Source organism: Nonomuraea sp. NPDC050556 (assembly GCF_044457355.1).
Classification (GTDB): Bacteria; Actinomycetota; Actinomycetes; order Streptosporangiales; family Streptosporangiaceae; genus Nonomuraea.
The window spans coordinates 206,909-262,785 of the sequence record NZ_JBITGU010000008.1; the positions used below are offsets into that span (position 1 = coordinate 206,909).

General features: G+C 69.6%; 49 protein-coding genes and 1 riboswitch (1 of these 50 cut by a window edge). Of the genes, 27 read left to right on the forward strand and 22 right to left on the reverse strand.

Going from position 1 to position 55,877, the window contains the following annotated elements; genetic code table 11:
* Positions 1–303: 303 nt before the first annotated feature.
* Positions 304–1,221: a TIGR03621 family F420-dependent LLM class oxidoreductase gene (locus tag ACIBG8_RS53185; RefSeq protein WP_397351082.1), complete on the reverse strand. Its 918-nt coding sequence runs from the start codon at positions 1,219–1,221 to the stop codon at positions 304–306.
* 509 nt (positions 1,222–1,730) lie between these two features.
* On the reverse strand, positions 1,731–2,384 hold the full coding sequence (locus ACIBG8_RS53190; RefSeq protein WP_397351083.1) for a hypothetical protein: 654 nt from the start codon (positions 2,382–2,384) through the stop codon (positions 1,731–1,733).
* A gap of 93 nt (positions 2,385–2,477) precedes the next feature.
* On the opposite strand from ACIBG8_RS53190, the gene ACIBG8_RS53195 reads away from it, so the two are divergent.
* The 9 genes from ACIBG8_RS53195 to ACIBG8_RS53235 all read left to right on the forward strand — a co-directional run bounded on the left by ACIBG8_RS53195 (position 2,478) and on the right by ACIBG8_RS53235 (position 13,006).
* Positions 2,478–3,467: a phytanoyl-CoA dioxygenase family protein gene (locus ACIBG8_RS53195; RefSeq protein ID WP_397351084.1), complete on the forward strand. Its 990-nt coding sequence runs from the start codon at positions 2,478–2,480 to the stop codon at positions 3,465–3,467.
* Between the two features lie 379 nt (positions 3,468–3,846).
* Complete coding sequence (locus ACIBG8_RS53200) at positions 3,847–4,854, forward strand: phosphotriesterase (RefSeq protein WP_397351085.1); 1,008 nt, start codon at positions 3,847–3,849, stop codon at positions 4,852–4,854.
* Entirely contained in the window at positions 4,800–5,984 is a 1,185-nt protein-coding gene (locus ACIBG8_RS53205) for a cytochrome P450 (RefSeq protein WP_397351086.1), read from the forward strand. Before ACIBG8_RS53200 ends, ACIBG8_RS53205 begins: the two co-directional genes overlap by 55 nt.
* A gap of 67 nt (positions 5,985–6,051) precedes the next feature.
* Positions 6,052–6,855 (forward strand): SDR family NAD(P)-dependent oxidoreductase, encoded by an 804-nt coding sequence (locus ACIBG8_RS53210; protein ID WP_397351087.1) that lies wholly within the window; start codon positions 6,052–6,054, stop codon positions 6,853–6,855.
* Between the two features lie 353 nt (positions 6,856–7,208).
* Positions 7,209–8,066 carry a Gfo/Idh/MocA family protein gene (locus tag ACIBG8_RS53215; protein ID WP_397351088.1) on the forward strand — a complete coding sequence of 286 codons (858 nt, stop codon included), beginning with the start codon at positions 7,209–7,211 and terminating at the stop codon, positions 8,064–8,066.
* Positions 8,067–8,132: 66 nt separating this feature from the next.
* A riboswitch (cobalamin riboswitch) is annotated at positions 8,133–8,240 on the forward strand.
* A 71-nt stretch (positions 8,241–8,311) separates the two neighbouring features.
* The gene (locus ACIBG8_RS53220; protein WP_397351089.1) at positions 8,312–9,253 is read left to right on the forward strand and encodes an ABC transporter substrate-binding protein; all 942 of its coding nucleotides are present in this window, start codon (positions 8,312–8,314) and stop codon (positions 9,251–9,253) included.
* An 807-nt stretch (positions 9,254–10,060) separates the two neighbouring features.
* Complete coding sequence (locus tag ACIBG8_RS53225) at positions 10,061–11,020, forward strand: FecCD family ABC transporter permease (protein WP_397351225.1); 960 nt, start codon at positions 10,061–10,063, stop codon at positions 11,018–11,020.
* Between the two features lie 60 nt (positions 11,021–11,080).
* The gene (locus ACIBG8_RS53230; protein ID WP_397351090.1) at positions 11,081–11,854 is read left to right on the forward strand and encodes an ABC transporter ATP-binding protein; all 774 of its coding nucleotides are present in this window, start codon (positions 11,081–11,083) and stop codon (positions 11,852–11,854) included.
* A 369-nt stretch (positions 11,855–12,223) separates the two neighbouring features.
* Positions 12,224–13,006 carry an adenosylcobinamide amidohydrolase gene (locus tag ACIBG8_RS53235; protein ID WP_397351091.1) on the forward strand — a complete coding sequence of 261 codons (783 nt, stop codon included), beginning with the start codon at positions 12,224–12,226 and terminating at the stop codon, positions 13,004–13,006.
* A gap of 409 nt (positions 13,007–13,415) precedes the next feature.
* Here ACIBG8_RS53235 and ACIBG8_RS53240 read toward each other — a convergent pair whose 3' ends face one another.
* Together ACIBG8_RS53240 and ACIBG8_RS53245 are read right to left on the reverse strand one after the other, a co-directional pair.
* Entirely contained in the window at positions 13,416–15,032 is a 1,617-nt protein-coding gene (locus ACIBG8_RS53240) for a hydantoinase B/oxoprolinase family protein (RefSeq protein WP_397351092.1), read from the reverse strand.
* Positions 15,025–17,364: a hydantoinase/oxoprolinase family protein gene (locus tag ACIBG8_RS53245; RefSeq protein ID WP_397351093.1), complete on the reverse strand. Its 2,340-nt coding sequence runs from the start codon at positions 17,362–17,364 to the stop codon at positions 15,025–15,027. Before ACIBG8_RS53245 ends, ACIBG8_RS53240 begins: the two co-directional genes overlap by 8 nt.
* Positions 17,365–17,468: 104 nt before the next feature.
* Here ACIBG8_RS53245 and ACIBG8_RS53250 point away from each other — a divergent pair, with 104 nt between their 5' ends.
* From ACIBG8_RS53250 to ACIBG8_RS53260, 3 genes are all read left to right on the forward strand, one after another.
* Positions 17,469–18,971 carry a tol-pal system YbgF family protein gene (locus ACIBG8_RS53250; protein ID WP_397351094.1) on the forward strand — a complete coding sequence of 501 codons (1,503 nt, stop codon included), beginning with the start codon at positions 17,469–17,471 and terminating at the stop codon, positions 18,969–18,971.
* On the forward strand, positions 18,971–20,476 hold the full coding sequence (locus ACIBG8_RS53255; RefSeq protein WP_397351095.1) for a serine/threonine protein kinase: 1,506 nt from the start codon (positions 18,971–18,973) through the stop codon (positions 20,474–20,476). Before ACIBG8_RS53250 ends, ACIBG8_RS53255 begins: the two co-directional genes overlap by 1 nt.
* A gap of 79 nt (positions 20,477–20,555) precedes the next feature.
* Complete coding sequence (locus tag ACIBG8_RS53260; RefSeq protein WP_397351096.1) at positions 20,556–21,209, forward strand: response regulator; 654 nt, start codon at positions 20,556–20,558, stop codon at positions 21,207–21,209.
* Here the strand turns inward: ACIBG8_RS53260 and ACIBG8_RS53265 are convergent.
* Together ACIBG8_RS53265 and ACIBG8_RS53270 are read right to left on the reverse strand one after the other, a co-directional pair.
* Positions 21,206–21,742 carry an NUDIX hydrolase family protein gene (locus ACIBG8_RS53265; protein ID WP_397351097.1) on the reverse strand — a complete coding sequence of 179 codons (537 nt, stop codon included), beginning with the start codon at positions 21,740–21,742 and terminating at the stop codon, positions 21,206–21,208. The two genes, ACIBG8_RS53260 and ACIBG8_RS53265, sit on opposite strands and share 4 nt — an antisense overlap.
* Positions 21,743–21,770: 28 nt before the next feature.
* The gene (locus ACIBG8_RS53270) at positions 21,771–22,292 is read right to left on the reverse strand and encodes a TetR/AcrR family transcriptional regulator (RefSeq protein WP_397351098.1); all 522 of its coding nucleotides are present in this window, start codon (positions 22,290–22,292) and stop codon (positions 21,771–21,773) included.
* 78 nt (positions 22,293–22,370) lie between these two features.
* Between ACIBG8_RS53270 and ACIBG8_RS53275 the strand changes: the two genes are divergently transcribed.
* Positions 22,371–23,048: an SDR family oxidoreductase gene (locus tag ACIBG8_RS53275; RefSeq protein WP_397351099.1), complete on the forward strand. Its 678-nt coding sequence runs from the start codon at positions 22,371–22,373 to the stop codon at positions 23,046–23,048.
* A 77-nt stretch (positions 23,049–23,125) separates the two neighbouring features.
* Complete coding sequence (locus tag ACIBG8_RS53280; RefSeq protein ID WP_397351100.1) at positions 23,126–24,907, forward strand: GTP-binding protein; 1,782 nt, start codon at positions 23,126–23,128, stop codon at positions 24,905–24,907.
* Here ACIBG8_RS53280 and ACIBG8_RS53285 read toward each other — a convergent pair.
* Positions 24,859–25,473, reverse strand: coding sequence for a TetR/AcrR family transcriptional regulator C-terminal domain-containing protein (locus tag ACIBG8_RS53285; protein WP_397351101.1), 615 nt, complete (start codon positions 25,471–25,473; stop codon positions 24,859–24,861). The two genes, ACIBG8_RS53280 and ACIBG8_RS53285, sit on opposite strands and share 49 nt — an antisense overlap.
* A 52-nt stretch (positions 25,474–25,525) precedes the next feature.
* Between ACIBG8_RS53285 and ACIBG8_RS53290 the strand changes: the two genes are divergently transcribed.
* Positions 25,526–26,764, forward strand: coding sequence for an FAD-dependent monooxygenase (locus ACIBG8_RS53290; RefSeq protein WP_397351102.1), 1,239 nt, complete (start codon positions 25,526–25,528; stop codon positions 26,762–26,764).
* Here ACIBG8_RS53290 and ACIBG8_RS53295 read toward each other — a convergent pair.
* Both ACIBG8_RS53295 and ACIBG8_RS53300 read right to left on the reverse strand, forming a co-directional pair.
* Complete coding sequence (locus ACIBG8_RS53295; protein WP_397351103.1) at positions 26,761–27,021, reverse strand: hypothetical protein; 261 nt, start codon at positions 27,019–27,021, stop codon at positions 26,761–26,763. The two genes, ACIBG8_RS53290 and ACIBG8_RS53295, sit on opposite strands and share 4 nt — an antisense overlap.
* Complete coding sequence (locus tag ACIBG8_RS53300; protein ID WP_397351104.1) at positions 27,018–27,809, reverse strand: phytanoyl-CoA dioxygenase family protein; 792 nt, start codon at positions 27,807–27,809, stop codon at positions 27,018–27,020. The genes ACIBG8_RS53295 and ACIBG8_RS53300 overlap by 4 nt, the downstream gene beginning before the upstream one ends.
* A gap of 71 nt (positions 27,810–27,880) precedes the next feature.
* Between ACIBG8_RS53300 and ACIBG8_RS53305 the strand changes: the two genes are divergently transcribed.
* Complete coding sequence (locus ACIBG8_RS53305; protein WP_397351105.1) at positions 27,881–28,639, forward strand: helix-turn-helix domain-containing protein; 759 nt, start codon at positions 27,881–27,883, stop codon at positions 28,637–28,639.
* Here ACIBG8_RS53305 and ACIBG8_RS53310 read toward each other — a convergent pair.
* Entirely contained in the window at positions 28,627–29,280 is a 654-nt protein-coding gene (locus ACIBG8_RS53310) for a hypothetical protein (RefSeq protein ID WP_397351106.1), read from the reverse strand. The genes ACIBG8_RS53305 and ACIBG8_RS53310 overlap by 13 nt on opposite strands.
* Before the next feature lie 143 nt (positions 29,281–29,423).
* Here ACIBG8_RS53310 and ACIBG8_RS53315 point away from each other — a divergent pair, with 143 nt between their 5' ends.
* Genes ACIBG8_RS53315 through ACIBG8_RS53325 form a run of 3 tightly spaced genes read left to right on the forward strand, consistent with a single transcriptional unit; the run spans position 29,424 to position 33,129 of the window.
* Positions 29,424–31,460: a DUF6421 family protein gene (locus ACIBG8_RS53315; protein ID WP_397351107.1), complete on the forward strand. Its 2,037-nt coding sequence runs from the start codon at positions 29,424–29,426 to the stop codon at positions 31,458–31,460.
* Complete coding sequence (locus tag ACIBG8_RS53320) at positions 31,457–32,086, forward strand: SDR family NAD(P)-dependent oxidoreductase (RefSeq protein WP_397351108.1); 630 nt, start codon at positions 31,457–31,459, stop codon at positions 32,084–32,086. The genes ACIBG8_RS53315 and ACIBG8_RS53320 overlap by 4 nt, the downstream gene beginning before the upstream one ends.
* A complete protein-coding gene (locus tag ACIBG8_RS53325) occupies positions 32,083–33,129 on the forward strand; it encodes a threonine aldolase family protein (RefSeq protein ID WP_397351109.1) in 1,047 nt (348 codons plus the stop codon). The genes ACIBG8_RS53320 and ACIBG8_RS53325 overlap by 4 nt, the downstream gene beginning before the upstream one ends.
* Here ACIBG8_RS53325 and ACIBG8_RS53330 read toward each other — a convergent pair.
* The 5 genes from ACIBG8_RS53330 to ACIBG8_RS53350 all read right to left on the reverse strand — a co-directional run bounded on the left by ACIBG8_RS53330 (position 33,126) and on the right by ACIBG8_RS53350 (position 38,665).
* Positions 33,126–34,307: an FAD-dependent monooxygenase gene (locus ACIBG8_RS53330; protein ID WP_397351110.1), complete on the reverse strand. Its 1,182-nt coding sequence runs from the start codon at positions 34,305–34,307 to the stop codon at positions 33,126–33,128. The two genes, ACIBG8_RS53325 and ACIBG8_RS53330, sit on opposite strands and share 4 nt — an antisense overlap.
* Positions 34,307–35,893: an MFS transporter gene (locus ACIBG8_RS53335; RefSeq protein WP_397351111.1), complete on the reverse strand. Its 1,587-nt coding sequence runs from the start codon at positions 35,891–35,893 to the stop codon at positions 34,307–34,309. The genes ACIBG8_RS53330 and ACIBG8_RS53335 overlap by 1 nt, the downstream gene beginning before the upstream one ends.
* A 70-nt stretch (positions 35,894–35,963) precedes the next feature.
* A complete protein-coding gene (locus ACIBG8_RS53340; RefSeq protein WP_397351112.1) occupies positions 35,964–36,401 on the reverse strand; it encodes a MarR family winged helix-turn-helix transcriptional regulator in 438 nt (145 codons plus the stop codon).
* A gap of 33 nt (positions 36,402–36,434) precedes the next feature.
* Positions 36,435–37,820 (reverse strand): phytoene desaturase family protein, encoded by a 1,386-nt coding sequence (locus ACIBG8_RS53345; RefSeq protein WP_397351113.1) that lies wholly within the window; start codon positions 37,818–37,820, stop codon positions 36,435–36,437.
* 215 nt (positions 37,821–38,035) lie between these two features.
* Positions 38,036–38,665, reverse strand: coding sequence for a DUF305 domain-containing protein (locus ACIBG8_RS53350; protein ID WP_397351115.1), 630 nt, complete (start codon positions 38,663–38,665; stop codon positions 38,036–38,038).
* 101 nt (positions 38,666–38,766) lie between these two features.
* On the opposite strand from ACIBG8_RS53350, the gene ACIBG8_RS53355 reads away from it, so the two are divergent.
* Positions 38,767–39,483, forward strand: coding sequence for a DUF3105 domain-containing protein (locus tag ACIBG8_RS53355; protein ID WP_397351116.1), 717 nt, complete (start codon positions 38,767–38,769; stop codon positions 39,481–39,483).
* Here ACIBG8_RS53355 and ald read toward each other — a convergent pair.
* Entirely contained in the window at positions 39,473–40,588 is a 1,116-nt protein-coding gene (ald, locus tag ACIBG8_RS53360) for an alanine dehydrogenase (RefSeq protein ID WP_397351118.1), read from the reverse strand. The two genes, ACIBG8_RS53355 and ald, sit on opposite strands and share 11 nt — an antisense overlap.
* Positions 40,589–40,711: 123 nt before the next feature.
* On the opposite strand from ald, the gene ACIBG8_RS53365 reads away from it, so the two are divergent.
* Complete coding sequence (locus ACIBG8_RS53365; RefSeq protein ID WP_397351119.1) at positions 40,712–41,557, forward strand: excalibur calcium-binding domain-containing protein; 846 nt, start codon at positions 40,712–40,714, stop codon at positions 41,555–41,557.
* On the opposite strand, the gene ACIBG8_RS53370 is transcribed toward ACIBG8_RS53365, so the two are convergent.
* From ACIBG8_RS53370 to ACIBG8_RS53385, 4 genes are all read right to left on the reverse strand, one after another.
* Complete coding sequence (locus ACIBG8_RS53370) at positions 41,554–42,936, reverse strand: NCS2 family permease (RefSeq protein ID WP_397351120.1); 1,383 nt, start codon at positions 42,934–42,936, stop codon at positions 41,554–41,556. The genes ACIBG8_RS53365 and ACIBG8_RS53370 overlap by 4 nt on opposite strands.
* Positions 42,937–42,976: 40 nt before the next feature.
* The gene (locus tag ACIBG8_RS53375) at positions 42,977–43,210 is read right to left on the reverse strand and encodes an EF-hand domain-containing protein (protein WP_397351122.1); all 234 of its coding nucleotides are present in this window, start codon (positions 43,208–43,210) and stop codon (positions 42,977–42,979) included.
* 82 nt (positions 43,211–43,292) lie between these two features.
* Positions 43,293–45,452 (reverse strand): xanthine dehydrogenase family protein molybdopterin-binding subunit, encoded by a 2,160-nt coding sequence (locus ACIBG8_RS53380; protein ID WP_397351123.1) that lies wholly within the window; start codon positions 45,450–45,452, stop codon positions 43,293–43,295.
* Between the two features lie 17 nt (positions 45,453–45,469).
* The gene (locus ACIBG8_RS53385) at positions 45,470–48,295 is read right to left on the reverse strand and encodes a BTAD domain-containing putative transcriptional regulator (RefSeq protein ID WP_397351124.1); all 2,826 of its coding nucleotides are present in this window, start codon (positions 48,293–48,295) and stop codon (positions 45,470–45,472) included.
* Positions 48,296–48,672: 377 nt separating this feature from the next.
* Here ACIBG8_RS53385 and ACIBG8_RS53390 point away from each other — a divergent pair, with 377 nt between their 5' ends.
* The 4 genes from ACIBG8_RS53390 to ACIBG8_RS53405 all read left to right on the forward strand — a co-directional run bounded on the left by ACIBG8_RS53390 (position 48,673) and on the right by ACIBG8_RS53405 (position 53,143).
* A complete protein-coding gene (locus tag ACIBG8_RS53390; RefSeq protein ID WP_397351125.1) occupies positions 48,673–49,956 on the forward strand; it encodes a helix-turn-helix domain-containing protein in 1,284 nt (427 codons plus the stop codon).
* 44 nt (positions 49,957–50,000) lie between these two features.
* On the forward strand, positions 50,001–50,561 hold the full coding sequence (locus ACIBG8_RS53395) for a copper resistance protein CopC (RefSeq protein ID WP_397351126.1): 561 nt from the start codon (positions 50,001–50,003) through the stop codon (positions 50,559–50,561).
* Complete coding sequence (locus tag ACIBG8_RS53400; protein ID WP_397351127.1) at positions 50,558–52,546, forward strand: cytochrome c oxidase assembly protein; 1,989 nt, start codon at positions 50,558–50,560, stop codon at positions 52,544–52,546. Before ACIBG8_RS53395 ends, ACIBG8_RS53400 begins: the two co-directional genes overlap by 4 nt.
* 207 nt (positions 52,547–52,753) lie before the next feature.
* The gene (locus ACIBG8_RS53405) at positions 52,754–53,143 is read left to right on the forward strand and encodes a sensor histidine kinase (protein ID WP_397351128.1); all 390 of its coding nucleotides are present in this window, start codon (positions 52,754–52,756) and stop codon (positions 53,141–53,143) included.
* A 56-nt stretch (positions 53,144–53,199) separates the two neighbouring features.
* On the opposite strand, the gene ACIBG8_RS53410 is transcribed toward ACIBG8_RS53405, so the two are convergent.
* The gene (locus tag ACIBG8_RS53410) at positions 53,200–53,583 is read right to left on the reverse strand and encodes a hypothetical protein (protein ID WP_397351129.1); all 384 of its coding nucleotides are present in this window, start codon (positions 53,581–53,583) and stop codon (positions 53,200–53,202) included.
* A gap of 99 nt (positions 53,584–53,682) precedes the next feature.
* Here ACIBG8_RS53410 and ACIBG8_RS53415 point away from each other — a divergent pair, with 99 nt between their 5' ends.
* Together ACIBG8_RS53415 and ACIBG8_RS53420 are read left to right on the forward strand one after the other, a co-directional pair.
* Complete coding sequence (locus tag ACIBG8_RS53415) at positions 53,683–54,240, forward strand: RNA polymerase sigma factor (protein WP_397351130.1); 558 nt, start codon at positions 53,683–53,685, stop codon at positions 54,238–54,240.
* A complete protein-coding gene (locus ACIBG8_RS53420; RefSeq protein WP_397351131.1) occupies positions 54,237–55,106 on the forward strand; it encodes a hypothetical protein in 870 nt (289 codons plus the stop codon). The genes ACIBG8_RS53415 and ACIBG8_RS53420 overlap by 4 nt, the downstream gene beginning before the upstream one ends.
* A gap of 121 nt (positions 55,107–55,227) precedes the next feature.
* Here ACIBG8_RS53420 and map read toward each other — a convergent pair whose 3' ends face one another.
* Positions 55,228–55,877, reverse strand: the 3' portion of a protein-coding gene (map, locus tag ACIBG8_RS53425; protein WP_397351132.1) for a type I methionyl aminopeptidase. Its footprint extends 199 nt past the window's final position; only the last 650 of its 849 coding nucleotides appear in the window; its start codon lies beyond the right edge, outside the window; the stop codon is at positions 55,228–55,230.

Sequence of the window (55,877 nt, forward strand, 5' to 3'; positions counted from 1 at the left end):
CCTCAGCCGTCGTCCCCAGTCGCAAGCTCCGGCCACCGACCCCAGTCGCCGCCACCGCCAGGCCCTTGGGCGCCGCCCCCGGCCCCTCACTTTCACCGTCTCGACGGTCGCCCCGCCACTACCACCATCCCGGCACCGCCCCTTCCCTCATGGCATCGCCGGTCACCACGCCCGCCCCCGCGCTTGGCCGCCGCGCGGCCATCCCTGTAGGCCCTTAGGTTCTAACGCTCCGTCGCAACACCCGCTCGCACGACAGCGCCGCCCGCCCAGCGCGCACCTCGTGTCGCCCTCACCAGGTCGCGGTCAGTGGCCCGCGAGTTCCTCGGCGATGGGAGCAAAGGGGAGGTGGTCGCGTTCGTGGTGCACGACGAAGTATGAGATGTCGTGCTCATCCCGCCAATACCGCAGCTTGTCGACAATGTCGCGATGCGTCCCCAGCAACACCTGCGGCGTCTCGTCCTGCCGCGAAGAGTCGGCAGCACTCCAAGCCTCCTCGCCCCGCCGTACCCCCAACTGCTGGATGCTCGTCCCCAGCTCAACCCCCGCATACCGGTCTCCAGCCGCCTCCCGCACCGTAGCCAGCTTGGCCAGGAACGCCGCCAGCCCGCCATCAGCCCCATCAGGCCCCCTGCCATCGGCCCGGACCCGCATCCCCAGGTTGATCACGTCCGCCTCCCGTGCCGCCAGGCTGAGCATGCGCGGCCCACCCCCACCCAGCAACAACCGCGGATGAGGCCGCTGCACAGGCTTGGGCAGCTGGTCGAGCCCGTCGATGCGATAGTGCCGCCCCTGATAGGTGAACGGCCCGTCAGACCAGAGCCCTTTGAGTACGGCTATCGCCTCAGCCAGCCGTTCCACCCGCACCCCTGGCCGGTCGAACGCCAGCCCCGCCCCCGCATAGTCCGCAGCCATCCACCCTGTGCCCAACCCCAGCTCAAGCCGCCCCTCGGAAAGCAGGTCAAGCGTTGCGGCCTCCTTGGCGAGCACCGCCGGATGCCGGAAGTCGTTGGCGAACACCAGCGTCCCCACCCGCAACCGCGTGGTCGCACAGGCCGCCGCGGTGAGCGCCGCGATGGGCGCGAACCGCGCACCCACCAGATGGTCGGGGACGAGCAGCACGTCGAACCCCGACCCCTCGAGGCGCCTCGCCTGCTCGGCCCACGCTTTGGCCGACTCCGCCTGCCGTACGACAGCAGCAAACCGAAACGGCCGACGCGTCATGAATCCTCCAAGGCAACCAAGCGCTTGCCCAACACCCTAGCCCCAGCCCTCCGGAAACCCCACCCGCGAGCCTCCAGATACTCCTTAGCCTCAGCACCCGCAGCCTCCGGAAGCCCCTTAGCCTCAGGACCCGCAGCGTCCGGAAGCCCCTTAGCCTCGGCACCCGCAAGCGTCCGGAAACGCGTCGAGCGCCGGGCGGGTGGCAGCCACCCGCCCGGCGCTCGCACCCGGCCCCCAACTCGCCGCCTATGTCGGGCCCGCCTTCCGGTTGGCGAGCCGTTCTGTCGCATGTGGGGCAGCTTGGCATGCACCCGCCCGGCTCTTGAGCTCGACGCCTGATACCCGTCCTTCGGTGACCGAGCTGTTCGGAGGCTGGGTCTTTCCGACGCCGGGCCGTTCGGAAGCCGAGTGGTGGGGGTGCCGAGCTGTTCGGCCTCCGAGTGGTTCGGTCTCCGAGTGGTTCGGGTGGCGTGCCGTTCGGTCCCTAGGTGTTGGGGTGGGGTGGTGGGTCAGTGGGAGGGCTGGCGGAGGAGGCCGAGGGAGACGCCGCCCATGCCGATCGCCATCAGCACCCATGCGCCCGCCGCGATCGAGTTGGGCAGCCCCGCGAACCACGCGACCGGCACCGTGAACGGCGCCACGATCAGCACGATCGACGCCCACGAGGGAGCGGTCTTGCCCAGCAGCGCCGCCACCCCGAGCAGGACGAGTCCGAGCAATCCCGCGAAGAACAGGCTCCCGACGGCCGACGTGGGCAGCTCGTAGTCCCACATCTTGGCGATCGTCGGCACGTCCACGCCGCTCTTGGCCGCCGCGTAGATGAGGTCGTCGCTGTTGCCGGGGCTGGGGATCGCCAGGGTGAAGGCGAGGATCATTCCGATGAATCCGAGCGTGGCGCGTCCCCTCCTGGCGACGCTGCTCACCCCGAAGAGTCCGGGGATCAGGAGGATCGCGAAGATCGCGCCCCACCACGCCCAGAGGGGGTAGCTGCCGATGTTGTCCACGAAGTTCTGGACGTAGGCCGCACCTTCGGCGGTGACCGCGTAGGGCGCGAGGAACAGCGAAACGGCGATGGACAGCGGTGCGAGGAAGGCCGAGGCGATCATCGCGTAGCGGGCGAAGGTGTCCGCACCGGAGCGAGGGGTTGTTTCGATGCTGGTCATACCGTCAGCGTCGATCCACCATCGTCAGGACGCATGAGTAACCCCTACTCAAAGCGCCTTACCAAGCGCTTGCTTCAATGCCACACTGGGTTCATGGAGCACATCCCCGTGCGCGCCGCCACCGACGCCGAGGTCGCGTTCTTCCAGGAACACGGCTGGGTACGGCTGGCCCGCCTGGTAGACCCCGGAACGGTGGCGATCCTGCGCGAACGCGCCATCCGGCACCTGGAGGCCAGGTCCAGGGCCCGCGCCAGCCTGGTCGACCAGGCGTTCGGCCAGTCGCGCGACATCGCGGACAGCGACGAGCTGTTCGGTTTGCTGACCATGAGCCAGACGATGGGGGCGAACGCGATCCGCCTGCTGCGCGGCGTCACCGCCGTCCGCGTCCAGGTGACCAACCTCCTGATCAAAGAGCCCGCCGTACAGCACGATTCCCCGGCCGTCACACCCCATGACCCCGCACGATTCACCCCCTCAATGGCGGCTCCACAGGACACCGGTGAGGGGGAATCCGGGCGATTGAGCCCGCCTATGGCTGCTGCACGGGACACCGGCGAGGGCGACTCCGCCCATGACTCCGGGCAATTGAACCCCTCTGCGACCGCTTCGCCGGACACCGGGGAGGCCGCACCTGATATCGGGCACGGGTCGACCGAGTTTCACCAGGACTTTCCCTGGATGCCGATGGACCGGTCGGCGATGTTGACCGTCTGGCTCGCGCTGGTCGACGTGCCCGCCGACATGGGGTCGCTGCGTTTCTACAGCGGATCCCACCGCCACGGCCTGCTCGGGCGCAGCTTCACTCGTCAGGGCGACGACCAGCTGACCCAGCACCCGTGGCTGAAGGATCTGGAGCTGTCGCCGCCGCTGGACCTCAAGGCGGGCGACGCCACCGTGCATCACGCGCTGACCGTCCACGGGGCTCCGGCCAACCATCGTGACACCCCGCGGCTGTCGTTCACGGTGACGTATTTCGACGCCGACAGCCTTTACACCGGCACGCCGTACAGGCAGACGGACGGGCTGGGCCTCAAGGTCAACGAGCCCTTCGACCACGAGAGGTTCCCTTGTCTAGGCCCATGACCAGCACCGCCCCGCCCTTCGGAGGTTCCTTGCCTAGGGTCATGGCGAGCACCGCCCCGCCACCCGGAGGTCCCCTTGCATAGGGCCGAGACCGGCACCGCCCCACTGCCCGGAACGGTGACCTTCGACGTGCGAGCCGCGGGGCGCGTAGGAGTCGAGGCCTTGCCCGTACGGTGTGCGCGGACGACTTTCGACGTGCCGGGCGGGCGGGAGCGGCATCGCCGTGCCGTCTTCTCGCTCCACGCGGGTGACCTTCGGAGCGCAAGCGGCAGCCCGCCGAGGGCCAGCCGTGCGACACGTGCTGACGATTCCACGTGCGGGGTGGTGGCGCGGGAAAGGGCGAGGCCTCTCGGCGTTGCCCCAGGGTGTGGAGGTCGCGTTGCCTGAGACCGTGAGAGGGTTCGTCGCCGATGTCGGTGCGACCCTGATGCACGAGCACATCTTCGGCCTGAGTCCCGAAATCCTCTGGAACTGGCCCGACATCCCCGAAGCCTGGGACCTCCCCACCAGGGCCAGGGAAGCCGCAGCCAAGCTGGACGCACTCAAAGCCGAAGGCGTCGACACCATCGTGGATCTCACGGTGGTAGGACTCGGCAGATTCATTCCGGCGATTCAAGAGGTAGCAGCGCTCACCTCGGTGAACATCGTCGTCGCCACCGGCCTCTACACCTACGACGCACTCCCGCCGTACTTCGGCAACCGAGGCCCGGGCTCGCTGTTCGGCGGCCCCGACCGGCTGGCGGAGTTCTTCGTGCGCGACATCGTCGACGGCATCGGCAGAACCGGCGTCAAGGCGGGCATGCTCAAATGCGCCTCCGACCACCTCGGCATGACCAAGGGCTGCGAACGTGTCTTCCGCGCCGTCGCCGAGGCGCACCTGGAGACGGGCGCCCCGATCACCACGCATTCGCACAGTTCGTCCAGGGGCGGGCTCGACCAGCAGCGCCTGCTCGCCTCGCTCGGCGTCGACCTGTCGCGCGTCGTCATCGGCCACGCCGGAGACTCCACCGACGTCGCCTACCTGGAGGAGCTCATCGCCAACGGCTCCTTCCTCGGTATGGACCGGTTCGGCATCGAGACGATCAGCCCGTTCGAGGACCGTGTCCAGATCGTGGCCACGCTCTGCGAGCGCGGCCACGCCGCCAGCCTCGTCCTGGGTCACGATTCCTACTGCTTCAACGACCGTTTCGACCCTGATGTCGTACGGCAGCGCCACCCGAACTACCACCTGCTGCACATCTCCCGTGACGTACTGCCGGAGCTTCGCAAGCGCGGCGTCACCGAGGAGCAGATCCACCAGATGCTCGTCGACAACCCGCGGAGGATTCTCGGATGGACTTCGACGTCAGCTCCGACTGGCACGTCGCCTCGCCGTACGACTTCCTGAGGACGCTCCGCCACGAGCAACCGGTGTTCTTCAGCGAGCACCTGGACGCATATGTCCTGACTCGCTACGACGACATTCGCGCCGCCTACGGCGATCACCGGCGTTTCTCCTCCAAGGGGTCGCTGACGATCTCGCGCAGCCTCACCGAGGAGACGCGGGCCAGGCTGGGCGAGCACGGGTCGTTCCTGTCCAGCTTCGTGGCGAACGTGGATCCGCCCGACCACACGCGGCTGAGGCGTTCCGTGTCCCGCGCGTTCACGCCGCGCGCGGTGTCGGCGCTGGAGCAGCGGTTCAGGGAACTCAACGAGCAGCTCCTGGACCGAGTCCTTCCCTCTGGAGGGGCTGACTTCATCGCGGACATCGGCCACGAGCCGTCCGTGAAGCTCACCGCGGCGTTCATCGGCGTTCCCGAAGCCGATGAATCCTTCGTGCAGTCGCGGGTCAAGGACTGGTTCCAGCTTTTCCTGTCGCCGCAGCCCGCGGCCAGGCAGTTGGAACTGGCGGATTCATTCCTCACCTACCTCGACTACGTCGACCGCCTCGTCGCGTCGCGGGCCAAGGATCCGCAGGATGACTTCACGTCATTGATGACGTCGCTGATCGGGTCGGAGCTGTCGCACCGGGAGGTGGTGGAGCTGATCTCCACGATCCTGCTCGGCGGCAACGACACCGTGCCCAACCAGCTCGGCAACAGCGTGCTCCGGCTGCTTCGCGAGGACACCTGGCCGGTGCCCGAGGCGTTGATACCCGGGGCGGTGGAGGAATGTATGCGCATCGATGGCGCCTCGCTGGGGTCCTTCCGGTACGCCCTGACCGACATCACGCTGCATGGGACGACAATTCCGGCGGGGGCGCTGGTGTTGCTGTCGACCGACTCGGCGGCTCACGACGAGACCGTGTTCCCCGAGCCGGAACGCTTCGTCATCGACCGGCAGAACGCCGACGCGCACCTGGTGTTCGGGTATGGCATCCATTTCTGCGTGGGTGCGGCTTTGGGGCGGCTGCAGTTGCGTACGGCATTGGAGGTGCTGGGCCGACGCCTGCCGTACCTCTCGCTGGACCCTGGCCCCGTGACCTACCGCAAGTCCATCGTCGGCCGCGGCCTGACGACCCTCCCGGTCCACTGGTGAACCAATCGCGCCGCGCGGATGGTGCCTGGGGTCGTGGCAAGTGGCTGTTCGGTGGGGAGGTCCAGGGATGAGTCGGTTTGATGGGCGGGTGGCGTTGGTCACCGGGGCCGGGTCGGGGATCGGCGCGGCGTGCGCGCTGCGGATCGCGGCCGAGGGCGGGCTCGTCGGCGTGCTCGACCTCAGCGGGTCGGCGGCCAAGGCGGTCGCGTCCGCGATCCGGTCCAAGGGGGGTACGGCCGTCGCTTTGACCTGCGACGTCTCCGACGCCAAGCAGGTGGAGGAGGCGGTCGCCGAGCTCGTGGCCTCGTTCGGGCGGGTCGACGTGCTGCACTCCAACGCGGCGATCCTCGACAGAGAGACCTACGGTCGCGACCTGGATCTGTCCGATATGGAGGTGGACGTGTGGGATCGCACCATGGCGGTCAACCTGCGCGGCGCGATGCTCATGGTCAAGCACACGATCCCGGTCATGCCGGATGGCGGCGCCGTCGTCATCACGTCATCCGTGTCAGGGCTGGTTGGTGACACCGATCATGCTGCGTACGGCACGTCCAAGGCGGCCATTGGTGGGTTCGTACGGTATGTCGCGACGATGTACGGCTCGCGCGGTATCCGGTGCAATGCGGTCGCGCCTGCGCTGGTGGTGACGGAGGTGGCGAGGCAGGCGCTGGGGCCTGAGCGGCTGGCGGAGAAGGCGGCGGAACGGCTGCTGCCGTGGGCATGTGAGGTGGCGGATGTGGCGAATCTGGTGACGTTCCTCGCTTCGGAGGAGGCTCGGTGCATCACTGGGCAGACCATCGTCATCGACTCCGGAACGCTGGCCCACCGCCCGGAACACGCCGTGAAGTCCTGGCGCACCACCCAGCCCTGACCGCCGCAGTGGACCTGTACTTCCAGCCCCGGCGCGCGTGCCAAGATCCCCGCGCCGGTTGGATCGCGAGGGATGCTGCGGCGCGTCGTCCGACGGCGGCGAATGACGCGTGAGGCGGGCGGGCCGTGATGCCCAGCGGGGTTGGGGCGACGCGGAGTTGTGCGGCGCTGCTGGGTTGGGGTGACGCGGGGTGCGCGGCGCTGCTGGGTTGGGGTGATGCGAGTGTGCGGCGCTGCCGGGTTGGGAGGCGCTGCTGGGCTGGGGTGATGTGGGGCGGTGATTCCGGGGTGAGGGGGGTGGTTAGGATCGCGGGGCTGGGATGAAGTGGTGGATATCGCGAAAAGGGGTGCGCCGTGGAGCCCGTTTCTGTGGGATTGGTGGGGGCCGGGCCGTGGGCGGCGATGGCGCATGCGCCGATGCTCCAAAACAGCCCGCACACCCGACTTGCCGGAGTCTGGGCCCGCCGCCCCGAGGCCGCTGCCGAGCTCGGCGCCCCCGTCTACGAGCGCATCGAGGACCTGTTCGACGCCTGCGAGGCCGTCGCTTTCTGCGTGCCGCCCGCCGTACAGGCTGATCTGGCAGTGAAGGCCGCGAGAGCGGGCAAAGCGCTCCTGCTGGAGAAGCCACTGGCGGACTCCCTCGACGGCGCCCGCCGCCTCGCCGACGCGATCGGCGAGGCCGGGGTGGCGTCGCAGATGTTCCTGACGATGCGTTACGCCGAGCCCGCCCGCACCTTTCTCGCCCAATGCCAGGATATCGAGCCCTTTGCCGGACGTGCGGCGTCCCTCGGGGGAGGCTGGACCGAGGGGCCGTTCGCGACGCCGTGGCGGCTGGAGCGCGGGGCGCTGCTCGACGTCGGGCCGCACGTGATCGACCTGCTCGACGCGGCGCTCGGGCGCATTGTGGGGGTTCGGGCGAACGGTGACCCGCTGGGCTGGACGGGCCTGCTGCTCGACCACGAGGGCGGCGCGGTCAGCCAGGCGGCGATCTGCATGCAGACCACCGGGGCAGTGCGGTCGCAGAGCTTCGAGGTGTACGGCAGGCGGGGCAGTGCGGAGCTCGGCTCGTTCGACGAGGACCCGCTCGACGTCATCGCCGCCGAATTCGCCGACACCGTGCGCCGCGGCGGCGGCCACCTGCTGGACGCGGCCCACGGGCTACACCTCCAGGAGATCCTCGCGTCGGCGGAGGCGCAACTCATCCGCGGCTGAACGACACGGGGTTGTGGGGTCATCCCAGGTCTGGAGGGACCCTTGACTTCGGGGCTCACCGGAGAATTGATAGCGTTTGTCTGACGCGCAGTGTTGCAGCGAAGTCCGGTGAGATTCCGGCGCTGTCCCGCAACTGTCAAAGCCAGGTCGCCTGCCTCTGCGCTGACGTCATCAACCCTCGTGGAAAAGGGTGATCCGTCGTGAAATTCACGGGTCTCTCGGTTCCGACAGTGAAAGGACTCCTCGTGAGGCCCGTACGCACGGCCTTCGCGGGCGCACTGCTGGCAACGTTCGCCCTGGCCGGTTGCGGTCAGAGCGACGGCACCACCGCCAAGGCAACGGCCCCCGCCACCGCAAGCGAACCCGCAGGTTTTCCCGTCACCGTCAAGGCGGAGAACGGCGATGTCACCATCGCCAAGAAGCCGGAGCGCATCGTGTCGCTCTCGCCCACGGCCACCGAGACCCTGTTCGCGATCGGCGCAGGCCCGCAGGTCGTGGCGGTCGACGACCAGTCGAACTACCCGGCTGAGGCGCCGAAGAGCAGCTTGTCCGGGTTCAAGCCGAGCGTCGAGGCCATCGTGGCGCAGAAGCCCGATCTCGTCGTCGTCGCCTACGACAACGACAAGATCGTCGCCGAGCTCGGCAAGCTGAACGTCCCCGTCCTTTGGGAGAACGCCGCCGTCAAGATCGATGACGCGTACGACCAGATCGCCGACCTGGGCGCGGCCACGGGCACGAAGGCCAAGGCCGAGGAGGTGGTCACCGGGATCAAGACCGAGATCGACAAGCTTGCCCAGGCCGCCCCTAAGGACAAGAAGCTCACCTACTACCACGAGCTCGACAACACGCCCTATGCGGCGACGTCGTCGACGTTCATCGGTCAGATCTACGGGCTGTTCGGGCTGACCAACATCGCCGACAAGGCGCCGGACGCGGCGGGCGGCTACCCCAAGCTGTCGGCTGAGTTCATCGCGCAGGCCGATCCGGACGTGATCTTCCTGGCTGACGTGAAGTGCTGCCAGCAGAGCAAGGACACGCTGGCGAAGCGGCCGGGGTGGAAGGCGCTGTCGGCGATCAAGAATGACCAGGTGGTGCAACTGGACGACGACATCGCGTCCCGGTGGGGGCCGCGCATCGTCGACCTCGCCAAGACCATCGGGTCCGCGGTCTCCAAGGCATCGAACTGACCATCACGGGCTTCTGCCTGACAACGGCGGCGAAGGTTTCAAACTGACAACCATCTTGTACGGCTCGCGCCGGCGGACAGCCACCCGCCGACGTCGGCGCGCGCCCGTGCGTCACGGCACTCAGCCGCACACACTCCCCGCCGCAACATCGCCCCGAACCCCCTTCCCAGCACCCACCCCCCAAACGGGCCCCCGCCCACTCCCACCGGCAGGGCTACGTTTGTCGCGCCGCTCACTCCCGCCGGAGGGGCTGCTCCGCCCGCTCCCACCGACAGGGCTACGTCCGTCGCCCTGCCCGCTTCCACCAGAAGGGCTACTCTCGCGGACCCACCCACTCCCATCGGCAGGCCCACTCCTGTCGGCCCGCCCAGCTCCACTGGCAGGTCCACGCCCACAAAGGGGCGCTGGTCCGCCAGTGGGCCCACGCCCGCTGCTAGTGGGCGAGCACTCAGTGCTCGGCGAGTGTCTAGTGGGCGGCCGCCCACCCTCAAGTGCACGTCCACCAACGGGCAGGCGGTTGGGAATGGGCGGCTGCCCACAATTGGGGGTGTGTCCACGAGTGGGCTGTGTCCTCGCATGGGCGACCGCCCACGATCGGGTGTGTCCACGAGTGGAGCAGCGTTCACGAGTGGGCGATCGCCCACAAGCGGGCGTGTTCACGAGTGCCCAGCGTTCACGAGTGGGCGAGCGCCCATGGAGAGGTGAGCGGTCATGAGTAGCGCGCCCCCGAAGGTCGCGAGTCCCGAGCGGCGCACGCACAAGAAGGCGCTCCAGGTTGCCGCCGCGCTTGCCGTACTGATCATCTGCATGATCGCGGGAACCCTCGGCGGCGCCGCCGACATCTCGCCCTGGCAGATCGTCAAGCAGGTGGCGGACTGGCTCCCGTTCGTGCACGTCGACTCCGGCCTCGCCCCCGTGGAGCAGGGGCTGCTGCTGGAGATCCGCATCCCCAGGGTCCTGATCGGCGCCACCGTCGGCGGCCTGCTCGCCATCGCGGGCGCCGGGTACCAGGGCGTTTTCCGTAACTCCCTGGCCGACCCCTACCTGCTCGGTGCCGCCTCGGGGGCGGGGCTCGCGGTGACGATGGTGATCGTCTTCCTCCCGGGTCTGGCGGCCAGCGTGCCGGTCGCCGCGTTCATCGGCGCGGTCGGTGGCGTCATGCTGGCGTACACGCTGGGCAACACCGCAGGCCGCGCCGGAGGGACCGCGACGCTGGTGCTGGCCGGGGTCGCCGTGACGTCGTTCCTCACCGCCATCCAGACCTTCGTCCAGCAGCTCAAGGTCGAGGAACTGCGCCAGATCTACGCCTGGATCCTGGGTGACATCGGCGGTGGTTGGGACAAGTTCTGGCTCATGATTCCATACGCCGCCGTATCGTCGCTGGTGCTCCTGGCGCACGGGCGCATGCTCGACGTGCTGTCCGTCGGCGACGACGAGGCGGCGAGCCTGGGGGTCAAGGCGGCGAGGGTACGGCTGCTCGTCCTGTTCGGCGCCTCCCTGGCAACGGCGGCGGCGGTGGCGGTGAGCGGGTTGATCGCGTTCGTCGGCATCGTGGTGCCGCATGTCGTGCGGAGGCTGGCGGGAGGGTCGTACCGCATCGTGCTCCCGCTCTCGCTGATCTGCGGCGGCGCCTTCCTCGTACTCGCCGACCTGCTGTCCCGCACCCTCATCGCTCCCGCTGAACTCCCCATCGGGGTGGTCACCGCCTTCATCGGCGCCCCGTTCTTCGTCGGCGTCCTCCGTGTCACCAGACGGGCGGAGATGTGACATGGCGCGCAATGGGACGGCCATAGAGGGAGAAGCAGGCGAAGTGGCGGTGAGCGCGGGGTGATTGAGACTCGCGGGTTGTCGGTGACGTTGGGGGAGCGCGAGGTGCTCTCCGGTATCGGGATGCGGGTCGAGCGGGGCGAGTGGCTGGCGGTCATCGGGCCCAACGGGGCGGGGAAGTCGACGCTGCTGCGTGCCGTCATGGGGGTTGTGGCGCATCGGGGCGAGGTGGACATCGACGGGCAGGACGCGTCCAGGCTCAAGGCGCGTGAGCGGGCCCGGCTCACCGCGTACGCGCCTCAGAGCCCGGCGTTGCCGCCTGACATGACCGTTTTCGAGTACGCGTTGCTCGGTCGCACGCCGTACATCTCCTATCTTGGGCGGGAAAGTCGTCACGATCGTGAGGTGACGGCGTCGGTGCTGGAGCGGCTGGATCTGGGTGGGCTGGCGCATCGGCAGGTGGGGCATTTGTCGGGTGGTGAGCGGCAGCGGGCCGTACTGGCTCGGGCGCTCGTCCAGCAGGCGCCCGTCCTGCTGCTCGACGAGCCGACGACTGCGCTGGACCTTGGTCATCAGCAGCAGGTGCTGGAGCTGGTTGACCGGCTCAGGTTGGCCGACGGGCTCACTGTGATCACTACGCTGCACGATTTGAGTGTGGCTGGGCAGTATGCGGACCGGTTGCTGTTGATCGCGGACGGGCGGGCGGTGGCGTTGGGGAAGCCGGTGCAGGTGCTGACCGAGGCGCTGGTCGGCAAGCATTTCGGCGCGCACGTCAAGATCGAGCCCGGACCTGACGGGCGGCCGGTCGTGCACCTGGTCAGGGGCGATCGGTGAGGGTGCCCGGTCTGGGCGATTAGTGACGGGTGGCGGGTGCCTGCTGGGGTTCGGTCCTGGGCAGGTGGTGGGGCGGACGCGTCAGGGCGAGGTACGGCGAGCGTCTGCCCGGGGCCGGATTGCCCAGCGAGTGCGTGCTTGGCGTCCGGGTTGTCTGGTCGGGTGTGTGTGGTGAGGGTTGTTGGCTTGGGTGGGGGGCGGCGAGCGTCTGCGCAGGGTTGGGTCGCTCGGTGAGTGTGCCTGGAGTTCGGGCTGTCTGGTCGGGTATGCGTGGTGAGGGTTGTCCGGTCGGGTATGCACGGTGAGGGTCGTCGGGTTGGGTGGGGTGCGGCGGGCGGTTGCGCGGCCGGGATGTCGGGTGAGGGGTTAATGGTGGAGTTGTCGCATCGGGTTGAGGATGGCGAGCGGCTGGGGGCCTTGTTGTGGGAGTTCGGGCCCGGCTGGCGGATGATCTCTTCGGCGATGCTCGGTGGTGGGATCGGGCCGCGTGAGTGGGTGCTGAACGCGCAGGTCGTGGCCGGGTACTCGCGTATGGATCCGGTGGAGCATCTGACGGAGCTCGCCCCTCCTGGGGACGGGGTGGGGATGATGACCGCTGCCTTCGTCGAGAAGTACGCCAGGGCGAGCGATGGTGGGGTTGAGGCGGTGGCGACGGTCGGGCTGCGGGTCCCTACGTGGGCGGCGGCGCCGGAGGGGGTTGAGGATCAGGAGCTCCGGCCGATCCGTGTTGGGACGATCAACATCATCGTGGCTGTGCCGGTGGCGATGTCGGATGCGGCGCTGGTCAACACCGTGATGACGGTGACGGAGGCCAAGGCGCAGGCGCTTGTGGAGGTGGGTTTCCCTGGCACGGGCACAGCGTCCGACGCGGTCTGCATCGCCGTACGGGACCGTATGGCGGGAGAGGGGAACGTGCGGGGCCGTATGGCGGGAGACGCGAACGTGCGGGGCCGTATGGCGGACGGAGGGAACGTACGGGACCGTATGGCGGAGGGCGTCCCTGACGTACGGGACCGTATGGCGGCTGGCGGGGGTGATGCGGCGGCTGAGGAGCTGTTCGGGGGGCCGCGCTCGGAGTGGGGTGCGCGCATCGCTCGCGCGGTCCACGCGGCGGTGCTGGCGGGGGCCAAGGAGTGGTACGCCTACAAGTAGCGCTTGGCCCAGGGATGGTGGGGCCGATGTGGATGGCTTGCGGGCAAGGGGCAGGCCTGGATGCGGGTGGTTTGCGGCGAGGGGGCGGGGCCTGGCTGCGGGTGGGGCTCGGGTCGGGGCGCCGTGAGTTCCAGCAGGTAGGGAGTATTTGGGGTCGGGGATTGCGGTCTCTAGCCGGGTGGTGTCCGCGCGGCAGTGCCGGTGCGGGCGCGGTGAGTAGCGCTCACGGGTGGGGACTGGATCGTCTGCAGGCAGGCCGTGGTTCGTCTGTGGGTTGATGGTGCTGGTCGGCTGGGGACAGTGCGTCTGCGGTGGCGTGGTGGGGTTACGCGTAGGTGGGTGAGGTGGTGGGGTCACGTGTAGGGGGGAGGGGTGGTGGGGTTACGTGTAGGGGGTTGGGGTGGTGGGGTTACGTGTAGGGGGTTGGGGTGGTGATTTTTCCGGCTCGTAGGTCGGCCTCTACCTCGGGGCGGGGGCGGTCGGAGGGAATGCCGAGGCCGGCGCCGCCGGTGGTTTCTACGATGAAGGCTTCGCCTGCCTGGAATAGGGCGTTGTTGACCTTGGAGGGCAGGCGTTCGACGGTGCCGTCCCTGTGTCGGCGGAAGAAGCCGCCTGGGCGGCCTGGCAATCCGCCGTCCCGGCCGGGAGGTGGTTGCCTCAGGCGGTCGCCGCGGGTGGTCACGTGGCAGTCGGCTTGGAAACGGTAGACCGTGCGTGTGCCCAGCCCACCCCTGAAGCGGCCTGGGCCGCCCGAGTCGGGGATCACCTCTATGGACTCCACTACCAAGGGGCAGCGGGTCTCGATCGGCTCTACCTGGGGGATGGAGTTGCGGCCTATTCCGAAGTGGACACCTGTTGCATCCGGGCCGTCCAGGCCCTGGCGGGCGCCTACGCCGCCGAAGTCGTAGGAAAGGTGGATCCAGTACGGAGCACCTACGGCTGCTATGGAGAAGGGCTGGAGGATGCCGCTCGGGGCGATCGCCCTTGAGGGGATCGCGTCGGACATCGCTTGGAAGATTGCTTCCATGGCCGCGTAGATAGGGACGAAGCGGCCGCCGCAGGGATATGGGGAGCGGGCGTTCAGGAGGGATCCCTCGGGGAGGTGCACGGTGATGGGGCTCAGGCAGCCCTCGTTCATGGCGATCGTGGGGTCGATGAAGCAGCGCACCGCGAAGACGGCTGCGGCCATCGACTGGGAGGCTGAGGCGTTGATGGCGGCCGGTACCTGGGGATCGGTGCCGGTGAAGTCCACCAGGGTTTCCTGGCCGAGGGTCACGGCTACGCGGATGGTGTGGGACTTCTCCAGGTTTATGCCGTCGTCGTCTATCTCGTAGGTCGCGGTGTAGGTGCCTGGCGGGAGTTCGGCCAGGGCGGCTCTGGTTCTTGCTTCGGTGTAGGCCAGGTAGTCGTCTATTCCGGCGGCCAGGCCTGCCGCGCCGTACTCCTCGATCAGGTCGGTCAGGCGCTGGGCGGCCACGGCTGTGCCCGCGACCAGGGCTCGGACGTCGCCCATGACCTTGTCGGGGGTTCGGCTGTTGGCGCGCAGGATGGCCTCGACGGTGGCGTCCAGCCGTACCGGGGGGAGTTGGAGGCCTTCCAGGAAGATGTCGGTGGCCAGCGGGGCCATGCCGCCGGCTGACAGTCCGCCGAGGTCGGAGACGTGGATCATGGTGGCGGTGAAGTACGCCGGGGCGTCGTCTATGAAGACGGGGCGGTAGACGAGCAGGTCGTTGGTGTGGACGCCGCCTCGGTAGGCGTCGTTGGTGACGTAGACCTCGCCGGGGCGCATGTCGGGGATGTCGGCCAGGACCTCGGGGAGGGCGATCTTGAGGGCCATGCTGTTCATGAGCGTGGTGGCCATGGACTGGGCGATCAGGCGGCCGTCGGCGGAGAGGATCGCGGCTGAGGCGTCTGAGCCTTCGACGATGAAGGTGGAATAGGCCGAACGGACCACCACGATGCTGGCTTCTTCAGCGGCGACGACCAGGGCGTTGCGGAGCACTTCCGCTGTCAGGGCGTCACGCATGGGTGAGCCGTACGGTGCGGTGGGGGTCGAGGGTGGCGGTCCAGCCGGGCGGGACGACGATGGTGGCCTCCGGGTCCTCGATGATCGCTGGGCCTTCCACGGTGGTGAGGGTCTGTCTGGTGAGCACGGGGGTGGTCACGTAGCCACCTGTCTCGGGGAAGTACGCCTCGCGGGTGGTGCCGAGGCGGGGTGGGTCGCTGGCGGAGGGGGCAGCGGGTGTCGCGGGGCCTCTCGGGGTTGCGGGGTCCTGGGAGGCGGGGACGGTGGCGTCGGCCGGGGCCGTGGGGGCTGGGCTGCCAAGGGAGGGGCCCATCCGGGTGGGGGTAGCGGAGGGGGTCGTGGGGGTTGGGGTGCCGGTGGAGGGGGGCCTCCGGGTTTGGGGGGCGGTGGGGTCGGTGGAGGGGGTTGCTGGTGTGACGGGGCCGCTCGGGGTTGCGGGGTCCTGGGGGGCGAGGGTGGTGGCGTCGGCCGGGGTCGTGGGGGTTGGGGCGCTGGTGGAGGGGGGCGTCTGGGTGGGGCCGGTGGGGGTGGTGGCAGGAGCGGCGGTGGTGGAGGAGGGTGTGGGGGTTGGGGGGTCGGTGGAGGGGGGCGACAGGTTAGTGGGGGGTGGGGGGACGGTGAGGTGGATGCGGTAGCTGACGATCTCGACGGGGCCCCGCTGGGCGATGCCGTACACCTGCTGGTACTTCGCGTAAAAAGCCTCCACCCACCCGGCCGTCCAAGGGACCGTCAGATCATGGGACTGGCCCTTGAAGCGGACGTCCACCGCCCGGGACACCTCCGCCTCCGCCAACGGCACCTCCAGATCCGCCGCAGCCTCCAACGCGAGACGCTCGAACACAGCCTCAGGCGAAGGCGCGTTGAGCGATGACAACACCCGATCGGTGGACAAAGCCCCCCGAAGCAACCCCACCGCAGAAGCAACCCCGCAATGCTCAGGCACCAGCACCGTGGAGATCCCGAACCGCCCAGCCACCCGAGCCGCATGCATAGGCCCAGCCCCACCAAACGCCACCAGCACGAACCCGCGCGGATCGATCCCCCGCTGCACCGTCACCACATGCACCGCAGACGCCATAGCAGCACTGACGATCTCGTGTACGGCTGCCGCCGCAGCAGCCCGCGACACCCCCAACGGCAAAGCCACGGCGTCCAGAGCCTTGCCAGCCAGCGAAGGCGACAGCGGGATCGAAGCGGAAGCCAGGTACCCCAGCAGCAGGTTGGCGTCAGTCACCGTAGGAGCAGACCCGCCGAGCCCGTAGCAGGCAGGCCCAGGCGAGGACCCCGCAGAATGCGGCCCCACCCGCAGCGCGCCCGCCGCGTCCACCCACGCCACACTCCCGCCACCAGCGCCCACCTCGGCCAGGTCGATGGCAGGCGTCTTGACCGGCACCCCGGTCCCCGCCCGCCGCCCACCGAAGCTGCCCTTGCCCCCCACGTGGAACTCGTGGGTGATCTCCGGCCGCCCACCCCTGATCACGCAGGCCTTGGCCGTCGTGCCCCCCATGTCGAAGGAGATCGCGTCGCCGAAAGCGGACGCCGCCAGCACCCCGGCCGCAGGCCCCGACTCGATGGTCGCCACCGCCCGCCGGGCGGCGAGCTCCGCCGACATGACCCCGCCGCCCGACTCCATGACGTGGATCGGCGCGTCCACCCCCAGTAGGAGCAGCGCGCCGCGCAGCCGCGACAGGTAGGACGCCATGAGCGGCCCGACGAACGCCGACATGATGGTCGTCGTCGCCCGCTCGTACTCGCGCAACTCCGGCCACACCTCGGAAGACAGAACGACCGAGGGAACGTATTCGGAAAGGATTGAACCCACCTGCCGCTCGTGCCCGTTGAAGGCGTAGGAGTGCAGCAGGCAGACCGCGGCCGAAGTGATTCCCCTGGCGGCGATCTCCGCGCCGGCACGCCGTACGGACAACGGGTCGAGAGCCGTGAGCACAGCACCTTCGTGCGAGACCCGCTCGTCCACCTCGAAACAGTCCACGTCGAGCACCGGGGGAGTGAAGCGAAGATCGTAACGATCCTCCTCGACCCGGGCGTAGCGCCCGAGCGGGATCAGCGACCGGAAGCCCCGCGTGGTGACGAACGCGACGCGCGGCCCCTTGCGTTCGAGCACCGCGTTGGTCGCCAGCGTCGTCGCGTGCACGACCCTGCTCACCGATGCCGGATCGGTATCGCCGAGCACTTGCGCGATCCCGGTGACGACCCCGGAGACCGGATCGTCGTGCGTGCTCAGGCATTTGGCGACGCGGACTGTACCGTCTGGGGCCCGGAGAACGATATCGGTGAAGGTACCGCCTACGTCCACCCCGATCGCGTAACCCATCCGAGTAAGTTAAATCCCGTAGCAAGCGCTTGTCTATGTCGTGATCTCTTGACTTACGGCAGGCGATGGAGACGCTGGTTATATCACCTTTAGGGAGCTCAACGATGAGGCGTCAAGCGGTTGTCGCCGCAGGTGTCGCGGCGCTGGTTGTCACTGCCGTGGGCCCCGCCCTGGCGCACGAGCACCCGAGCGGGCTGACCGATCTGGTCTCCCCCGCGGTCGTCCGCGTGGAAGCCGTCGCGCACGTCGACATCACCCTGCTCGACCACGTCGGCGAGCTGCTGCACGTCGAGCGGAGTTACGACATCCCGATCGGCACGGGCACCGGCGTGGTGGTCACCCCTGAAGGAGCGGTCGTCACGCTCAACCGGGTGGTCGTCAGCCAGAAGGACGTCGCGATCCTCGCGGCCAACCGGATCTTCGCCGAGCACCACAAGGTGAAGATCCCGGCCGACTACGAGAAGCACAAGGTGAAGGACCCGATACTCAACCACCACCTCAAAGAGTGCTACCCGCCCAAGACGCCGCTGGCCACCTGCATCATCGACGTCAAGCCGGTGATCACCGTCTACCCGAACATCGCCACGCCCGACCTGAAGGGCTTCCAGGCCGAGGTCACCGAGCCGGGGAACGGTCCAGACAGCCCGGCCGTCCTGCAGCTGACCGGACGCACCGAGGGCGGCGCCGGCCTCCCGACCGCGCCGCTGGCCGACAAGGTGCCGGACAAGGAGGGCTCGCCGATCAACCTCGCCGGGTTCCTGGCCAAGCCGTCGGCGGACAAGCCGATCAAGGTCGAGATCGGCCACCTGGCCAAGGGCGGAGTGTCCGGCGAGGGCGGTCGGCCGTTCGCCGATCCGGAGAAGAAGGTCGACGAGCCGTCCAAGCTCGGCGCGCTCGCCGACCAGGGCATGCTCGGCGCGCCGATCATCGGCGACAAGGACGGGCACGTCATCGGGATGCTGGTCGGCGGCGGCAAGGACGCCAAGATGATCGGCGTCAGGGAGATCACCTCGGCGCTGGCCAAGGCGAAGGTCGTCCCGCGCCGCGGCACGATCGACGCGGCGTTCGAGGCGGCGCTCACCCGCTTCCACACCAACAACTTCACCGACGCCGTGCCGTACTTCCAGCGCGTCATCGACCTCTACCCCGGCCACACCGTGGCGGCGGCGCACCTGAAGACGTCGCTGGCCAAGCGGGGCGGGGCCGAGGACACCGGGGTGCGCAAGGCGGCGCCACCGGCCAAGAGCGGGCTGCCGCTGTGGCCGTTCATCGCGCTCGCCGCGGTGGTGCTGGTGGCCGCGCTGATCGGGACGTTCCTGCTGTGGCGCGGACGCAAACGCGCCGAGCCGCCACCCCAGCAGCCGCCGGTGACCCCGCTGCCGCCCCCGCTGGTCACCTCGGCCACGCCCACCCCGCCGCCGATGATGGACGACGGAGCCAACCCGACCGTCGTGGTGCGCAGGTCACAGGCCTTCCAGGCGGTCGGCCAGCTCGTGGCCCAGGAGCAGCAGCCGTCGACGGCGATCAAATACTGCACGGCCTGCGGGATGCGGCTGGGCGTCGCCCACAAGTTCTGCGGCTACTGCGGCCACCCCATCGAGACGTGATGCACTTGAACGAGAGATCCCTGATCGGCCAGGAGGTGGCCGGGTACTTCATCGAGGACATCGTCGGCAAGGGCGGCATGGCCGTCGTCTACCTGGCGCTCGACCCCCGCCTCAGCCGCAGGGTCGCCCTGAAGATCCTCAACCCGATCCTCAGTGTCGACGACCGCTTCCGCCAGCGCTTCATCCTGGAGTCCAGGACGGTCGCCAGCATCGAGCACCCCAACATCATCCCGATCTACGAGGCCAACGCCGACGCCGACGGCGTGCTCTTCATCGCCATGCGCTACGTCGACGGGCAGGACCTGCGCAGGCTGATGTACGACACGGGCCCGCTGCCGATCGCCCAGTCCAACCAGATCCTCGCCCAGGTGGCGGCGGCGCTGGACACGGCGCACGCGCACGACCTCATCCACCGCGACGTCAAACCGGCCAACATCCTGCTGGCCGGCGACCACGTCTACCTCACCGACTTCGGCATCACCAAGCACCGCACGTCGATCTCCGGGCTGACCCAGACCGACCAGTTCATCGGCACTCCGCGCTACATGGCCCCCGAGCAGATCAACAAGGAGCACATCGACGGCGGCGTCGACCAGTACGCCCTGGCCTGCGTCGCCTACGAGATGCTGACCGGACGCCTGCCGTTCCAGCGTGACAACGACATCGCGCTGCTCTGGGCCCACCTGGCCGAGGCGCCGGCCCCGCTGTCGCACCTGCGGCCCGAGCTCCCGCCCGAGGTCGACGGGGTGATGATGCGCGCGCTGGCCAAGTCGCCGGAGCAGCGTTACCCGTCGTGCACGGCGTTCGTGCGGGCGCTGCGCGACGCGATCAGCGGGCAGCAGCCGGACACCCACCCGGTCACCGTCACGCCGCCGCCGCGCACCGCCAGGTCGGCGGCGTCGAAGAAGGTGCCGATCATCCTGGTGAGCGTGGTGGCCGCGCTGGCCACCGTCGCGCTGGTGCTCCTTCTCGTGCTGAACGGCAGAGCCCCGGACTGGGGGCGCTACGCCAGCACCAAGGCGGCGCCGATCGCCTTCGAGTACCCGGGCGACTGGTCGGCGACGACCCATGCCGACGTGTTCGGCCTGGCCTCGCCCAAGGTGGCCGAGTTCGAGCCGCTGTTCTCCGCCGGGGTCGGCGCTGACTGGACCCAGGTCAACTCGATCATCCAGGCGGACTCCGCCGCGGCGACGGGCGTCTACGTCCAGGTCACCGAGACGATCAAGCCGCAGTTCAGCAAGGCGCAGCTGGAGGAGGCGCTGCTGCAGATGCTGCCGGGCAAGGTCGAACTGGCCAGGGAGCCGGTGCAGGAACGGGTCGGCAACCGGGACGCGCGCATGTTCAGCGGCGCGATCACCGACGACGCCAGCGGCGGGCGGCTGCACTTCACCGGCTTCGTCATCGACATGCAGCCCAAGCCCGCGCTCATGCTGTACTTCTGCGCGCAGAACTCCTGCGGCGGGCCCGTCTTCGACCACGTGAAGACGACCGCGTCGCCGACGTGACTTGGGGTTGACTTGCAGGCGGCTTGACCAGGCGGAAAGCGGGATATACCAGAGCGGGAAGACCGTCTACGCTCCGCGTGTGGGCATCAGAATCGTGATCGCGGACGACCAGGCGATGGTCCGCGTCGGGCTGCGTATGGTCGTCGACAGCGAGCCCGGCATGGACGTCGTGGGCGAGGCGGGCGACGGCCTGGAGGCGCTGGCGGTGGTCAGGCGCACCAGGCCGGACATCGTGCTCATGGACATCTCGATGCCGCGGATGGACGGGCTGGCGGCGTCCAAGCAGATCCTCGACGACCCCTCGCCGCCGAAGGTGATCATGCTGACCACGTTCGACACGGACGAGAACCTCTACGCGGCGCTGAGGGCGGGGACGAGCGGGTTCCTGCTGAAGGTGTCGCCGCCGGAGCAGCTGCTCGAGGCGATCAGGGTGGTGCACTCGGGGGACGCGTTGCTGGACCCGGCGGTGACGAGCCGGGTCATCGCCTCGTTCGCCGGGCGGCACGACCCGGCGCCGCCCGCGTCGCTGGAGGAGCTGACGCCGCGCGAGCTGGAGGTGCTGCGGTCGCTGGCCAGGGGGCTGACCAACGCCGAGATCGCGCGGGAGCTGTTCGTGGGGGAGGCGACGGTGAAGACGCACGTGGCCCGCGTCCTCATGAAGCTCTCCCTCCGCGACCGCGCCCAGGCCGTGGTGTTCGCCTACGAGGCGGGCGTCGTCCGCCCTGGCGACTAGACGAGGCGGCCGATGTGGGCCAGGGCCTGCTTCAGCAACACGCCCTGCCCGCCCATCATCTCCTGCTGCACCATCGGCGATGAGGCCTCCTCTGGCGTGAACCACACCAGGTCCAGCGCGTCCTGTCGGGGCCTGCAGTCGCCCGCCACCGGCACCACGTAGGCCAGCGACACCGCGTGCTGCCGCGGGTCGTGGTAGGGCGTGACGCCCTCGGTGGGGAAGTACTCGGCGATCGTGAACGGCTGGGGCGAGACCGGGATGCGCGGCAGCGCCACCGGGCCGAGGTCCTTCTCCAGGTGCCGCATCAAGGCGTCGCGCACCCGCTCGTGGTGCAGCACGCGCCCGGAGACCAGGGCGCGGCTGACCGTGCCGTCCGCGCCGATGCGGAGGAGCAGGCCGACATGGGTGACCGTCCCGGAGTCGTCCACGCGTACCGGGACGGCGTCGACGTAGAGGATCGGCATCCGGCCGCGCGCCGACTCCAGCTCTTCGGGCGAGAGCCAGCCGGGCGTGGTTTCGGTCATTTCGGTCATTGACTGATCGTACTTGGCGCGGCGGGGGTCAGGGACGGAGGGAGCCGAGAGAGAGGTCGAAGTGCCGGCGCCAGGCCGACGGGTCGGCTTCGGCGACGCGCGAGTTGGCCAGGACGAAGTAGGCGAGGTCCGTCGTGTCGAGGTCGGCGCGGACCACCCCCGCCGCGCGTGCGCGCTCCAGGAGCAGCTCGATGACCTGGCTGATCTCCGTACGGTCCAGTGATTCCGAGTCGGTGACGCAGGCGAGCTGGGTCAGCGCCCGGTCGGTGGACTGCTGCTCGCAGGTGCGCTCCAGGAAGAACACCAGCGCGTCCCAGGGCGAGGGCTGCTCCAGCGCCGAGCGCGCCATGCGCGTCCAGGACGCCAGCTTCTCCGCCAGGATCGCGTCCATCAGGTCGGCGCGCTCGGGGAAGTGCCGGTAGAGGGTGCCGATCGCGACGCCTGCCCGCCTGGCGACGGCTTCGAGCGGCGCGTCCATGCCCCGCTCTGCCAGCTCCTGCCTGGCGGCCGCCACCAGCGCGTCGCGGTTGCGCTGGGCGTCACGTCTCATGCCCGCATCCTACCAAAGTCGAGGCATACCCTCATTTTAGTGTTAAGGTGAGGGTATCCCTCGACTTAAGGAGTGTCCATGAAGATCGCCGTCGTCGCCGCGGGACCGGGGCTCGGGGCAGCAGTGGCCAGGAGGTTCGGCAGGGAGGGCTTCGAGATCGCCCTCATCTCCCGCAACCCGGAGAAGCTCGCGGCCGAGCTCGAAGGTGAAGGGCTCACAGTGACCGCGAGAAAGGGGGACGTGCTCGGCGAGAAGGCGCTGACCGCCGCGCTGGACGCGGTAGGGCCCGTGGACGTGCTGCTCTATCACGGCTCGATCGCCCTCACCGCGCTCGCCCCCGTCCGGGCCGTCACCGAGGAGAGCGCTCAGCAGGCCTTCGACGCCACCGTGCTCGGCGCGATCACCTCGGTGCGCGCCGTACTGCCCGGCATGATCGAGCGCGGCCGTGGGACGTTGCTGTTCACCTCAGGGCTGTCGGCGATCCACCCGATCCCGTTCCTGGGCAACGCCGGGCTGGCGGTCGCCGCCCAGCGCAACTACGCGCTCGCGCTGGCCGAGAGCCTGGCGGGCACCGGGGTGCACGTGGGCTACGTCCCGATCGGCGCGCGGATCGAGCCTGGCTCGGCGGCGGCGCCGGAGAAGGTCGCCGAGGCCCACTGGCGCCTGCACGCCGACCGCGACGTCCACGAGGTGGTCCTGGGCGACCTCAAGACCGTCCGCGCCGCCGTAAAAGCGGTTGAAGCCGCCGGTCGCTGATTGGTCTACTCGACGGATGCTGACAACACACATGTCCCACCAGAAGGTCCAAGTCGCCTCTCTCAAGGACATGTACGTTGAATCTGGGCATCCTCGCGCACGTAGACGCCGGTAAGACCACGCTCACCGAGCGGCTGCTGTTCACCGCCGGAGCCATCGACGCCGTGGGCAGCGTCGACGATGGCAACACCACGACGGACTCGCTGGCGCTGGAACGGCAGCGCGGCATCACCATCAAGTCGGCCGTCGCCTCCTTCATGGCGGGCGACGTGCCGGTCAACCTCATCGACACCCCGGGGCACCCCGACTTCATCGCCGAGGTGGAGCGGGTCCTCGGCGTGCTCGACGGCGCCGTGCTGGTGGTCTCGGCGGTCGAAGGGGTGCAGGCGCAGACCCGCGTGCTCATGCGGGCGCTCAAGCGCCTGCGCCTCCCGACGCTGATCTTCGTCAACAAGGTCGACCGGGCAGGCGCGGACGTGCCGCGCGTCCTGGACGAGATCAGGGCCAAGCTCACCCCGTCGATCGTCCCCATGGGCGCCGACCCCACCGAGGTGCTGGCCGAGCACGACGAGACGCTCCTGGCCGCCTACGTGGGGAACAGGAAACCGGGCGAGGCCGAGCTGGCCGCCGCGCTGGCGAGCCAGTCGAGGCGGGGCCTGGTGCACCCGGTCTTCTCCGGCTCCGCCATGAAGGGCAGGGGGATCGAGGAGCTCATCGACGGTATCGCCGCGCTGCTGCCCGGCGCCGGGGGCGACCCGGACGGGCCGCTCCAGGGCACGGTGTTCAAGGTCGAGCGCAGCCCGGCGGGCGAGAAGATCGCCTATGTCCGCCTCTTCAACGGCACGCTGAACGTGCGCGACCGGGTCGGGGACGCCAAGGTCACCGCGATCGAGGGCGGCAGCGTGCGGGCCGGGGAGATCGGCAAGGTGTGGGGCCTGGCCGGCGTCCGGATCGGCGACCACCTGGGCGAGGTGCACGAGAGGAACGCCGTCAGGTTCGCCCCGCCGACCCTGGAGACCGTCGTGGACGCGGACGACCGGGGCAGGCTGCACGCGGCGCTGGCCGAGCTCGCCGAGCAGGACCCGCTGATCAACCTGCGCCAGGGCGGCGAGCGGCAGGAGATCTCCCTGTCCCTCTACGGCGAGGTGCAGAAGGAGGTCATCCAGGCCACGCTCGCCGACGAGTACGGCGTCGAGGTCACCTTCAGCGAGACCACCACGATCTGCGCCGAGCGCCCCACCGGGCCGGGCGCGGCCGTCCGGGTGATCGGCGAGGACGGCAACCCGTACCTGGCCACAGTGGGGCTGCGCGTCGACCCCGGCGCGGGCGTGGTGTTCCGGTTGGAGGTGGAGCTCGGGTCGCTGCCTCCTGCGTTCATGAAGGCCATCGAGGAGACCGTGCGGGCCACCCTGCTGCGCGGCCCGCAGGGCTGGGAGGTGGGCGACGTCACGGTCACCCTCACCCACTCCGGCTACTGGGCGCGGCAGAGCCACGCGCACGGCTCGTTCGACAAGAGCATGTCGAGTACGGCGGGCGACTTCCGATCCGTGACCCGGCTGGTCCTCATGGAGGCGCTGCGCCGGGCCGGTACCAGGGTGCTGGAGCCGATGCACCGCTTCCACCTGGAGATCCCGCCCGACGCGCTGGGCCCGATCCTCCCGGTGTTGTCGCGGCTGCGTGCCGTACCCGAGACGACGACGCCGGGCTGGACGCTGGAGGGCGTCATTCCGGCGGCCCAGGTGCACGAGCTGCGGCAGCTCCTGCCCACGCTCACCCACGGCGAGGGCGTGCTGGAGAGCGCGTTCGACCACTACCGCCCGGTCGCGCGCAACCCGGTGAGCATGATGCCGAGGCTGTAGCGGAAGTCGTCGTCGGGCGAGCTGCCCGCCGCGTGCCGTTCCACCAGGGCCCTGCCGAGGGTCGGGAAGGGGAAGTCGGGGGAGGAGGCGGCGGCCAGCTCCAGGTCGGCGGGCGGGCGGCTCTGCTCCTCCACCGTCCTGCCGACGGTGAAGTGGACCAGCGCCGCCGCCGCCCGCGACGCGTCGGCCAGCTCGAACCCGGCCCCGGCCAGCACCTGCGTGGTGCGCTCGACGAACGTGCCGAGCGCGACCGCGTCGAGCAGCCCCGCGCCCAGCGCCACCCTGGCGCCGTCGCGGTGGGCCAGCAGCGCGCCGCGCAGGGCCTCCATGGCCGCCGACACCCACTCCCACCAGGGCCCGCGCGTGCCGAGCCCGGCCGCCGCCGGGGCCAGCATGGCGTCGGTGAGCCGGTCGAGCAGCGCCCGTTTGCCGGAGAAATGCCAGTAGAGGGCGGGCGCCTGCACGTCCAGCGCGGACGCCACCCGCCGGACGGTCAGCTTGTCCAGCCCGTGCTCGTCCAAGAGCTCCAGCGCGGTGCGCACCACCAGGTCCCTGTCGATCGCCACATTGACACCTTAACAAGTTAAATGCATCCTTAACTTGTTAAGGAGGTAGATCATGGATGTGATCGTTGCAGGAGCGGGGCCCGTCGGGTTGCTGCTCGCGGCCGAGCTGGCCCTGGCGGGCGCCGAGGCCGTGGTTCTCGAACGGCTGGCCGAACCGGCGAGGGCGCCCAAGGCCAGGGGCATCGGCCCGCTGGCGTTCGAGGCGCTCAGGCGGAGAGGTCTGGGCGACCGGATCGCCGCGCACCACCCGGACGGGCTGCAGGACAGGGTCCGCGACCACGGCACGGAGAAGGGCCACTTCGCCTGGATCCACAAGCTCGACCCCCTGGAGCGCCAGGGCGCGCTGATCTGGCAGCCGGACCTCGAGGCCGTCCTGGCGGAGTACGCGGCCGAGCTCGGCGTCAAGGTGCTGCGCGGGCGCGAGGTTACAGCGCTCACCCAGGACGAGGACGGCGTCACCGTGGAAGCGGGCGGCGAGCGGTTCAGCGCCGCCTACGCGGTCGGCTGCGACGGCGGCCACAGCGCCGTGCGCGGGCTCGCCGGGTTCGACTTCCCCGGCATCCAGCCGATCATGACGGTCCGCCGGGCGCAGGCCGACTACTCGGGCGACCTGCCGCCTCAGGGCAGGACGCCGTACGGCACGCTCTTCCACGGTCCCGGCGTGCTGGGCACCTTCGACTTCGACGGCCAGGCGAGCAAGGGGCCGATCACCGCGGAGGAGTTGCAGGACAGCGTGCGCCGGGTGTCCGGCACGGACGTCATCGTGAACAGCGTCGGCGAGGGGATCAGGTTCACCGACTACGCCGCCCAGGCCACCACGTACCGGCGCGGCCGCGTCCTGCTGGCCGGGGACGCCGCCCACGTGCACTCACCCAACGGCGGGCAGGGGCTCAACCTGGGCCTGCTCGACGCCACCAACCTCGGGTGGAAGCTCGCCGCCGCGATCGCGGGAGAGGAGGAACTGCTCGACACCTACACCGCGGAGCGCCATCCGGTGGGCGCCGCCGTCCTGCACAACACGCTCGCCCAGTCGGCGCTCATGCGGCCGGGCCCGCACACGGACGCGTTGCGCGACATCGTCGGCGAGCTGATGGAGCTGCCTGAGGTCAACCGCTACTTCGGCGAGCTGCTCGCCGGGCTGCGCACCCGCTACGACCTGCCCGGCGACCACCCCCTGATCGGTACGTACTGCCCCGACCAGGGGACGGCCGTGGAGGGCGGCTTCTTCAGGGTGGACGGACCTCCCGCGCTGCTGCTGCGTCCCGACGGTGTGGTGGTCGAGGTGGCCTAGACGAGCTTCTCGAAGAAGAACTCGTGCTTGAGGAACGACGTGTCGTACTCGTGGCCGGGATACGGCGGGATCAGCTGCGACGCCTGGAACAACCGCCAGCCGTCCATCAGCGCGGCGACGCCCGTCTCGTAGGGCGGCTCGTCGCCGTCGCCCGTCGTCGGGCTGGTCCTCCCCGTGCCGTCGTAGGTGGCCCAGCCGACCACGGGCGCGTCCAGCGCCGAGGTGGCCAGGAAGAGGACCAGGACCTGCTGCTTCATACCGCACTCACCCGCGTCATCCAGTAGTCGATGTCGAACGTCTCGTCGCCGGTCATGGCGCGCCACAACTTCACCCGGTTGTAGATCTCCAGGCGGCCGGTGGCGTGCTCGTACCAGGGGAACTTGGTGTCCAGCTCCTCGGCGACGCGCGGGTCGCCGAGGTCGGAGGTGTCCCACAGGCGGAACTGCTTCACGGTCGGGTTCAGGCGGATCTTGAACATGTACCGCGCGACGTCGCTGTCGTTGCGCCGCCCGCCGTGCCAGATGCCGTGGTGCACGATCACCACGGTGCCCGCCGGGCAGGTCAGGCGGGTCTGGCCGCGCAGGTTCTGGTAGCGGCCGGTGTCGCTCTCGTTGGTACGCCGAAGGTGGCTGCCGGGCACCGTGAGCGTGCCGCCCATGTCCGCGGTCACCTCCTGCGGGTAGTACATGAGCTGCACGTCGAAGGCGGCCTCCCGCACGTCGATGATGGCGTCGCCGTGCAGCGGCTGCGCCGACCCGCCGTGCGGCTCGCGGATGTGCACGGCGTGGTGGTCGACCGTGGGCTCGTCGCCGACCAGGCTCGCGATGGCCCCCGCGATGCGTGGCACGGTGACGAGGCGGTGGGCGAAGGAGCCTTCGGGGAACGCCTCGCGCAGCGGCGTGCCGTACTCGACCGGGGGGATGCCCGCGTCGAAGGCGGCGATCGCCTGGGAGTTGAGCTCGTCCGGCACGACCGCGTCCAGGCGCAGGTAGCCGTGCGCGACGAACCTCGCCATCTCTACCGAGGTCAGCTTGGTGGTTTGCATGCATCAAACGCTATTGGCGGGCATATCGCTTGTAATGGGGTGTAATCATCGACTACTGGTAGTTTTTCCCCATGGAGCGCGTGGAGCTCGCCCTGGACGGACCGCCCGAGGTGGTCAACGTCGGCGTCGGCCTGCACGGCACGCGCGGCCTGCACGACGTGTTCCAGCTCCCCGACCTGTGGCAACTGCACCTGTACGGCTACGCGGCCGAGCTGACCGTCGAGGGCACCACGCACGCGATCCGGCCGGGCCACGTCAGCCTGATCCCGCCGGGCACCGAGGTCCACTACCACTACCGGGGCAGGTCCCAGCATCTCTACGCGCACCTGCGCCTGCCTCCCGGCCCTCGGAGGACGATCCCGCTGATGCAGGACGCGGGCACAGAGACCCCGCTGCTCACCAGCCTGATGCGCGCCGCCGTCCTCGCCGAGCCCGCCAGGGCGGTCGCCGAGGTGTGGACGGTGTTGTGGCGGGTGGCCCACCTGACCGCGCTCGACCAGCCGGGCCGGGCCCACCCCGCGGTGGCCGCCGCCTTCGCGCACATCGAGGCCAACCTGGGCGACCAGCTGACCGTCCCGGGGGTCGCCCGCGTGGCAGGCGTCTCGCACAACCACCTGACCAGGCTGTTCCGCGCCGAGACCGGTGACACCGTGGTCGCCTACATCCGGCGCAGGCGCATGGACAGGGCCAGGCACCTGCTGCGCGAGTCGACGCTGCCCATCGCCTCGATCGCGGCCGAGATCGGGATCCCCGATCTCCAGGCGTTCAACAAGACCTGCCGCCGTGAGCTGGGCGCGGCGCCCAGGGTCGTCCGCGGTCAGCCCGGGTAGTTCTCCGCCCACTCGGCGTCGCTCATCCGGAAGATCCTCACCGCGATCGAGCCGAGCGCGATGACCGGCGCCCACCACAGCGCGACCGTGGCCGGGCCGTACGGCAGGAAGAGACCGCCCAGGTTGCCGACCGTCACCACCAGCGGCACCCACCACCCGGCGAACCCGGACCGCCACACCACGACGGTCAGCACCGGCAGGCCGATCATGGCCAGGAACATCCACGGCATCTGGAACCCGAAGACCACCCCGGGCAGGTTCAGCATCTCGTCGAGGATCTCCTGCGCCCGCTCGGGAGAGTTGTGCTGCCCCAGCCACCACTCGACCGGGTCGATCATCAGCAGCGCCGAGGTGCTGATGTAGCCGACCGTGGTGATCCCGCCGACGACGAAGCCGAGGCGCGGGAAGCGCCGCCTGGTGAGGTGGACGAGGCCGATCGCGGCCACGGCCATGAGGATCCAGCTCCAGTGGTAGAGCGCGGACTCGGTCTGGGCGAGCGCCGGGTTGTCGCCGTAGGAGACGGCTTCCCTGTCGTCGCCCCACGTCCCCGGGTCGACGACGACGGCGATCGCCTGCAGGAGCGGGGCGAGCACGAGGAGGGTGCCTGCGGAGATCCGCCGCAGGGCGAGGTCGTTCTTCATGCCCAGGAAAGTAGGCGCGGGCGAGGCGCCCAGGCGTCCGCCGTGCGGCGGATGCCGTCTCGCCCACTGGGCGGAGATTGTGGGAAATGAGGGACTTACGTGTATATTTTCCGTCAAGAGCCCTCTGAAGCAGGAGATTTTCCATGACCGCGTTTCCCCGCGTGCTGTTCGACGAGGCCCACAGCGAGGCGTGGACCATCCGGCGTGACGTCGCCGAGGCCATCAACCCGGCGCATCCCGACGACAACAGCTACGCGAAGGCGGCGGAACTGCTGCGCCGCCTCGGGCACACGGTCACGGCCGGTTCGCTCGACGGGCTGGACTCCGCCGACGTCCTGGTGATCGCGCACCCGTCCGGTGAGCGCTGGGAGCGCACGACGGGGCAGGGCTCGCCGGTCTTCACGGCCACTGAGCTGGACGCGATCGAGGCGTACGTGCGCGGTGGCGGCGGGCTCGTGGTGCTGGCCGAGGAGGAGCAGGACAAGTACGGCAGCAACGTGGCCGAGCTGCTGGGCCGGTTCGGCGTCGGCGTCGTGCACACGACGGTCCGCGACCAGCGCAACGCCCATCGGGACGTGGCGACCTGGGTCAAGGGTGTGCCCGCCAGGACCGGGCTGCTCGCCGGGGCGTCCGACGCGTGCTTCTACCGCGCCGGCGCGCTGACCGCGCCCGGCGAGGCGACCGTGCTGTTCGCCAGCTCGCCGTCCGCGGTTCCCGCCGACGCGCCGCTGGCCGTGGCTCTGCCGTACGGCGAGGGCCGGGTCGTGGTGTTCGCCGACTCCGACCTGTTCGGCGACGACTCCATCGAGGACTACGACCACCGGACGTTGTGGGGCAACGTGGTCACCTGGGCCGCGCGGCTGGGCTCCACCAATGAGGCGCGCGAGAGGGACGCTGTGAAGGCCGAGCTGTTCGCCCAGCTCAAGGCCGCGGTGGAGGAGCTTAAGCCGCTCCAGGCCAAGGACGGGTCCGTTCCCGAGGCCCGCGAGCAGGCGTTGCCGCTCGTCGAGACGATCCGCGGCCACGTAGCCGCCATGGCCGGATATTTCCCCCACGATGCCGCCTACCTGGCTCAGGTCGGCAAGGACCTGGAGAAGTGGGCCGTCGAGGGCTTCGGCGTGCCCGACTTCCTCGACTCGCTCGACCTGTTCCACCCCGACACCCAGCGCGAGGACGGGCTGGAGCACCTGGTGCTCTTCCCCATGTACACGCAGAACGGCAACCCGGGGCGCAACATCGAGGCCGTCTGGCTGCGCACCATCTGGCCCGGCTGGCTGGCCGAGCTGGAGTCGGGCGGCTACGACAACCCGATGTTCGTCCCCATCGCCTTCGAGGACTTCACCTCCGGCTACGACACCCACTCCGCCGTGCTCTTCCCCGAGACCGTCGCGGTCAGGACCAAGCCGGAGCGCTTCACCTGGGGCGGCATCTTCGCCGACCGCGAGGCGGCCCGCTTCAGGAAGGTCAGCGAGGCGGCCGTCCAGACGCTGAAGGTCGACCTGCCGCCGGACGCCGAGCGCCTCCTGCAGTCGCAGGCGCTGGCCCAGGACACCTTCGTCATGTGGGACCTGATCCACGACCGCACGCACAGCCACGGCGACCTGCCGTTCGACCCGTTCATGATCAAGCAGCGCATGCCGTACTGGCTGTACGCGCTGGAGGAGCTGCGCTGCGACCTCACCGCGTACGGCGAGGCCGTCCGGCTGGAGAAGGACGGCGTGCCGCAGGCGCGTTACGTGCAGCTCGCGATCCTGTTCGACCGGCTGTTCCGCTTCCCGATCACCGGTGACCGGGTGCGCAACTACGACGGCCTCGGCGGGCAGCTGCTCTTCGCCTACCTGCACCGCAACGACATCGTGCGCTGGACGGACAACCGCCTGACCATCGACTGGACGCGCGTCGCTGACGGCGTGGCCGACCTTCGCGGTGAGGTGGAGAAGCTCTACCGCGACAGCATCGACCGCTCCAAGATCGCGCACTGGCTGGCCGCCTACGAGCTGGTCACCACCTACGTCGAGCCGAACCCGCTGTCGAAGTGGAAGGTGCGCGAGCTGCCCGAGGAGCAGAAGGCCATGGTGGACGCGGTCATGAGCGACGAGTTCCCCCTGAGCATGTTCTACGACGCCCTGCGCCGTAAGCTCGCAGACGTGGTCGAATCGACGAAGGGGATCCGCGCATGATCATCCTCGTGACGGGTGGTGGCGGCCCGACTGGGCAGGCCGTGTCCGAGTATTTCCAGAAAAATGGGCACACGGTCATCGCCGTGGACAAGGAGCACGTCGACCTGCTCGACCGCGCGGCCGTACAGGCGCTGGCCGACGGGATCGAGGCCGAGCACGGCCGCATCGACGGGGTGTTCCACCTGGTCGGCGGGTGGCGCGGCGGCAAGACGTTCGCCGAGACCAAGCTCGAGGACTGGGACGTCCTGCACGACCTGCTGATCCGCACGCTGCAGCACGTCACGCTCGCCTTCGAGCCGCTGCTGCGCAAGAGCGAGAACGGCCGGTTCGCGATCGTCTCAGCCAAGGCCGCCGAGCACCCGACGGCGGGCGGCGCCGCCTACGCCGCGGCCAAGGCCGCGTCGGAGGCGTGGACCCTGTCGCTGGCCGACGCGCTCAAGGACACCCCGTCCGCGGCGACGATCCTCGTGGTCAAGGCGCTGGTCAACGACGCGATGCGGGCGCAGAAGCCGGAGGCGAAATTCGCCGGTTTCACCGATGTGCGTACCCTGGCTGAGGCGATGGGCGACCTCTACGAGCGCCCTGCCGAGCAGATCAACGGCACGCGATTGGACCTCTCTCAGTGATTCCCCGGCACGACCCCGCACTCAAGGCCTTCGCCAGCGACAACTACGCCGGTGTGCACCCGGAGATCCTCCAGGCCATCGTCATGGCCAACGAGGGTCACCAGATCTCCTACGGCGACGACGTCTACACCGAGGCCCTGCAGGGTGTCTTCAAGCAGCACTTCGGCGACCAGGCGCAGGCCTGGCCGGTGTTCAACGGCACCGCGGCCAACGTGGTGTCGCTGCGCTCGATGACCGCCCACTGGGAGGCGGTCATCTGCGCGGACACCGCCCACATCCACACGGACGAGGGCGGCGCGCCCGAGGTCGCCGGCGGCATCAAGCTGCTCACCGTGCCCACGCCGGACGGCAAGCTCACCCCCGACCTGATCGACAGGCAGGCCTGGGGCTTCGGCGACCCGCACCGCGCGCAGCCGAAGGTGGTGTCGATCTCCAACACCACCGAGCTCGGCACCGTCTACACCCCCGAGGAGATCAGGGCGATCTGCGACCACGCGCACTCGCTCGGCCTGCTCGTGCACCTCGACGGCTCGCGGCTGACCAACGCGGCGGCGGCGCTCGACGTGCCGCTACGCGCGCTGACCACCGACGCGGGCGTGGACGTGCTCTCCTTCGGCGGCACCAAGATCGGCCTGCTGTACGGCGAGGCCGTCGTGGTACTCAACCCCGCAGCCGCGACCGGCATCGACTACATACGCAAGACGTTCATGCAGCTGTCGTCGAAGATGCGCTTCGTGTCCGTGCAGTTCGAGGCGCTGCTCTCCGGCGACCTGTGGCTGCGCAACGCCCGGCAGGCCAACGCCATGGGCAAACGGCTCGAAGCGGCCGTCCGCGACATCCCCGGCGTGACCGTCCCGCGCCCGGCCCAGGCGAACGCCGTGTTCGCGATCCTGCCCAAGGACGCGACCGAGCGCCTGCAGAAGCGCTTCCGCTTCTACACCTGGAACGAGGCGACCGGCGAGGTGCGCTGGATGTGCGCCTTCGACACCACGGAGGCGGACGTCGACGCCTTCGCCGCCGCCGTGGCCGAGGAACTCGCCTAGTACGACGGCAGCTCGAAGTCGTATGCGGCGGGCACCATGAAGCGCCGCACCACCCGGCTGACCGGGGGAGTGGACGCCGCGCGCAACACCGCGTGCAGCGTCCTGATCCCGGCGGCCGTGCGCGGCATCGCCAGGCGCGGGGTGCCGGGAGGCAGGTCCTGCGCCTGGGCGACGAAGGGCCGCATGACCCTCTCGTAGGCGGCGAACGCCTCCGCGTGCCCGGCCCGCGACAGCTCGCCCGCCAGCACGTACGCGCCGGCGAGCGCCAGGTTCGTGCCCATCCCGCTCAGCGGCGACGCGCAGTAGGCGGCGTCGCCCACCACCGCCACCCGCCCGCGCGACCAGCGCGGCATGTGCACCTGCGCAACCCCCTCCAGGTAGAAGTCGGCCGAGTCGCGCATCTCACGCAGCACGCGCGGCGTCTCCCCGCCGACCCCGGCGAAGACGTGGCGGATCATCTCCTTCTGCTCGTCCTGGCCGAGGCGGTCGTAGCCGCGCGAGGGTGAGGGGAACGACAGCAGCGCCCTGGTGGTGCCCAGGTTGTCCGGGCGCAGGGTGACGACCCGCCCGCCGGGCGCGTTGAACCAGCGCACCCAGCTCTCGTCGGCCGGTTCGCGGGGGATGGTGAAGTAGGCCGTATACATCCCCCTCCACCGGGTGCGGGTCGTGCCGCCGAAGACGAGGTCGCGCGTCCTCGACCGGATCCCGTCCGCCGCGACCAGCAGGTCGGCCGTCCGTTCCGCGCCGCTCCTGAAGGTCAGGCGCAGCCGCTCGCCGTCCTCCTCGACGCCGGTGATCTCGTCGCCGAAGACGTACTCGGCCTGCTCGCTGGTGCGCTCGTAGAGCAGGGACGACAGCTCGCCGCGCAGGATCTCCAGCTCGGTGACGAACCCCTCGCCGCCGAACGCGTCGGCCTCGAACGCGGCCTTCGTCCGGTCCCAGTGGTCGACGAACCTGATGCCCCGCTCGCCGGTCGACGCCTCGCGGACGGCCTGTTCGAGCCCCATGCGCTGGACCACGGTCTGGCCCGCGCCGCGCACGTCGACGGTCTGGCCGCCGGGGCGCAGGCTCGGGGCGCGCTCGACGACCACGGGGCGCATGCCGTACCGGTGCAGCCAGTAGGCCAGCGCGGGACCGGCGATGCTCGCTCCCGAGATGACGACGGTACGTCCGGCCATCACACCCGCTCCGCTTCCACTGCTCCAGCGGCGTCTCCCGCGTCTCCCGGGCGACGGGCCGGGATGAGCGCGGTCGCCACGAGCGCGATGAGCAGGAAGCCCGCGCCCACGTAGGCGCCGAGCGCCAGGCCCTCGGTCATCGCCGACCGGGCCGCCTGGGCGACCACCGCGGTGCGCGGATCGGCGGCCAGCGGCGCGATGGCCGCGCCCGCGCTGTCGGTGACCGCTCGGGAGAGCTGATCCGCCTGCGCGGCGGGCACGTGCGCGTCCACGAGCTTGTCCTGGAGCCCGGTCCCGAGCGCGGTGAAGAAGACGGTGAAGAGTACGGCGATGCCGAGCGCGGAACCGAGCTGGCGGAACGCGCTCTGCACGCCGGACCCCTGCCCGGAGCTGCTCTCCGGCACGTCGGCCAGCACCACGTTGGTCACCTGCGCCGTGGCGAACCCGACGCCCGTGCCGTACAGGCAGAGGACGGCCGCGATCGTCCACCATGGGGAGTCGGTCGCGGCGATCAGCCCGAGCGCGATCAGGCCCGCGGCCTCCAGCGCCAGGCCGATCCTGACCAGGCCGAGCGCGGACACCTTGGTGGCCAGGCCGAAGCTGGCGCCGCTGGCGACGAAGCTGCCGACCGCCACGGCCAGCAGGGAGAGCCCGGCCTGGACCGCGCTGTAGCCGAGGGTGAACTGCAGCCACAGCGGCAGGACCGCGATGATGCCGTACTCGCCCAGTCCGATGATCGTGGTGGCCAGGTTGCCGTTGCGGAAGGAGGCGATGGAGAACAGCCTGGTGTTCATCAGCGCCCGGTCGGGGCCCAGTCGCGCCTGCCTGCGGACGAACGCCGCCAGCGACAGCGCGGAAAGCACCAGCGCCACCAGGACGGGGGAGGGGCCGCCCGTCCAGCCGTAGAAGGGCTCCGTCGTCATCAGCCAGCCGTACGTGCGCCCCTCGACCAGGGCGAAGGCCAGCAGGCCGAGCCCGAGGATCGACAGCAGGGCGCCGACGACGTCCACCCGGCCGCCGGTCTTCTGCGAGGGCTTCAGGAACATCAGGCCGCCGACGCAGATCACCACGGTGAGCGGGATGTTGATGCCGAACGCCCAGCGCCACGAGGCGTGCTCGGACAGCCAGCCGCCCAGCGCGGGGCCGAAAGCGGCGGCGGCGCCGATGGTCGAGCCCCAGACGGCGAACGCCTGGCCGCGCTCCTTGCCGGTGAAGGTGGCGTTCAGCAGGGCCAGCGAGGTGGGCAGGATCATCGCCGCGCCCGCGCCCTGCAGGAAGCGGGCCAGGATGAGCAGGCCGCCGTTGGGGGCGAGCCCGGCCAGCAGGCTGGTGACGCCGAAGACGACCACGCCGGTGAGGAACAGGCGGCGGGCGCCGAGGATGTCGGAGAAGCGGCCGGTCAGCAGGAGCAGCGCCGCGAAGACGATGGCGTAGGACTCCTGGATCCACTGCGTCTGGGTGGAGTCGACGTGGAGGCTCTCGATGATCGGCGGGATGATCACGTTGACGATCGTGGTGTCGACCACGATCAGCGCCACGCCCAGGGCGATGGCTATGAGGCCGAACCAGCGGCGTCTGTCGTTCACGGGGGTTTGCCTCCGATTTTTGGGCATGCGGGAGCGCCGTGCGGCGGCACGGTGTCGAGGTCGGGGTGGGTTAGCGGATGGTTTCCGCCGCTTCGGTGTAGGTGTTCACGACGTCACTGAGGAACTTCTCGACGACGCCGCGTTCGGTTGCACTGAGCCGGGAGATCGAGGCGTCGGCGCCGGCCAGGATCGGCGCGATGTAGGTGAGGATCCGCTCGCGCGAGGCCTCGGCCGCGACCACGAGCACCTTGCGGCGGTCGGTGGCGTGGGGTTGCCTGGCGACGTGACCGGCGCGTTCGAGCCGGTCGACGATGTGCGTGCTGGCGGCCGTCGACACCTGGAGCCGGTCGGCCAGCTCCCTGGCGGTCAGCGGGCCGTCGGTGACCAGGTGCTCCAGGGCTGACAGGTCGGTGGAGTTGATCCCCAGGACCACGGCGAGCTGTTGCTCGATCTGCCTGGTGAGCAGTCCGATGAGCTGCAGGGATTCCATGATGGCTACATTGGTCACCCAAACAACATACTACATAAGTTACTAACTTGGTTAGCGATTATTGGCGAGGGCCAGCCTGGCCGCGTGGAAACCGCCCATCCCGTGCACGCCGCCGCCGGGCGGGGTGGACGCCGAGCACAGGTAGACGCCGGGCAGCGGGGTGCGCCACGGCGCCGGCGACCACACCGGCCTGCGGACGAACTGCAGCAGGCTCGACAGGCCGCCGTTGATGTCGCCGCCGACGTAGTTGACGTCGTGCGCCTGCATGGCGGCCGAGTCCATGGTGTGCCTGGCCAGGACGCGGTCGCGGAACCCTGGCGCGAAGCGCTCGATCTGCGCCTCGATGGCCGAGGTCATGTCCCTGGTCGAGCCGCTGGGGACGTGGCAGTACGCCCAGAGCGTGAACCCGCCGCGCGTGGGGTCGGCGGCGTACGGTTGCACGAGCAGGACGTACGGCCTGGCCGCGTGCCTGCCCGCCGCCACCTCGGCCTCGCTGAGCGCGATCTCGGCCATCGTGCCGCCCAGGTGTACGGTGCCCGCCCGCGCCACCGCCGGGTCGCGCCAGGGCACCGGGCCGTCGAGCGCCCAGTCGACCTTGAACACCCCGGGCCCGTAGCGGAAGCGCTCCAGCGAGCGCCGGTACCCGGCGGGCAGCTCGGCCATCCCGGCGAACCCCTTGGGGGACACGTCCAGCAGGACCACGTCGGCGTCCAGCTCGCGGAGGTCGCGCACGTGGTGTCCGGCGACAGCCGTACCGCCCAGCTCGCGCAGCCTGGCCACCAGGGCGTCGGCGAGCCGCTGGGAGCCGCCGCGCACGAGCGGCCAGCCGACCAGGTGGGCGAGCCCGGCGAGGATCATCCCGAACCCGGCGGTGATCGGGGCGCGGAGGTCGAGCATGGTGTGGGCGGCCATCCCCGCGAGGGCGGCGCGCGCCTCCTCGGTGCGGAAGCCGTACCGGCCGAGCGTGGTCGCGGGCAGGGACCCGAACGCCCCGAACCTGACCGCCCTCAGCGGTGCCTTGGGAAGTGACAGAGGGGACAGCAAGGTGTCGACCAGCGGGAACGAGGTCGTCGCGCCGATGGTCCGCAGCCAGGCACCGCGGTCGCGGCCGAACTGCTCCGCCGTACGGCGGGCGTCCCGATGGACCAGCACGGCGGGGCGGTCGTCGAGCGGGTGCGCCGCCGGGACCTCGGGGTGGGCGAACTCCACGTCGAGCCCGAGGTCACGCATGGCAGGGGAGGCCAGCGCCATGGGCAGGACAGCCGCGCAGACATCATGCACGTGTCCGGGGAGGGTCAGCTCCCGCGACCGCAGCCCGCCCCCGAACTGCTCGGCCCGCTCCAGCAACAGGACCTTCCGCCCGGCAGCGGCCAGCGTGACCGCCCCGACCAGCCCGTTGGGTCCCGACCCGACGACCACAGCGTCATAGCGCGCCACAGACGCCCCCTCTCACCCACCCCATGATGACCCCGGCGCAAAGACCCCACCCCACGACCCCCCCGCCATCCGCCCCCGCGGTCCGCACCCCTGCGGCCCCCGCCCCCCGCGCCCCCACCTCACACCGCTCGCGCTTAAAGGAAGGCGCGCGGTCACACAAGGGGACATGGGCCATGAAGGGGTCCCTAGAGGGGAGACTGCCCCCTGAAAGGCTGTTACTTGAGGATCGAAGGGAGCGGTTGCGCGCCGCGCTGCTTGAGGAGGTCGGTCATCAGCTTGATCTCCCCCGTCTGCCCCGTGACGATCTTGTTGGCCAGCGAAGCCACCTCGTCCCGCGACGACAGCGACAGCAACCCCTTCGCCATCTGCACCCCGCCCTCGTGGTGCCTGATCATCAGCTGCAGGAACAACACCTCGGCGTCCTTGTCCTTCAACCCCCTGAGCCGCGTCAGCTCGGCAGCGGAAGCCATGCCCGGCATCGCCGTACCCGTCGCAGCCGTCCCGCTGTGCCCGTGCCCCGACATCCACGCCATCTGCGGCCGCTCACCCGCCGGGGAAAGCCCCCACTGCTGCAGCCACCCCTGGAACATCCCCCGCTGCGTGGACTGCGTGTTGATGATGTCGAACGCCAGGTTGCGCACGTCCCGCGACGCCGTCCGGTCGTAGACGATGAACGACATCTCCACCGCCTGCGCGTGATGGGTGCCCATGTCCCGCGCGAAGCCCGCCTCGGGCGAGGCGTCGGACGGCGTGCCGTTCATGCCCAGGACGATGACAAGGGCGGCGACGACGGCGATCGCGATCGCCGCGGCGATCAGCATCGGCTTCTTTGCTGGCTTTTCCATAACGCGCACAGCCTACCTACCCACAGGGATGCTGCCCTTATTCTCCGTATACGCGGGGAGGGCATAGGGTGGCCCGCAGTTGGTACGCCGATGGAGGAACGATGACGAAGGAGAAGTCGCAGGCGCGGCGCGAGCATCTGGCACAGATGCGGGCCGTGCAGAAGCGCAAGGAGCGCCGCACCGCGCTGCTGATGTGGGGTGCCGGCGGCGCCGTCGTCCTTCTGCTCGTCGGGGTGGTCGGGTTCTACCTGATCAAGCAGGCGCGCGAGACGTCGATGGACGCCGTCGCGCGCAAGACCTTCAGCGGCGGCGAGCACGTGTGGACGCCGGTGAAGTACGCGGACACCCCGCCCATGGGCGGGCCGCACAACAACTACTGGCAGCAGTGCGCGGTCTACGACAAGCCGATCCACAACGAGCACGCCGTGCACTCGATGGAGCACGGCGCGGTCTGGATCACCTACCGCGAGGGCCTGCCGAAGGCCCAGGTCGACCAGCTGCAGAAGATCGCCAGCTCCAACGGCAACCAGGAGTACATGCTGGTCAGCCCGTACAAGGACCTGCCGTCCGCTGTGGTGGCCACCACGTGGGGCAACCAGCTGAAGCTGGACAAGGTGGACGACCCGCGCCTGCCGAAGTTCATCACCAAGTACCAGAACGGCCCGGACACCCCGGAGCCCGGCGCCGTCTGCGGTGGCCAGTACGCCATCAGCACGACGGCCGACCAGGCGCCGCTCCCGCCGGAGCCGAAGCAGAACCAGCCGCAGCCGTCGGAGTCGATCGCGCCTTCCGCGACGCCTACGCCGACTAAGAAATAACCTCCTCGAAGGGCACCGCCTCCAGCCCGTGCGCCTGCGCCACGGCCTGGTTGGTCAGGTGCCCTTCGTGCGTGTTGAGCCCGAGCGCCAGCGCCTGGTTCTGCCGCATCGCCTGTTGCCAGCCCTGGTCGGCGATGGCCAGGGCGTAGGGCAGGGTGACGTTGGTCAGGGCGTACGTCGAGGTGTGCGGCACCGCGCCCGGCATGTTGGCCACGCAGTAGAACAGCGAGTCGTGCACCCGGTAGGTGGGCTCGGCGTGCGTGGTCGGCCTGGAGTCCTCGAAGCAGCCGCCCTGGTCGATGGAGATGTCCACCAGCACCGAGCCGGGCTTCATGCGGCTGACGAGCTCGTTGCTCACCAGCGTCGGCGCCTTCGCCCCTGGCACGAGCACCGCGCCGATCACCAGATCGGCCTCGAGTACGGCACGCTCCACCTCGAAGGCGTTGGACGCGATGGTCTGGCAGTGGCCCTGGTAGATGACGTCGGCCTGGCGCAGCTTGTCGATGTCGCGGTCGAGCAGCAGCACCTCGGCCTGCATGCCGAGCGCGATCGCCGCCGCGTTCATCCCGGACACGCCCGCGCCGATCACCACGACGTGCGCCGCGTGCACGCCGGACACGCCGCCCATGAGCACGCCCCTGCCGCCCTCGGGGCGCATCAGGTGGTAGGCGCCGACCTGCGGCGCGAGCCGTCCCGCCACCTCGGACATGGGGGCGAGCAGCGGCAGCCGCCCGTCTGCGGTCTGGACGGTCTCGTAGGCGACGCCGGTGACGCCCGCGTCGAGCATCGCCCTGGTGCACTCGGGGGAGGCGGCCAGGTGCAGGTAGGTGAACAGGACCTGGCCCTTGCGCAGCCGGTGGTACTCCTCGGCGACCGGCTCCTTCACCTTCAGGATGAGGTCGCCGTCGGCCCACACCTGGTCGGCGGTGGGGACGATCACCGCGCCCGCCTCCTGGAAGGCGGCGTCGGGGATGGACGAGCCGGTGCCCGCGTCCTGCTCGACGAGGACCTGGTGGCCGTGCCGTACCAGCTCGTGGGCGCCGGCGGGGGTCAGCGCCACCCGGTACTCGTGGTTCTTGACCTCGCGTGGGACTCCGACCTTCATCGCCGCTCTCCTTTGAGCCGACTCAGCCTACGAAGGGATCAATTCCCCAAATGTGAGGCTGATTACCCGGTTCGGCCGGTCCTCGGTAGGCTCACCGGCAGCAACGGCAGGATGGGATCAACGATGGTGCAGCAGCCGCCCCCCGGCGAGACGCCCCGGCAGGAGCCAGAGGCTGACGAGAAGCCCCAGGCCAGCAGGGTCACCACCGTCGTGCTGCTCGCCTCGCTGGTCGTGGTCGTGCTGGTGGCCGGCGTGCTCGGCACGCTGGCCGTCCTGATGACCAGGAACCAGGGCACCCCGCTGTTCGGCGCGGTCCCGCCCAAGCACCTGGCGACGCCCATCCACTTCGCGCCCGTGGCCGAGACGAAGCCCGCGCCGTGTCCCGGCGTGAAGGCGGCGCTCGACGAGCTGCAGAAGACCTGTTACGTGCTCGACCCCGGGGTCACGGTCACGGCCGTGCAGAAGATCGAGCCGCTCAGGGAGAGCGACGGCACCTACTCGGTGCGCATCGCGATCGCGCCCGCTTTCAGGGACAAGGTCGCCTCGCTGACCAAGGAGAGCGTGGGGCAGACGCGGCAGATCGCCGTGGTGTCGGGGGTGACCGTGCTGGCCGCTCCCATCGTCACGCAGGCGATGAGCGGGGACAGCCTCAGCATCTCCGGGTTCACCAAGGAGGAGGCCGACATGCTGGCCGCCAGGCTCCTGGGACCGGAGGCGGCGGCGACCCCGAGCATCAGCCCGACGACGCCTCCGGTGACCGACCAGCCGACCGCACCGGTCACGACGGGTGGCACTGCTCCCGTCGGTGGTGCCACGCCCACGCGCACGCCTGACCAGAAGTACGCCAGCTGCAAGGAGGCCGTTGCAGCGGGGGCCGGGCCGTACACCAAGGGTGTGCACCCCGAGTACTCCTGGTACACCGACCTCGACAACAACGGCGTGGCCTGCAACTCGGCGGACGTGCGCTAGACCAACCCCTCCAGCGCCGAGATCCCGAAATAGGCCAGGAAGACCAGCGACACGATCCACAGCAGCCACGGGATCTCCCGCGCCTTCCCGCGCGCCGCCTTGATCACCGTGTAGGCGATGACCCCGGCCCCGACGCCGTTGGTGATCGAGTACGTGAACGGCATCAGCGCGATCGTCAGGAACGCTGGTACGGCAAGCTCCAGGTCGTCCCACGGCACGTTGCGGCACTGCGTCATCATCAGCGCGCCCACCAGGACCAGCGCGGGAGCGGCCGCCGCGGCGGGCACCACCGCGGCCAGCGGGGTGAACAGCAGCGTCAGCGCGAGCAACCCGCCCGTCACCACGCTCGCCAGCCCGGTACGCGCCCCCTCGCCCACACCCGCCGCCGACTCCACGAACACGGTGTTCGCCGACGCGCTCATGCCGCCGCCGATGACCCCGGCGACGCCGTCCACGGTCAGGATCGCGCCCAGGCGCGGCACCCTGCCCTGCTCGTCGACCAGCCCGGCCTCGTCGGCCACGCCGATGATCGTGCCCATCGCGTCGAAGAAGCCGGACAGCACCAGGGTGAACAGCACCACCGTGGCCGTCACCGCCCCGGCCGTGACGAACCCGCCGAACACGTCGACCTTGCCCACCAGCCCGAAGTCGGGCGCGGCGACCAGCGCGTCGGGCACACGCGGCACGACGACGCCCCACGCCTTGGGGTCGACCGTGGCGAGGGCGTTGACCACGATCGCCAGGACCGTCGTGACCGCGATGCTGATGAGGATCGCGGCAGGGGTCCTGCGCACGTACAGGAGGATCATCAGCAGCAGGCCGAAGCAGAAGACCGCGACCGGCCAGCCCGTCAGATGCCCGGTCGAGCCGAGCTGCAGGGGCGTGCCCGCGCCCGACGACACGAAGCCCGCGTCCACCAGCCCGATGAGGGCGATGAACATGCCGATCCCCACCCCGATCGCGTGCTTGAGCGCCAGGGGGATCGCGTTCATGATCAGCCTGCGGACGCCGGAGACCGCGAGCACGATGATGACCAGGCCTTCGAGGACGACCAGGCCCATGGCCTGGGCCCAGGTCATGAACGGCGCGGCCTGGTAGGCGACCACGGCGTTCAGCCCGAGCCCGGCCGCCAGGCCGAACGGCGCGTTGCCGACGAACGCCATCAGCAGCGTGCACAGCGCGGCGGCCAGCGCGGTCGACGTGGTGAGCTGGGCGATGGTCAGCTTGGCCCCCGTGACGTCCTTCGCTCCTGCCAGGATGATCGGGTTCAGCAGGATGATGTAGGCCATCGCCATGAACGTCGTGATACCACCGCGCACCTCGCGCCCGACGGTGGTCTCCCGTGCGGACAGCTCGAAGAACCTGTCGAGCACAGCCATCCCCCTTCGCTCTGGGGGATGCAGCGGTTCCTACCCGCTTTTACTCCTTTTCGTGCTTGCCGCCGCCGACCAGGGCGACGAACTCCTCCAGCCTGATCAGGCCGTCTCCGTCCTGGTCGGCGATCTTGATCATCGCGTCGATCTCGGAGTCGTTGAGGCCCTTGGTGCCCAGGGCGCGGTTGACCTTGCGGATCTCATCGGGGGTGATGAGGCCATCCCCATCGGTGTCGAAACGGGCGAACTCTTCCCTGGCCTCGTCGGCAACGTTGCTCATGGCCGCCAATCTACCGAAGCCCCCACCCAAGGACCTTCACCACTCCAGGACCTTGAGGACCTCGGGACCTTCCACGGGGGAGTCACTCTGCGAGAGCGATGTCCTCGGGGCGGATGGGGACGCGCGGCAGCGCCAGCCCCGTGGCGTCCCGCACGGCAGCCGCGATCGCCGGAGTGGACGACAACGTCGGCGGCTCTCCCGCCCCCCGCAACCCATACGGCGCATGCGGATCCGGATTCTCCAGAATCCGCAGCTCCATAGGCGGCATGTCAAGAATCGTAGGAATCAGGTAGTCAGTGAACGACGGATTCAAAACCCGCCCGTCCCGCACCTGGATCTCCTCCATCAACGCCAGCCCCAACCCCTGAGCCGACCCCCCATGGATCTGCCCCTCCAAAGCCTGAGGGTTGAGGATCCGCCCCACATCCTGCACGGCAGCCAGCTCCACCACCTTCACCAGCCCCAGCTCCACATCCACATCCACCACCGCCCGATGCACACACAATGCGAGCTGCGTGTGCGACGCCCCCTGCCCCGTAGCAGGGTCGAGCGGATACGTGGGCCGGTGCCGATACTCCCGCGTCTCCTCCACAGCCCCGAACTTCTCCAGCGCCTCCCGAGCAGACAACCCCTGAAAACGCTCCCGTACGGCCTCGCAAGCCGCCTTGACCGCCCCACCCGTCACATAAGACTGCCGCGACGCCGACGACGACCCGGCAGACCCCACCTGCGTGTCGGCCGTGGCCACCGTGACGTGGTCAACCCCCAGCTCGGTGCGCGCGATCTGAGCCTGGATCGTCACCAGCCCCTGCCCCACCTCGGCCGCCGCCGTGTGCACCGTCACATGTGGCTCACCGCCGACCAGCTCCGCCCTGACCCGGGCAGTGGAGTAGTCGTCGAACCCTTCGGAGAAGCAGATGTTCTTGATCCCGACGCCGTACCCGACGCCCCGCCGTACCGACTCGCCATGGGTGGTCTGCGAGACGCCGCCGGGCAGCGACCGCAGGTCGCCGTCGTTCCGCGCGGGCAGCGGCATGGCCGCGAGCTGACGCAACATGTCGGCCAGCGGCGCCGGGGTGTCGATCTCCTGCCCGGTCGGCAGGAACGAGCCCTGGCTGACCGCGTTGCGCACCCGGATCTCCACCGGATCGAGCCCGCACGCCTCGGCCAGCTTGTCCATCTGCGACTCGTACGCATAACAAGCCTGCACCGCCCCGAACCCCCGCATGGCTCCGCAAGGCGGATTGTTCGTGTAGACCCCGGTGGCCACGACATCCACATTCGGCACCTCATACGGCCCGACCCCCAGCGAAGCCGCATTACCGACGACCGCAGGAGAGGAGGAGCAGTAGGCTCCGCCGTCCAGCAGGATCTCCGCCTTGACGTAGACGAGCCTGCCGTCACGGGAGGCCCCGTGCTCGTACCGCATCCAGGCGGGATGCCGGTGCACGTGCCCGAAGAACGACTCCTCCCGCCCGTAGGAGATCTTGACGGGACGGCCGAGCCGGAGCGCCAGCATGCAGGCGTGCACCTGCATGGAAAGATCCTCCCGAGCCCCGAACGCCCCACCGACCCCCGACAGCGTCAACCGCACCTTCTCCGGCGGCAACCCGAGGCAGGGCGCAAGCTGATCGCGGTCGACGTGCAGCCACTGAGTGGCGATGTAGAGATCAACCCCCCCATCCTCAGCAGGTACGGCCAGCCCGGACTCAGGCCCCAGGAACGCCTGATCCTGCATCCCCACCTCGTACTCGCCCCGCACCACCACCTCGGCATGGAACGTGTCCCCCTGAAGCACCGGCTGCCGACGCACGAACTCCCGAGAAAGGCGAGGATCAGTAACAGCCTCCCGGATCTCGTACTCCACCACGATCGCAGCAGCAGCCCGGCGAGCCGTCTCCGGATGCTCAGCCGCCACCAGCGCGACCGGCTCCCCTTGGTACCGCACCTGATCGATGGCGAGCACCGGCTGATCCTTGTGCTCGAGCCCGTAGAACTTCTCGCCGGGAACGTCTTCATGCGTGAGTACGGCCAGCACCCCAGGCATGGCCAGCGCCGCCGAGACATCAACGGACCGAATCCAGGCCGACGCATGGGGACTCCGCAGAGTCACCCCCCACACCATCCCCTCCAGCCACAGATCCGACGCGTAGGCGAACTCCCCGGTCACCTTCAGCGCCGCATCGGGCCGCCTGGCACTCTCCCCGACACCCTGCCGCACCACACTGGTGGTCTCACTCATCTACCGAGTACAACACCTCACCGGGCGCTTCTTCCAGCTCCAAGGGTCTCTGAAACCGCTCGAAGGGCTTCCTCCACGGCCGCAGCCTCTTCTCGCGCCTCCCGCTGCCAATGGGGGCTCTGCATCTTGTACGCGTGCTGGACCGCCTCGTCCGCCCGGTCCATGGCGCGTTCCAGCTCTCCGGAAAGGCGTGCGGCACGGGTTAGGTGGACCAGGCAGCGGGCCACGGTGAGCGAGTTGTATTGAGTCCTGCCCTGTTCCAGGGCCAGGTTGAGGTGGTGCAGGGCGAGCGGGAGGTCGCCGAGGTCGAGGTAGACGCCTCCGATCACCGCGCGCATGCTGGCCTCCTGAAAGACGTCACCCGCCTGCTCAGCCATCTCCAGCCCCTCCAACAGGCAGTCCCGCGCCTGCTCGTGGTCGCCGATGGAGGAGTAGGTAGTGCCGGCCGTGTAGAGGGCATACCGTTCCCCGACGGCGCTGCCGATGCGCTTCGCCAGGATCTGCTGCGCCCTGGCGCAGCGCAGCGCGTCTTCGTGCCGCTCCATCGTCTGGTGCAGCGAGGCCATGTTTCCGTAGGCGCGTTGCTCGCAGAATCCGTCGCCGAGCCGTACGGCCAGTTCGCGTTCGGCCTCCAGGTGGGCGAGGGTTTCCTCGTACTTCAGGAGGAAACGCATGCCGCCGGCGATGTGGCAGTGCGCCTCCAGGGCCATGCGGTCATCGCCGAGGCGCTCGGCGATCCGCAGCACCGGCTCGTTCAGCTTGATGATGTCGAGGGACCGGCAGGCGTTCTGGTAGGGCCAGTGGAGGGAGAAGGCGATGGCGACGCCGATCAGGGCGATCCTGTCGTCGGGATCGGTCAACGCCTGGGCCGCGGCGGCATACAGGTTCGGCTCCTCGGCGGCCAGCCAGTCGCCCGCCTGTTCCTTCGTCTCCATGGGATGCGGAGCGGCGGTCACGGGAGGCGCCTGCGGCTGCACCCGGTGCGGGTCCCACAACGTCGACGCGCGGAAAGACGAGGCCGCGTAGTAGCCCAGCGCCCTGATGAGGGATCCGCTCCTGTCCGGCGGATCCAGTTCGCTCGCGTACAAGCGGACCAGGTCGTGGAAGTAGTAACGCCCCGGCTGGCCGCGCTCCACGAGATGGGCCCTGGCCAAGCGCTCCAGCGCCTGCTCGGCCTCTGACGGCGAGACGTCCATCAGAGCGGCGACCACCATGGAGGTCACGTCGTTCACGCCGAGCAGTCCAAGCGTGGTGAGAGTCCGCGCCGCGAGCCTGTCCAACGGCATCCGGCTGGTGTGCAGAGCGGTCCAGCTGTCGTTGAAGCTGGTCCGCACGGCCAGGTCACCGGCTTCCAGCTCGTGGAGCCTGCGGCGTTCGTCCTCCAGGCGGTCGACCAGGTCGCCGACGGTCCAGTCCGGGTTGTCGATCAGGCGGGCGCTCGCGATGCGAAGGGCGAGAGGCAGCCCGTCGCAGCGCCGGACCAACCGCTCGGCCGCTTCCCTGTGGGCCGTGACGCGAGCGGCTCCCACGAGCGTGGTCACCATGGTGACCCCCTCGACGTCGTCCATCCTGCCCAGGTGGATCTGGACGCAGTCGTCGAGGGACGTGACGGACTCCCTGCTGGTGGCAAGGACGCTGTTGCCGGCGGAGGCGCCGAGGAACGGGCGGATCTGCGCGGCGCCGCTGACATCGTCCAGGCAGATCAGCATGCGCCTGCCGTTGAGCGTGCTGCGCCACAGCGCGGAGAGCTCGTCCAGATCGCCGGACCCCGCTCCGCCGGGCACCCCCAGCGCGCGCAGGAACCTGGCCATGGCGTCGATCGGCTGGACCGGGTCGGTCGCGCCCTTGAGGTTGGCGTAGAGCTGTCCGTCGGGAAAGTACTCCGCCACCGTGTGCCCCAACTGGGCCGCCAGCGCCGACTTGCCGACGCCCGGCGGGCCGGAGATCGCCACGAGGGGGACGGGCGGGTCGTCGTCCGGGGCCGAGAGCAGCGGCTTGATCTGAGACGTCTCCGCTGCCCTGCCAACGAAGCTCAGGAGGGCACGGGGCAACTGGCGTGGTACGGGAAGGGCGATGTCCGCCGGTGCCTCGCTGCCGCGCAGGATGTCCTCGTGGCAGCGGCGCAGCCTTTCGCTGGGATCTATCCCCAGCTCCTCGGCGAGAATCCGCCTCCCCTCGCGATAGCTCTCCAGCGCCTCCGCCTGGCGTCCGCTTCGGGCCAGGGCCACCATGAGCAGCTCGCGCAGGGGTTCACGTAAGGGATGCAGCCGCACGAGATCCTGCAGGAGGGGAAGCGCTTCCTCGTGGCGGTCCGCCTGGATGAGGTGATGGGCGTGGTCTTCCTGCGCGTCCACCCGCAGATCCTCGAGCCTGCTCCGCTCCGCTTCGGCGAACGGCCCAGGGAGCCCGCTGAGGGCGGAGCCGTGCCACAGGCCGAACGCCCGCTCGTAGACCTCGATCGCCCGCTCACCGCGTAAACCCCTGGCCTCGTCCCGTAGGCCGGCGAAGACCAGCGAGTCCACCTGGGCTGGGCCGATCTTCAGAAGGTAACCGCCGGGTACGGCGAGCAGCAGTTTTGACCGCATGCGCCGGCCTCGTTCCGGCTCCAGCGCCTGCCGCAGGCCCGCCACGTAGGTGTAGACGCTCTGCTCCGCGCTGGCGGGAGGACGCTCGCCCCAAAGGCCCTCGACCAGCGCGCTCATGGTCACCGGGTGGCCGGCAGACGACGCGAGAATCGCCAGCACCGCCTGCTGCCTGGGAGCGCCGAGAGGAAGATCTTGCTCCTCGCGCAAGCAGCGAGTGGGTCCCAGTAGTCGGATGAACAGCGTGTCTTCTCGGCCCACCCGGCAAGACTAACCAGAGATTTCCGGACGCGAAGGGCGCTGTTCCGCCTTCTGTAGAGAGAATGTAGAGGCGGCGCGTAGCGTGTATAGCGTGGGGAGAAGTGTGACTACAAGCCTTGCTTGCCCTGACGTGCTGATCTGTTCAACATCGGTCCCCTTGCGACGGCTACGGCCGATCTAGCAGCAGGCAGGGACATCTACGGTCATTAGGTAGGCCGGAGGGGCAGACGTGTCGGCACTGGCAGTCGTAGCATTGAGCGCGACGGTCGACGTGACCGCGAAGAACATAACAAGTGCGGACAGGGCAAAACGCTTGCGCATGGGGGGCTCCCTCGCCGTGGGTGTGCTCGAAAATATCTTCTCAGGGAATGGCGGCTATGACCACATCGGACCTGGTCGGACTGCGTATTAAGACGGTTCGGCGACAGCGCGGCCTGTCTCAGGCCCAGCTGGCGCATCCAGAGTTGTCAGACAGCTACATTTCCTTGATCGAGAGCGGTAAGCGTACCCCGACTCCCGCTGTCCTGGAGTTGCTGGCTCAGAAGCTCGACTGCTCGCTCTCCTATCTGGTCAACGGTGTTACCGCCGAGCAGATGGAGGACCTGGAGCTGTCGCTGGGGTACGCACGGCTGGCCTTGGAGAACGGTGAGGTCTCCGAGGCCCGCACACGCTTCTCCGAGCTGCTGGCGAACAACAACCTGACAGGGCTGACGGCTCTACGTCAAGACGCCCAATTCGGACTCGCGCTGGCCACGGAGGCGGATGGCGATCTTTCGCAGGCGATCGTCCTGCTCGATCGCCTGCTGGGGGACGACCTTGCGCCCGAGCGGCGCATTGAGGTGACCGTCGCCCTCTGCCGCACCTATCGGACCAGCGAGAGGCTGACCGAGGCCGTCGAGGTGGGCGAGCAGATCCTGGGTGGCGCAGTCAGGCCCGTCTGGTCCGACCTGATGGTGGAACTCGGCGCGACACTGCTGGCGGCATATCTGGACCGGGGCGACCTGCTGCGCTCCCGCCAGTTCGCCGCCGAACTGTTGAACGCGGCCGACACGCTGGGAACCCCTCGGTCGGTTGTCGCGGCCAACTGGAACGCCGCTCTCACTGCCCTCTACACCGACCACGGTGAGGAGGCTCTGGTATTCGCCGAGCGAGCGATGGCTGTTCAGACGGAGCACGGAGAGCCACGCAACACCGCGCGCATGCGCCTGGCCCTCGCCGCGCTCATGCTCAGAACCCGCTCGCAGGACGTTTCCACCGCGCGGGACCTGATGCGCAGAGCGCTCGGCGACATGGAGCAGACCTCGGCAGGTGTGGTCGACGTGGCCCGCTGCAAGATCGAGATTGCCAGGGCCGAGATCATGGCCGGCAACCTCGACCAGACCATCGTCGACGCCGCCGAAGGCCTCAGCTTGCTCCCCGCGACGGCGCCCAGTGTCGGGCTCGAGGGCGATCTGCTGCTCAGCCGGGCCTTCGGGGCTACGGGTCGGTTCAGCGAGGCGCGCGAGCACATCGACCGCGCGCGTGACTGGCTGGAGCCGATCCCCGACGCCAGGCGTACCGCAGGTGCGTGGTACGCCACCGCGGAGACCCTGGAACTGCTGGGCGAGGGAGAAGAGGCGGTCGGGGCGTATCAGCGCGCTCTCGCGTGCGCCGGTCTGTAGCGGGGTGAGGACCGGGCGGTGGCGTCGGTAGCCTGGGGGGTGCCATGAAGAGATCCCCGATAGCGGCCCTCACCGCCCTACTCGCCGCCATGCTCGTCCTAGGCGCCGCCCTGGCGGCCCCCGCCCTGGCGCATGACGCGCTCAAGAGCAGCAACCCCGCCAAGGACGCCACCGTCAAGAAGCTCGACACCGTCAAGCTCGAGTTCTCCGCCTCCGTCCGCATGCCGTTCGTCATCGTGCGCGGCCCGGACGGGGCGAAGTACCAGCAGGGCAAGCCCGAGGTGGACGGTCACACCGTCAACCAGGCCGTCACCGACGACCTGCCGGACGGGAAATACACGATCGCCTACCGGGTCGTGTCCTCGGACGGGCATCCGATCGAGGGTGAGATCCCGTTCTCGGTCAAGGGCGCGCCCAAGCCGACGCCCAGCGCGAGTGAGAGCGCCACCACAGGGCCGACGCCCGTGGGGCCCGCCCCCACGCAGGAGAGTCCGGTAGCCGCCGAGGCCAAGACGGAGTTTCCCGTCTGGTTGCTGATCGTGGTCGGCGCGCTGGTCGGCATCGGTGTCGGCTTCCTGCTCAGCATGCGGAAAAAGCGCCCGTGAACCGTGCAGCCCGCCTGGGGATAGCGGCCGCGGCTGCCGCGGTCGTGGCGCTGGTCGTCGCCATGCTGGCCGGGGGCGCCGCGTTCCCGCGCATCATCGCCGACCTCCCGACCGCCGGCGTGCTCACCCGGTGGGCGCTGCCGGTGTCGAAGCTGCTCATGGACGCCTCCGGCGTACTGACCGTGGGCCTGCTGCTCACGGCCACCGCCTTCCTGCCGAGCGAGAAGGGCATGCTGGGCCAGTCCGCCACCGGCTACGTCAAGGCAGCCTCGTGGAGCGCGCTCGTCTGGGCGGGCGCGGCGGCCGGGACCATGGTGTTCGGCCTGTCGGACGAGCTGGCCATGCCGGTCTTCCAGGTGCTGGGCAACGAGCTGACCAGCTACGCCAGCCAGACCGGGCGCGGCATAGCGCTGACCCTCGTGGTGCTGTTCGCGGTGGCCATCGCGCTGTTCTCGCGCGGCGCGATCACCGCGGGCGCGGCAGGCGGGCTGCTGGTGTTGTCGCTGGCGACCATGCTGCCGCCGTCGCTGTCGGGCCACTCTGCCTCGGCGCCCAACCACGACATGGCCATCTCGGGCGTCTCGCTGCACGTGCTGGGGCTGGCGCTGTGGGTGGGCGGGCTGGCCGTGGTGACCGCGCACGCGCTGCTCAAGCGGCCGCAGGTTCCGCTCATGGCGCAGCGTTTCTCCCGCATGGCGCTGTGGTGCTACATCGTGGTGGGCGTCTCCGGCGTCTTCAGCGTCCTGGCCAGGCTGACCGCCGTCGAGGACCTGTGGACCTCGTCGTACGGCGTGCTGATCGTCGCCAAGACGGTCGCCTTCGTGCTCCTGGGATACGCGGGCTGGTGGCACAGGCAGCGCACGCTGGTCGCGCTCGACCAGGGCAAGGCAGGCGCGTTCGTACGGCTGGCCGTGGGCGAGGTCGTCGTCATGGCGGCGACCGTCGGCCTCGGCGTCGCCCTGTCGCGCACGCCGACCCCGCCCGTCGTCACCCCGTCCGACCGGGCGTTCGAGCTGCTCGGCTACTCGATGCCGCCGCCGCTCACCGCGGGCAACCTGGTCACGATGTGGCGGTTCGACCTGTTCTTCGCCGTCGTCGCCGTCACCCTCGCCGGTCTGTACGCGGCCGGCCTCGTCCGGCTGGCCAGGCGCGGCGACGCGTGGCCGGTGGGGCGCAGCGTCGCCTGGTTCCTCGGCGTCGCGATCCTGGTCCTGGCCACGCAGAGCGGGGTCGCGCGCTACGCGCAGGTCCTGTTCAGCGTGCACATGGCCGAGCACATGACGCTGTCCATGGTCGTGCCCATCTTCCTGGTGCTCGGCGGCCCGGTCACGCTCGCCCTGCGGGCGCTGAAGCCCGCGGCCAAGCGCGGCGACCGGGGGCCGCGCGAGTGGATCACGGTGATCCTGCACAGCCAGTTCGTCAAGGTCGTCGGGCATCCGGCGATCGCGACGGCGATCTTCGTGGTGTCCACCTACGCCCTCTACTTCACGCCGCTGTTCTCGGCGGCGATGGAGGAGCATCTCGGGCACATCGTGATGACCACCCACTTCCTGCTCAGCGGGTGCCTGTTCTTCTGGGTGATCATCGGCGTCGACCCGGGGCCGTACAAGCTGCCCTACTTCGGGCGGCTGCTCACGCTCTTCGTCACGATGCCGTTCCACGCCTTCTTCGGCATCGCGCTGATGATGATGGGCACCGTGATCGCGTCGGACTGGTACGACCAGCTCGGCCGTACCTGGGGCGACAGCCCGCTCGCCGACCAGCAGAACGGCGGGGCCATCGCGTGGGGCTTCGGCGAGATCCCGACGCTGATCGTCCTGCTCGCCCTCGCCATGCAGTGGTATCGCGACGACGACCGGCAGGCCCGCCGGGCCGACCGCCGGGCGGACGCCGCCGCGGCCTCGGGACGAGGCACAGGAGACACGGAACTCGACTCCTACAACGACTACCTCGCCCGCCTCAACCGTCATGACAAGGGCGAGTAGCCGAACGGGTATGGCCTTCTATCTTCCGCTCACACGTTTCCGAACCTGCCGGTAGCCTTGCTGACGGGGGAGACGGGCATCACCACGTGTTCGATTCGGCCTGCCGTGGGGGCGGTTGCGGATCGGCCAGTGGGTGGCGCTGGTTCGGGGACCGGTGGTTGCTCATGATGCTCAGGAAGGCGAGATCAATTGACGGAAGAGACGCGCATGCGCGGGGGGCGGAGCCTGGCCGAAGCGCTTGAGGGCTATCTCGCCGAGTGGGCCGACCGCACCGACATCACCGTGGAGACGTGGGCGCTCCCGGCTGACGAGGTGCCTGCCCGGGTCGCGCGGGGTGTCTGGGGCGCGCTGGAGGAGGCGCTGGCCAACGTCGAACGGCACAGCGGCGCCACCGTGGTGTCCATCGCGATCACCTCGGGGGCGCGCGGGCTGCGCATGACGGTGAGCGACAACGGCGGCGGGTTCGCCAACGCCCCGGTGGGGCGGGGGATCGCCCGGATGCGGGCGTGGTTCGCCGAGCTGGGGGGAAACCTGGCGGTCAGCAGCGTCGCCGGCGAAGGCACGACGGTGACCGGAGTCGTCCCCAAGAAGCGGTAGTCCCGTTTTGGAACGGGCCAAAGGGCGAGGGCCGTGCGGCCCTCGCCCTTTCCTTTTCAGGAGCAGTAGGTCCTGATCTTCCGGTCGATGGCCTTGAGCTGCTTCTCGTACGGCTGGAGATCGTCGTAGTCCGTCGTGGTGGCGGCCACCCTGAGCGCCTTGCGCGCCACCGTGTGGCCCTTGGCCGTGAGCCCGGCCAGCGCCGAGTTCTCCGAGGCGACGTCCGACAGCGCCTGGAACATCGTCGACAGGCGGTTGTAGCGGCCGGCGATGTCGCCGTCCGTCCCCTCGTAGGCCTGCCTGGCCTTGATCAGGTGGACGTAGGCGAGGCACACGTGCCTGCTGTTGGCTTCCGCCTTGGTGGTGGCGGTGGCAGCGGCGGATCCGGTCAGGACGAGCGCCGCGAGCGCGCCGGTGATCAGGACGTTTCGGATCATCATGCCGACGAGGGTAAACCTCATCCCTTGCAGTCGAATGTAATCTTTTACGGCTTCGCGCCCAAGAACGGGAGAGAGATGGACTAACGAGAGGTTTGACGGATGGCAGGCGATCTGCGGCCGACGATGCGTGATCCCGTGGCGTTCGAGGGTTTCTACCGAAGACACGTGGAGCAGGTCAGCCGCTTCGTGGCGCGCCGCGTCCCCGTGCCCCACCTCGTGGACGACCTGACCACCGAGGTGTTCATGGCCGCCATCGACGCGGCCGGCACCTACCGCGCAGACCGGGGCAGCGAGGTCGCCTGGCTGTACGGCATCGCCAGGAACGTGGTGGCGAGCGAGCACCGCAGGGCGGCCCGCGAGCTCGACAAGAGCGAGCGCGAGGCGGGACGGCGGCACCTGGACGCCGACGACATCGCCCGGCTGGAGGTGCGCATCGACGCGGAACGGGCGGCAGGCGCGATGCTGTCGGCCATCGCCGGGCTCCCCAAGGCCCTGCGCGCGGTGGCCGAGCTCGTCGACATCGACGGGCTCCCGGTGGCCGACGCCGCGGCCGCGCTGCGGATCAGGGTGGGTACGGCACGCGTCCGGCTGCACCGCGCCCACCGGCTCCTGCGAACGGGTCCGTCAGAAGAACTCGCCATGGAAGGAACGTCATGACCGACAACGGCACGCTGGCGGGGTTCGAGGAGCGGCGGCTCGCCGAACTGCAGGCCTACATCGCCGCCAAGCCCCGGAAGAGGCCGCGCGGGCGTCTCTATCTCGCGCTGGCCGCCGTCGTAGGGCTCGGCGCGGTGACGGCGGGCGTCCTGGTGGCGTCGAGCGGACGGGAGGCCGCCTACGGAGTGGGCGAGGGCGACGACGGGACCGTCGTCATCACCGTGCGCGACTCGGCGCGCAGCGTGGGCAACATGGCCGACCTCACCGAGCAGCTTCGGGCGCTGGGCATCCCGGCCATCGTGGACTTCGAGCCCGAGGGGAAGATGTGCAAGGAGCCCAGGGGCGTGTACGTCGAGGACATCCCCAAGGGCCTCTACACGGTGCCGTACAACGACCCGGGGGTGACGGACGGCTTCCAGATGAAGGTCAACCCCAAGCTGTTCCGCAAGGGGGAGACCTGGGTGTGGACGCTGGCCCCGCAGGGCACCACCACCCACCTCTACAAGGACCCGGTCGCGCCCTGCGAGCTCGTCCCTGACACCCGCCCGGAGCCGAAGGTCGTCGAGCAGGCCGACGCCACGAAGAAGGGCGAGCCGCTCGAAGGCGTTCCGGTGGAACGGCAGAAGGCGGCCACGGTCGTCGCCGAGATCGAGAAGCGCGGGCTCAAGGTCCACCTGGAAGTGCTGGAACCGTACCCGGGCAACCCGGGCGGCGGCGGCATCGATCCCGAGAACCAGGGCCCGGTCGGCCCCGGCTGGGTGGCCTGGTCCGCGGTGACGCAGAAGGACGAACCAGGCGTCATCCGGCTGACGGTGACCGAGCAGGCGTGGGAGAACAACCCCCTCTGCGGCGGCCCCTGCCCCTGACAGAATGACCCTCACCCCGAGAGCGCCCAGAATGAACCCCCAGAGAGGAGGCCCTCCCGATCTCTGCTCTTCTCTCCTTCGAGGGGAGAGATTCGTGCGGGAGGCCTTCTCGTCGGGTGTTCTAGGGGAGGGTGAGGATCTCGCTGCCGGTGTCGGTCACCAGGATCGTGTGCTCGAACTGCGCGGTCCGCTTGCGATCCTTGGTGACCGCCGTCCACTTGTCCGGCCAGATGTCGTAGTCGATCGTCCCCAGCGTCAGCATCGGCTCGATGGTGAACGTCATCCCCGGCACCAGCTCGACCTTCAGCGAAGGATCGTCGTAGTGCGGCACCATCAGCCCCGAGTGGAAGGTGGTGCCGATGCCGTGCCCGGTGAAGTCGCGCACCACGCCGTAACCGAACCGCTTGGCGTACGCCTCGATGACCCGGCCGACGATGTTGAGCTGCCGCCCCGGCGCGACCGCCTTGATGGCGCGCATCGTCGCCTCGCGGGTGCGCTCCACCAGCAGGCGCGACTCCTCGTCCACGTCGCCGACCAGGTAGGTGGCGTCGGTGTCGCCGTGCACGCCGCCGATGTACGCGGTGATGTCGATGTTGATGATGTCGCCGTCGCGGACCACGGTGTCGTCGGGGATGCCGTGGCAGATGACCTCGTTGAGCGAGGTGCACAGCGACTTGGGGTAGCCCCGGTAGCCGAGCGTGCTCGGGTAGGCGTTGTGGTCGAGCAGGAACTCGTGGCCGATGCGGTCGAGCTCGTCGGTGGTGACGCCGG

Bases quoted from the DNA above. Each gene is read 5' to 3' on its own strand.
- ACIBG8_RS53185 (WP_397351082.1), bottom strand. From the start codon at position 1,221: ATGACGCGTCGGCCGTTTCGGTTTGCTGCTGTCGTACGGCAGGCGGAG.
- ACIBG8_RS53190 (WP_397351083.1), bottom strand. From the start codon at position 2,384: ATGACCAGCATCGAAACAACCCCTCGCTCCGGTGCGGACACCTTCGCC.
- ACIBG8_RS53195 (WP_397351084.1), top strand. From the start codon at position 2,478: ATGGAGCACATCCCCGTGCGCGCCGCCACCGACGCCGAGGTCGCGTTC.
- ACIBG8_RS53205 (WP_397351086.1), top strand. From the start codon at position 4,800: ATGGACTTCGACGTCAGCTCCGACTGGCACGTCGCCTCGCCGTACGAC.
- ACIBG8_RS53210 (WP_397351087.1), top strand. From the start codon at position 6,052: ATGAGTCGGTTTGATGGGCGGGTGGCGTTGGTCACCGGGGCCGGGTCG.
- ACIBG8_RS53225 (WP_397351225.1), top strand. From the start codon at position 10,061: ATGATCGCGGGAACCCTCGGCGGCGCCGCCGACATCTCGCCCTGGCAG.
- ACIBG8_RS53235 (WP_397351091.1), top strand. From the start codon at position 12,224: ATGGTGGAGTTGTCGCATCGGGTTGAGGATGGCGAGCGGCTGGGGGCC.
- ACIBG8_RS53240 (WP_397351092.1), bottom strand. From the start codon at position 15,032: ATGCGTGACGCCCTGACAGCGGAAGTGCTCCGCAACGCCCTGGTCGTC.
- ACIBG8_RS53245 (WP_397351093.1), bottom strand. From the start codon at position 17,364: ATGGGTTACGCGATCGGGGTGGACGTAGGCGGTACCTTCACCGATATC.
- ACIBG8_RS53250 (WP_397351094.1), top strand. From the start codon at position 17,469: ATGAGGCGTCAAGCGGTTGTCGCCGCAGGTGTCGCGGCGCTGGTTGTC.
- ACIBG8_RS53255 (WP_397351095.1), top strand. From the start codon at position 18,971: ATGCACTTGAACGAGAGATCCCTGATCGGCCAGGAGGTGGCCGGGTAC.
- ACIBG8_RS53265 (WP_397351097.1), bottom strand. From the start codon at position 21,742: ATGACCGAAATGACCGAAACCACGCCCGGCTGGCTCTCGCCCGAAGAG.
- ACIBG8_RS53270 (WP_397351098.1), bottom strand. From the start codon at position 22,292: ATGAGACGTGACGCCCAGCGCAACCGCGACGCGCTGGTGGCGGCCGCC.
- ACIBG8_RS53275 (WP_397351099.1), top strand. From the start codon at position 22,371: ATGAAGATCGCCGTCGTCGCCGCGGGACCGGGGCTCGGGGCAGCAGTG.
- ACIBG8_RS53290 (WP_397351102.1), top strand. From the start codon at position 25,526: ATGGATGTGATCGTTGCAGGAGCGGGGCCCGTCGGGTTGCTGCTCGCG.
- ACIBG8_RS53295 (WP_397351103.1), bottom strand. From the start codon at position 27,021: ATGAAGCAGCAGGTCCTGGTCCTCTTCCTGGCCACCTCGGCGCTGGAC.
- ACIBG8_RS53300 (WP_397351104.1), bottom strand. From the start codon at position 27,809: ATGCAAACCACCAAGCTGACCTCGGTAGAGATGGCGAGGTTCGTCGCG.
- ACIBG8_RS53305 (WP_397351105.1), top strand. From the start codon at position 27,881: ATGGAGCGCGTGGAGCTCGCCCTGGACGGACCGCCCGAGGTGGTCAAC.
- ACIBG8_RS53310 (WP_397351106.1), bottom strand. From the start codon at position 29,280: ATGAAGAACGACCTCGCCCTGCGGCGGATCTCCGCAGGCACCCTCCTC.
- ACIBG8_RS53315 (WP_397351107.1), top strand. From the start codon at position 29,424: ATGACCGCGTTTCCCCGCGTGCTGTTCGACGAGGCCCACAGCGAGGCG.
- ACIBG8_RS53320 (WP_397351108.1), top strand. From the start codon at position 31,457: ATGATCATCCTCGTGACGGGTGGTGGCGGCCCGACTGGGCAGGCCGTG.
- ACIBG8_RS53330 (WP_397351110.1), bottom strand. From the start codon at position 34,307: ATGGCCGGACGTACCGTCGTCATCTCGGGAGCGAGCATCGCCGGTCCC.
- ACIBG8_RS53350 (WP_397351115.1), bottom strand. From the start codon at position 38,665: ATGGAAAAGCCAGCAAAGAAGCCGATGCTGATCGCCGCGGCGATCGCG.
- ACIBG8_RS53355 (WP_397351116.1), top strand. From the start codon at position 38,767: ATGACGAAGGAGAAGTCGCAGGCGCGGCGCGAGCATCTGGCACAGATG.
- ald (WP_397351118.1), bottom strand. From the start codon at position 40,588: ATGAAGGTCGGAGTCCCACGCGAGGTCAAGAACCACGAGTACCGGGTG.
- ACIBG8_RS53365 (WP_397351119.1), top strand. From the start codon at position 40,712: ATGGTGCAGCAGCCGCCCCCCGGCGAGACGCCCCGGCAGGAGCCAGAG.
- ACIBG8_RS53370 (WP_397351120.1), bottom strand. From the start codon at position 42,936: ATGGCTGTGCTCGACAGGTTCTTCGAGCTGTCCGCACGGGAGACCACC.
- ACIBG8_RS53375 (WP_397351122.1), bottom strand. From the start codon at position 43,210: ATGAGCAACGTTGCCGACGAGGCCAGGGAAGAGTTCGCCCGTTTCGAC.
- ACIBG8_RS53380 (WP_397351123.1), bottom strand. From the start codon at position 45,452: ATGAGTGAGACCACCAGTGTGGTGCGGCAGGGTGTCGGGGAGAGTGCC.
- ACIBG8_RS53390 (WP_397351125.1), top strand. From the start codon at position 48,673: ATGACCACATCGGACCTGGTCGGACTGCGTATTAAGACGGTTCGGCGA.
- ACIBG8_RS53395 (WP_397351126.1), top strand. From the start codon at position 50,001: ATGAAGAGATCCCCGATAGCGGCCCTCACCGCCCTACTCGCCGCCATG.
- ACIBG8_RS53405 (WP_397351128.1), top strand. From the start codon at position 52,754: ATGCGCGGGGGGCGGAGCCTGGCCGAAGCGCTTGAGGGCTATCTCGCC.
- ACIBG8_RS53410 (WP_397351129.1), bottom strand. From the start codon at position 53,583: ATGATGATCCGAAACGTCCTGATCACCGGCGCGCTCGCGGCGCTCGTC.
- ACIBG8_RS53415 (WP_397351130.1), top strand. From the start codon at position 53,683: ATGGCAGGCGATCTGCGGCCGACGATGCGTGATCCCGTGGCGTTCGAG.
- ACIBG8_RS53420 (WP_397351131.1), top strand. From the start codon at position 54,237: ATGACCGACAACGGCACGCTGGCGGGGTTCGAGGAGCGGCGGCTCGCC.